At 71.8% G+C, this 57671-nt stretch carries 41 protein-coding genes and 1 pseudogene (1 of these 42 only partly in view); 26 read left to right on the forward strand and 16 right to left on the reverse strand.

The features are described 5' to 3' along the window. Positions 1-197: 197 nt before the first annotated feature. Both ACFOVU_RS00325 and amaB read right to left on the reverse strand, forming a co-directional pair. On the reverse strand, positions 198-656 hold the full coding sequence (locus tag ACFOVU_RS00325; RefSeq protein WP_378529217.1) for a hypothetical protein: 459 nt from the start codon (positions 654-656) through the stop codon (positions 198-200). Between the two features lie 140 nt (positions 657-796). Then, complete coding sequence (gene amaB / locus ACFOVU_RS00330) at positions 797-2332, reverse strand: L-piperidine-6-carboxylate dehydrogenase (RefSeq protein ID WP_378529218.1); 1536 nt, start codon at positions 2330-2332, stop codon at positions 797-799. Between the two features lie 455 nt (positions 2333-2787). Between amaB and ACFOVU_RS00335 the strand changes: the two genes are divergently transcribed. Both ACFOVU_RS00335 and ACFOVU_RS00340 read left to right on the forward strand, forming a co-directional pair. Beyond that, positions 2788-3951, forward strand: a complete 1164-nt coding sequence (locus ACFOVU_RS00335; RefSeq protein WP_378529219.1) for a pyroglutamyl peptidase — start codon at positions 2788-2790, stop codon at positions 3949-3951. A gap of 135 nt (positions 3952-4086) precedes the next feature. Then, the gene (locus ACFOVU_RS00340) at positions 4087-4356 is read left to right on the forward strand and encodes a hypothetical protein (RefSeq protein ID WP_378529220.1); all 270 of its coding nucleotides are present in this window, start codon (positions 4087-4089) and stop codon (positions 4354-4356) included. A gap of 100 nt (positions 4357-4456) precedes the next feature. Here the strand turns inward: ACFOVU_RS00340 and ACFOVU_RS00345 are convergent, their stop codons facing one another. Continuing rightward, positions 4457-4849, reverse strand: coding sequence for a hypothetical protein (locus ACFOVU_RS00345; RefSeq protein ID WP_378529221.1), 393 nt, complete (start codon positions 4847-4849; stop codon positions 4457-4459). Between the two features lie 284 nt (positions 4850-5133). Next, positions 5134-6045, reverse strand: a complete 912-nt coding sequence (ligD, locus tag ACFOVU_RS00350; protein ID WP_378529222.1) for a non-homologous end-joining DNA ligase — start codon at positions 6043-6045, stop codon at positions 5134-5136. Between the two features lie 86 nt (positions 6046-6131). Here ligD and ku point away from each other — a divergent pair, with 86 nt between their 5' ends. Next, a complete protein-coding gene (gene ku / locus ACFOVU_RS00355) occupies positions 6132-7109 on the forward strand; it encodes a non-homologous end joining protein Ku (protein ID WP_378529223.1) in 978 nt (325 codons plus the stop codon). A 41-nt stretch (positions 7110-7150) separates the two neighbouring features. Here ku and ACFOVU_RS00360 read toward each other — a convergent pair whose 3' ends face one another. Continuing rightward, positions 7151-8104 carry an ATP-dependent DNA ligase gene (locus ACFOVU_RS00360; protein ID WP_378529224.1) on the reverse strand — a complete coding sequence of 318 codons (954 nt, stop codon included), beginning with the start codon at positions 8102-8104 and terminating at the stop codon, positions 7151-7153. A 69-nt stretch (positions 8105-8173) separates the two neighbouring features. Next, positions 8174-8812, reverse strand: coding sequence for a TetR/AcrR family transcriptional regulator (locus ACFOVU_RS00365; RefSeq protein WP_378529225.1), 639 nt, complete (start codon positions 8810-8812; stop codon positions 8174-8176). A 125-nt stretch (positions 8813-8937) separates the two neighbouring features. Here ACFOVU_RS00365 and ACFOVU_RS00370 point away from each other — a divergent pair, with 125 nt between their 5' ends. Further along, entirely contained in the window at positions 8938-10785 is a 1848-nt protein-coding gene (locus tag ACFOVU_RS00370; RefSeq protein WP_378529226.1) for an ABC transporter ATP-binding protein, read from the forward strand. A gap of 96 nt (positions 10786-10881) precedes the next feature. Here ACFOVU_RS00370 and ACFOVU_RS00375 read toward each other — a convergent pair whose 3' ends face one another. Together ACFOVU_RS00375 and ACFOVU_RS00380 are read right to left on the reverse strand one after the other, a co-directional pair. After that, the gene (locus ACFOVU_RS00375) at positions 10882-11385 is read right to left on the reverse strand and encodes a hypothetical protein (protein WP_378529227.1); all 504 of its coding nucleotides are present in this window, start codon (positions 11383-11385) and stop codon (positions 10882-10884) included. Between the two features lie 126 nt (positions 11386-11511). Next, positions 11512-13185, reverse strand: a complete 1674-nt coding sequence (locus ACFOVU_RS00380) for an ABC-F family ATP-binding cassette domain-containing protein (protein WP_378529228.1) — start codon at positions 13183-13185, stop codon at positions 11512-11514. 621 nt (positions 13186-13806) lie between these two features. On the opposite strand from ACFOVU_RS00380, the gene ACFOVU_RS00385 reads away from it, so the two are divergent. The 3 genes from ACFOVU_RS00385 to ACFOVU_RS00395 all read left to right on the forward strand — a co-directional run bounded on the left by ACFOVU_RS00385 (position 13807) and on the right by ACFOVU_RS00395 (position 18752). Further along, complete coding sequence (locus tag ACFOVU_RS00385; RefSeq protein ID WP_378529229.1) at positions 13807-15288, forward strand: polysaccharide deacetylase family protein; 1482 nt, start codon at positions 13807-13809, stop codon at positions 15286-15288. A gap of 91 nt (positions 15289-15379) precedes the next feature. Then, positions 15380-16708 carry an ATP-grasp domain-containing protein gene (locus ACFOVU_RS00390; RefSeq protein WP_378529259.1) on the forward strand — a complete coding sequence of 443 codons (1329 nt, stop codon included), beginning with the start codon at positions 15380-15382 and terminating at the stop codon, positions 16706-16708. 16 nt (positions 16709-16724) lie between these two features. Continuing rightward, complete coding sequence (locus ACFOVU_RS00395) at positions 16725-18752, forward strand: CocE/NonD family hydrolase (protein WP_378529230.1); 2028 nt, start codon at positions 16725-16727, stop codon at positions 18750-18752. A gap of 46 nt (positions 18753-18798) precedes the next feature. On the opposite strand, the gene ACFOVU_RS00400 is transcribed toward ACFOVU_RS00395, so the two are convergent. Next, positions 18799-19134, reverse strand: coding sequence for a winged helix-turn-helix transcriptional regulator (locus ACFOVU_RS00400; protein WP_378529231.1), 336 nt, complete (start codon positions 19132-19134; stop codon positions 18799-18801). Positions 19135-19230: 96 nt separating this feature from the next. Between ACFOVU_RS00400 and ACFOVU_RS00405 the strand changes: the two genes are divergently transcribed. After that, on the forward strand, positions 19231-19557 hold the full coding sequence (locus tag ACFOVU_RS00405; RefSeq protein ID WP_378529232.1) for an alpha/beta fold hydrolase: 327 nt from the start codon (positions 19231-19233) through the stop codon (positions 19555-19557). Between the two features lie 152 nt (positions 19558-19709). Further along, a complete protein-coding gene (locus tag ACFOVU_RS00410) occupies positions 19710-20315 on the forward strand; it encodes an SMI1/KNR4 family protein (protein WP_378529233.1) in 606 nt (201 codons plus the stop codon). Between the two features lie 42 nt (positions 20316-20357). On the opposite strand, the gene ACFOVU_RS00415 is transcribed toward ACFOVU_RS00410, so the two are convergent. Next, positions 20358-20582, reverse strand: a complete 225-nt coding sequence (locus ACFOVU_RS00415) for a hypothetical protein (protein WP_378529234.1) — start codon at positions 20580-20582, stop codon at positions 20358-20360. A 241-nt stretch (positions 20583-20823) separates the two neighbouring features. Here ACFOVU_RS00415 and ACFOVU_RS00420 point away from each other — a divergent pair, with 241 nt between their 5' ends. Next, positions 20824-21723, forward strand: coding sequence for an NAD(P)-dependent oxidoreductase (locus ACFOVU_RS00420; RefSeq protein ID WP_378529235.1), 900 nt, complete (start codon positions 20824-20826; stop codon positions 21721-21723). Positions 21724-21750: 27 nt separating this feature from the next. Here the strand turns inward: ACFOVU_RS00420 and ACFOVU_RS00425 are convergent, their stop codons facing one another. Further along, complete coding sequence (locus ACFOVU_RS00425; RefSeq protein WP_378529236.1) at positions 21751-22446, reverse strand: GntR family transcriptional regulator; 696 nt, start codon at positions 22444-22446, stop codon at positions 21751-21753. Positions 22447-22781: 335 nt separating this feature from the next. Between ACFOVU_RS00425 and ACFOVU_RS00430 the strand changes: the two genes are divergently transcribed. The 5 genes from ACFOVU_RS00430 to fdhD all read left to right on the forward strand — a co-directional run bounded on the left by ACFOVU_RS00430 (position 22782) and on the right by fdhD (position 30290). Then, entirely contained in the window at positions 22782-23828 is a 1047-nt protein-coding gene (locus tag ACFOVU_RS00430; RefSeq protein WP_378529237.1) for a 2-dehydropantoate 2-reductase, read from the forward strand. Positions 23829-24069: 241 nt separating this feature from the next. Next, positions 24070-26022 carry a molybdopterin oxidoreductase family protein gene (locus ACFOVU_RS00435; RefSeq protein ID WP_378529238.1) on the forward strand — a complete coding sequence of 651 codons (1953 nt, stop codon included), beginning with the start codon at positions 24070-24072 and terminating at the stop codon, positions 26020-26022. 391 nt (positions 26023-26413) lie between these two features. Further along, positions 26414-28387 carry an NAD(P)H-dependent oxidoreductase subunit E gene (locus ACFOVU_RS00440; RefSeq protein WP_378529260.1) on the forward strand — a complete coding sequence of 658 codons (1974 nt, stop codon included), beginning with the start codon at positions 26414-26416 and terminating at the stop codon, positions 28385-28387. Then, complete coding sequence (locus ACFOVU_RS00445; RefSeq protein ID WP_378529239.1) at positions 28384-29325, forward strand: 2Fe-2S iron-sulfur cluster-binding protein; 942 nt, start codon at positions 28384-28386, stop codon at positions 29323-29325. Before ACFOVU_RS00440 ends, ACFOVU_RS00445 begins: the two co-directional genes overlap by 4 nt. 104 nt (positions 29326-29429) lie before the next feature. Next, positions 29430-30290 carry a formate dehydrogenase accessory sulfurtransferase FdhD gene (gene fdhD / locus ACFOVU_RS00450; protein WP_378529240.1) on the forward strand — a complete coding sequence of 287 codons (861 nt, stop codon included), beginning with the start codon at positions 29430-29432 and terminating at the stop codon, positions 30288-30290. 84 nt (positions 30291-30374) lie between these two features. On the opposite strand, the gene ACFOVU_RS00455 is transcribed toward fdhD, so the two are convergent. Further along, positions 30375-31124 carry an SDR family NAD(P)-dependent oxidoreductase gene (locus tag ACFOVU_RS00455; protein WP_378529241.1) on the reverse strand — a complete coding sequence of 250 codons (750 nt, stop codon included), beginning with the start codon at positions 31122-31124 and terminating at the stop codon, positions 30375-30377. 88 nt (positions 31125-31212) lie between these two features. Between ACFOVU_RS00455 and ACFOVU_RS00460 the strand changes: the two genes are divergently transcribed. Beyond that, complete coding sequence (locus tag ACFOVU_RS00460; RefSeq protein ID WP_378529242.1) at positions 31213-31821, forward strand: TetR/AcrR family transcriptional regulator; 609 nt, start codon at positions 31213-31215, stop codon at positions 31819-31821. A gap of 40 nt (positions 31822-31861) precedes the next feature. Here the strand turns inward: ACFOVU_RS00460 and ACFOVU_RS00465 are convergent, their stop codons facing one another. The 3 genes from ACFOVU_RS00465 to ACFOVU_RS00475 all read right to left on the reverse strand — a co-directional run bounded on the left by ACFOVU_RS00465 (position 31862) and on the right by ACFOVU_RS00475 (position 34570). Beyond that, positions 31862-32437 carry an HhH-GPD-type base excision DNA repair protein gene (locus tag ACFOVU_RS00465; RefSeq protein ID WP_378529243.1) on the reverse strand — a complete coding sequence of 192 codons (576 nt, stop codon included), beginning with the start codon at positions 32435-32437 and terminating at the stop codon, positions 31862-31864. A 51-nt stretch (positions 32438-32488) separates the two neighbouring features. Then, positions 32489-33571 carry a tartrate dehydrogenase gene (locus tag ACFOVU_RS00470; RefSeq protein WP_378529244.1) on the reverse strand — a complete coding sequence of 361 codons (1083 nt, stop codon included), beginning with the start codon at positions 33569-33571 and terminating at the stop codon, positions 32489-32491. Between the two features lie 93 nt (positions 33572-33664). Beyond that, positions 33665-34570, reverse strand: a complete 906-nt coding sequence (locus ACFOVU_RS00475) for a LysR family transcriptional regulator (RefSeq protein WP_378529245.1) — start codon at positions 34568-34570, stop codon at positions 33665-33667. A gap of 107 nt (positions 34571-34677) precedes the next feature. Between ACFOVU_RS00475 and ACFOVU_RS00480 the strand changes: the two genes are divergently transcribed. Next, entirely contained in the window at positions 34678-36318 is a 1641-nt protein-coding gene (locus tag ACFOVU_RS00480) for an SLC13 family permease (protein WP_378529246.1), read from the forward strand. Positions 36319-36392: 74 nt separating this feature from the next. On the opposite strand, the gene ACFOVU_RS00485 is transcribed toward ACFOVU_RS00480, so the two are convergent. Then, positions 36393-36971: a sugar O-acetyltransferase gene (locus ACFOVU_RS00485; protein WP_378529247.1), complete on the reverse strand. Its 579-nt coding sequence runs from the start codon at positions 36969-36971 to the stop codon at positions 36393-36395. 487 nt (positions 36972-37458) lie between these two features. Between ACFOVU_RS00485 and drmD the strand changes: the two genes are divergently transcribed. The 9 genes and pseudogenes from drmD to ACFOVU_RS00530 form a co-directional block, all read left to right on the forward strand. Beyond that, positions 37459-40605 carry a DISARM system SNF2-like helicase DrmD gene (gene drmD, locus ACFOVU_RS00490; protein ID WP_378529248.1) on the forward strand — a complete coding sequence of 1049 codons (3147 nt, stop codon included), beginning with the start codon at positions 37459-37461 and terminating at the stop codon, positions 40603-40605. Continuing rightward, entirely contained in the window at positions 40602-44744 is a 4143-nt protein-coding gene (locus tag ACFOVU_RS00495) for an Eco57I restriction-modification methylase domain-containing protein (protein ID WP_378529249.1), read from the forward strand. Before drmD ends, ACFOVU_RS00495 begins: the two co-directional genes overlap by 4 nt. Continuing rightward, entirely contained in the window at positions 44744-48673 is a 3930-nt protein-coding gene (gene drmA, locus ACFOVU_RS00500) for a DISARM system helicase DrmA (protein ID WP_378529250.1), read from the forward strand. The genes ACFOVU_RS00495 and drmA overlap by 1 nt, the downstream gene beginning before the upstream one ends. Then, positions 48670-50562, forward strand: coding sequence for a DrmB family protein (gene drmB, locus ACFOVU_RS00505; RefSeq protein ID WP_378529251.1), 1893 nt, complete (start codon positions 48670-48672; stop codon positions 50560-50562). Before drmA ends, drmB begins: the two co-directional genes overlap by 4 nt. Then, on the forward strand, positions 50559-51329 hold the full coding sequence (gene drmC, locus ACFOVU_RS00510; protein WP_378529252.1) for a DISARM system phospholipase D-like protein DrmC: 771 nt from the start codon (positions 50559-50561) through the stop codon (positions 51327-51329). Before drmB ends, drmC begins: the two co-directional genes overlap by 4 nt. After that, positions 51326-53281 (forward strand): N-6 DNA methylase, encoded by a 1956-nt coding sequence (locus ACFOVU_RS00515; protein WP_378529253.1) that lies wholly within the window; start codon positions 51326-51328, stop codon positions 53279-53281. The genes drmC and ACFOVU_RS00515 overlap by 4 nt, the downstream gene beginning before the upstream one ends. Beyond that, on the forward strand, positions 53278-54879 hold the full coding sequence (locus ACFOVU_RS00520; protein ID WP_378529254.1) for a serine/threonine-protein kinase: 1602 nt from the start codon (positions 53278-53280) through the stop codon (positions 54877-54879). The genes ACFOVU_RS00515 and ACFOVU_RS00520 overlap by 4 nt, the downstream gene beginning before the upstream one ends. 80 nt (positions 54880-54959) lie before the next feature. Next, a pseudogene (locus tag ACFOVU_RS00525) lies at positions 54960-57061 on the forward strand (UvrD-helicase domain-containing protein). Positions 57062-57125: 64 nt separating this feature from the next. Next, positions 57126-57671, forward strand: the start of a protein-coding gene (locus tag ACFOVU_RS00530) for a GmrSD restriction endonuclease domain-containing protein (RefSeq protein WP_378529255.1). Its footprint extends 1716 nt past the window's final position; the window shows 546 of its 2262 coding nt (coding positions 1-546); it begins with the start codon at positions 57126-57128; the stop codon falls past the right edge of the window.

A 57671-nucleotide genomic window follows, 5' to 3' on the forward strand; every position in this document is an offset into this window, starting at 1 on the left:
GCGTGGTGCGCGTGTCCACGCGCACCGGGCGGTCCTCGCCGTCCACCCGCAGCGTGATGTCGACCTCCATCGCCTCGCACCCCCCGGCACCCGCAGTCATGGTCGGGGCGGTCCACTGACCCCGCGCCGCGCGGCTAAACCCCGCGGCGCGGGCGCTGCGGCCGCCTGCCGGCGGGCGCGGGCGGCCCGGGCGGCGGTCACCCGGTGGCGACCACCGCGGCTCCGGCGACCTCCCGGATCCGGGAGCGCAGCCAGGCGACCTGCCCGGAGGTCTCGGCGTGGCACCGGGCCACCACCTCGGCCAGTTCGGCGTCGCCCGCCGACTGGGCGGCGCGGTCGGCGATGGTCCAGGAGATCTCGCAGTCGGCGGCGAGCAGGTAGAGGGCGTGCAGGTCGCGCAGCAGCCCGATCCGGCCGCCCTGGGGGCCGGCGAAGGGCGCCACCCCGGCGTGCTCCACGTCCTCGGCGGCGGAGCGCAGGTGCCGGCGGGCGAAGGCGTCGAGGCTGCGGACGTGGTCGTCGCACTCGCGCGCCATGCGCGCGCAGGTGTGGGCGAGCCCGGAATCGTCGACGTGGTGGCGGCCCACCGCCACCAGCGCCTTGCCCAGCCCCGTCTCCGTCCGCGACAGCACCGTCAGATAGTGGTCGAGGTACACCGCTCACCCTCCCCCGGGCACGGCCTGCGCGGCCCCCGGCACGTCCATGCCGCACCTCTGCCCGGTGCGCGGGGGTCCATGCGCGCCCGGCCGCCCCCGCACAGCGGGGGCGGCCGGCGCTCAGGCGGGCGTCGCGGGTGCTAGAGGAAGTTGACGCCCTGGGCCAAGGGCAGCTCGCCGGAGTGGTTGACCGTGTTGGTGGCGCGGCGCATGTAGGCGCGCCAGGCGTCCGAGCCCGACTCCCGGCCGCCCCCGGTCTCCTTCTCCCCGCCGAAGGCGCCGCCGATCTCCGCGCCCGAGGTGCCGATGTTGACGTTGACGATGCCGCAGTCGGCGCCCTCGGCCGCCAGGAACCGCTCGGCCTCGCGCTGGTCCTGGGTGAACACCGAGCCCGACAGCCCCTGCGGCACCGCGTTGTGCAGCGCCACCGCCTCCTCGAAGTCCCGGTAGGTCAGCACGTAGAGGATCGGCGCGAAGGTCTCGGTGCGCACGATCTCGGTCTGGGCGGGCATGCGCACCACCGCCGGCTCGACGTAGTAGGCGTCGGGGGCGTCCTTCTCCAGGCACCGGGCGCCGCCGGTGAGCACGGTGCCGCCGTCGGCGGTCGCCTGATCCAGGGCCGCGCGCATGGCCTCGTGGGCGCCCGCGCCGATCAGCGGGCCCACCAGGGTCGCGTCGTCGAAAGGGTCCCCGATGCGCTCGGCCAGGCGCCCGTAGGCGTCCACGACCCGGCCCAGGAACGCCTCGGCGACGTCCTCGTGGACGATCAGCCGCCGCTGGGTGGTGCACCGCTGCCCGGCCGTGCCCGCCGCCCCGAAGACCACCCCGCGCGTGGCGAGGTCGAGGTCGGCCGAGGGCGCCACAACGGCGGCGTTGTTGCCGCCCAGTTCCAGCAGGCACTTGCCGAACCGGGCCGCCACCCGCGGGGCGACCTCCCGCCCCATGCGCACCGACCCGGTGGCGCTGACCAGCGCCACCCGCGGATCGTCGACCAGCGCCCCGCCGGTCTCGCGCCCGCCCGGCACCAGCCGGTGGACGTCGGCCGGGGCCCCGGTGTCGGCGGCGGCCCGCGCCAGCAGCGCGTGGCAGGCCAGGGCGGTCATCGGGGTCGCCTCCGACGGCTTCCACACCACCGTGTCGCCGCACACCAGCGCGACCGCGGTGTTCCACGCCCACACCGCCACCGGGAAGTTGAACGCGGTGACGACGCCGACCACGCCCAGGGGGTGCCAGGTCTCCATCAGCCGGTGCCCCGGGCGCTCCGAGGGCATGGTCCGCCCGTAGAGCTGGCGCGAGAGCCCCACCGCGAAGTCGCAGACGTCGATCATCTCCTGCACCTCGCCCAGCGCCTCGGAGCGGATCTTGCCCGCCTCGATGGTCACCAGGTCGGCAAGGTCGCTCTTGTGCTCGCGCAGGAGCTCGCCGAGCCGGCGCACCAGCTCCCCCCGCTGCGGCGCGGGCGTGCCCCGCCAGGAGTCGCGGAAGGCGGCGTGAGCCGCGCCGACGGCGGCGCCGACCCCCTCCGGATCGGTCGCGGGGACCCCGAACAGCACCCCGCCGGTCAAGGGGGTGCGGCCCGGCAGCCCGGACGCGTCGTCTACCGGCTCGGCGCCACAACGGGCGAGCGCGGCGCCGGCGCGCTCGCGCAACTGGTCGGTGGTGGGGAGGATTATCATGCGCGGTCTCTCCTCGTCGAGAGGTGCAGGGCGGGCAGGGATCTCGTTCCCAGCGCCACCACCGCCTAACCGCCGCCCCCGGCGGGGCGCGCCGCCCGGGGCCGTCACGCGCGAACGGTAAACTCCGGCTCGGTCCCGACCGGCCGCGCCCGCTCGGACCGCTCTCCCCCGGCCCTGACCGGGTCCCGCTCCCCCGGCCCGCCGCCGGCGCGAGCGGGCACCGCGCCCACGCGGCGCCCCGGTGCCGGCACGCCTCCGGCCCCCGAACGATCACGATGGAAGGACGGTGACGCCGCACCCGCGTTCCCACCCCCGACGCCCCCGCCCCCGCGGCGGCACGGAGCACGGTTCACGACCCCACGTGACCCCGGCACCAGCAGACGCAGAGACTGTCGGCCAAGGATGCGCATCCTCCCCCTCGGCTCGCCCCAGGGGGCCTGCACTCAAGGATCCCAATGAACGCCACCGCCACCACCGCCGAGGAAGACCGAGCCGATCTGGAGGCGCCCCAGGCGATCCTGCGCGGCTCCGGGTTCGCCGCGGCGGCACCCCTGTTCGCCGCCGACCTCGACGCGGCCACCGACCTCCACGACGCCGGCCAGGTCGTCGCCGCCCACGGGCGGCGCCTGTGGACCGAGGCCGTCCGGCACAACGGCGAGATCGCCGACGACCGCCCGCTGTACTGGGCCCGCCTGACCCTGGGCGCGCGGCTGCGCACCTGGGCTCCCCCGTTCACCGTCACCGCCGCCGACCGCGCCGCGCTCTCGAGCCGGCTCGAACTCGCCTCCCGCGGCCACGACGACCTCGTGTTCCCGCCCGACGAGCGCATCCTGCGCGTCGTCGTGACCGGCTTCGACCCCTTCCTGCTGGACGACGACGTGCGCCGCTCCAACCCCTCCGGGGTTGGAGCGCTCACCCTGCACGACGCCACCTTCCAGGTCGGCGACCGCACCGCGGTCGTGCGCACCGCCGTCTTCCCGGTGCGCTGGCGCGACTTCACCGGCGGCATGGTCGAACGCACCCTCCACCCGCACTATGCGCCCGCGGTGGGGGCGATGGCCGCCGACGCGGTCATCACCGTCAGCCAGGGCGGCGAGGGCCGTTTCGACCTGGAGGCCCACAATGGCGCATGGCGCGGCCCGCGCGCCGACAATGAGCGCCTGACCGCCCCGGGCCCCGTGCCCCCCGCGGACGGCTTCCCCGCCCCTGAGCCGCTGCCGCAGTGGACCGCCTCCACCCTCCCCCGCCAGGCGATCATCGAGCGCGCCGCGGGGCGCTTCCCCATCCACGACAACACCGAGGTCACCGAGGTCCCGGCGGGCGCGGAGGAGCCCGTCGTGCGCCCCGATGGCCCCACGCCCGGCTCGCGGGCACGGGCGGGTGGCGGCGGGGACTACCTCTCCAACGAGATCGCCTACCGCAACACCCTGCTGCGCGACGCCACCGAGCGCGCCATCCCCGCGGGCCACGTCCACACCCCCGTGCTGGACCTGGGCGCGGACGACCCCGCCGAGCTCACCGACCCCGCGTTCGAGCGCGACCGCGCCGACATCGTCGCCCAGCTCCGCGAGATCGTCGCGGCGAGCCTCTGCGGCACCGCCGAGGGCACCACCCCCTGATAGCGGCGGGGGCCACCGCCCGCTCCGCGGGCCCCCGCCCTTCTCCCCCAGGTCGCCCCCGGCGAAACACCTGGTCCAAGACGTCTTAACACTGGTGGCCTGGTGGGTTCGCGCCGCCACGGATAGTCTCGGTCCATGCCCGACAACCCTCACCCCGTTGACGCGTCCTCCCTCAGAGACGAGCAGCGCCGTGCCGACGCCGAACACGCCGCTCTGGTCTCGAAGATCATCCGAGCGCTGCGCCGCCGGGAGGCCGTGGAGATCCCCGCCCAGGTCGAGGCCGACAAGATCCGCAGGGCCGCCCGCGCCGCGGGGTCCCAGCTCGGCCGCCGGGTCTCGGCGCGGCGGACCAATGAAGGCGCGATCGTCATCATGAACGCCGACCATTCCGGTCCGGGGCGCTGATCCCCGGGGCGTGCCGCCCCATGCGCAACGCCCCGGCCCGAGGGCCGGGGCGCAGGTGCCGTGCTGCCGCGTGCCGGCCGGGCCGGCGGGGGTCGCGGCGCTAGTAGCTCGTGGCGAGGGAGCCGAAGAGCGCGAACCCGTAGATGGCGATGTAGATGACGCCCGCCACGGCGCCGACACCGAAGAGGATCCACGAGATCAGCGTGCAGGTGCGCGCGGCCGAGGGGTTGCTGCTGGCGATGCTGAGGCCGATGATCGCCAGGATCAGGCCCGGAAGGGTCGCGACCCAGCACAGGCACAGCCCGATGACGTTGGCGATCAGGGCGCCGATGGCGCTGCCCTGGCTGGCGGGCGGCTCCTGGGGCCCGAGCGGGGGCGGTGGGGGTGGTGGCGGCGGCGGTCCGTAGCCGCCACCGGGCGGCGGCGGGGGTGGGGTAGGCCCTCCCCAGCCTCCTGCCCCGTAGGGAGGCTGACCCCCGGTACCGTAGCTCATTCTGCTCCCTCTTTCGGGGTTGCGGTGGTGATGCCAATGATGGTCTCAAATGTGCGAGTCCGCGCGCGGCGGTAAGCCGGTCGAACGGGAGTTCTGTTACCGATTCGAGCGCAAGGGTTCGTTGCCGTCGGGTGACGCTGTGGCGTTTGCGGAGGTCAGGCATGGCCAGATAGGGAGATTCGACGCCAGTGCACGCCTTGATGACGTAGATCCCCTTTGCCCGATTGGCCGCCATCGGCCGTTTCCACCGGCCCCGCTCCGCCGCCATCGGCTACGCTCGGCGCTCACCCGCCCAGCCGGTCGACCGCCTTCAGGGGCGAGCGCGCGTGGCGTGCCAGGTCGCGCCAGGGGTCGGCGGCGGCGCGGTCGCCGATGGTGCGCACCGTCCACGCGCGCGCCGACTCGACGCCGTCCAGCTCGTCCCAGGCCAGCGGGGTCGCCACCGGCGCCCCCGGCAGGGCGCGCACCGAGTACGGGGCCACGGCGAGCTGCGCGTAGCCGTTGCGCAGGTAGTCGATGAACAGCCGCCCCCGGCGCCGCTGCTTGCGCACGTGGGTGGTGAGGTCGCCGGGCCGCCGGGCCGCGGCCGTCTCGGCGACGATGTGGGCGAGGTCGCGGGCGTGCCAGGCGTCGATCTCGGGCCGTATGGGCGCGACCACGTGCAGGCCGCGCGATCCGGTGGTCATGACGTAGGCGGCGAGCCCCAGCTCCTCCAGCACGGCGCGCACGTCGCGGGCGGCCCGGCGGGCCGCGGCGAAGTCGTCGCCCGCGGGGTCCAGGTCGAGGATGATCCGGTCGGGGCGGCGCAGGTCGCCGGCCCGGCTCAGCCAGGGGTGCAGCGTGATGGCGGCCTGGTCGGCGAGCCAGACGAGGGTGGCGGCGTCGTCGCAGACGATCATCTGCGAGGTGCCGCCGTGCTCGTGGGGCACCTCGGCCGACGCCACCCAGGAGGGGGCGAATCCGGGGCGGTTCTTGACGTAGAAGCCCTGCCCCTCGGCCTCGATGCCCTCGGGGAAGCGCTGGAGCGCCAGGGGCCGCCCGCGCAGGTGGCGCAGCATCGCCGGGGCCACCGCGCGGTAGTAGCGGGCGAGTTCGCCCTTGGTGACGCCGCCCGCGCCGAACAGCTCCTTGCCCGGCCGCTGCACGGTGACGGTGCGGCCGCCGGCTTTCAGCGTCTCGGCGGCGGGAGCGGGCACCGGATCCCCTTTCGGTCTTTACCCCTATGTTCGGACGATTTACCCGATATCGGGCATGGGGCACATGAGAGGACGGGAGGTGGGCCATGGCATCGCCGGTGTGGAAGGGGTCGCTGTCGTTCGGCCTGGTGAACGTGCCGGTACGGCTCTACGGGGCGACCGAGCGCCACGGGGTGCGCTTCCACCAGTTCGAGCGGGGCACCTCCGACCGGATCCGCTACCGCCGGGTGAACGAGCGCACCGGCGAGGAGGTGGCGCCGGCCGACATCATCAAGGGCGCCAACGTCGACGACAGCGACGAGTACGTGGTGCTCGAACCCCAGGAGCTGGAGTCCATCGCCCCCGGCCGCTCGCGGACGCTGGAGATCTCGGCGTTCGTCCCCGCCGGCGCGGTGGAACCCCTCTGGTACAACTCCACCTACTACCTGGCCCCCGACGCCAAGACCTCGGCCAAGCCCTACAACCTGCTGTGCGCCGTCCTGGAGCGCGCGGAGCGGGTGGGGGTCGCCCGGCTGGTGATGCGCGAGCGCCAGCACCTGTCCGTCATCGGCCCGCAGAACGGGGTGCTGACGCTGAGCACCCTGTGGTGGGCCGACGAGGTGCGCGACCCCGACGAGGTGCTGCCCGCGATCCCCGAGACCGATCTCGCCGGGCGGGAGATGGAGCTGGCCGGACAGCTCATCGAGTCCATGGCCGAGGAGTGGCGGCCCGAGGCCTACAGCGACGCCTACCAGGAGCGGCTGGGCGAGCTGATCGACGCCAAGCACGAGGGCCGCCGGCTGCGCTACCGCGACGAGGGCCCGCCCAAGCCGCGCACCAACGTCGTGGAGCTGACCGAGGCGCTGCGCGCCAGCCTCGGCAGCGGCACCGGGACCCGCAAGGGCAAGGGGCGCAAGGCGGGCCGCGCCGCGGCGCCGCGCCAGGCCCCGCCGGTGTCGGAGATGTCCAAGACCGACCTGTCCCGGCTGGCCGCCGAGCTGAAGGTGCCCGGACGCTCCAAGATGTCGCGCGCCGACCTGGAGAAGGCCGTCTCCCGCGCGCAGCGGGAGACCGCCGCCTCCTGACCGGCGCCCCGGACGAGCACGGGGCCACTGGGGACGCCGCCTCACGTCTCCAGGTCCAGCCCGGTGGGGACGTCGGCGGGTCCCACATCGGAGCGGGGCCGCAGGTAGGGGACGACGTGGCGCCAGCGCCCGGCCGAGACCGCCGGGTCCGGCTCGACCTCCACCACCACCTCCGGCTCCACCCGCACATAGACCACGGGCTCGCCGGTGCCCCAGGCGGGCGCGAGCCGGCGCGGCCAGGGATGGTCGTCGCCGGCCTCCCGCAGCAGCCCGGACAGCCCGTCCTGCTGGGCCCGGGTGAGTTCGGCGGTGCGCCCGGCGATGCGCAGCTGCCCGCTCGCGGGGTCGGGGCGGCCCAGGATGAGCGCGCTGGGCCGGTCGGTGCGGCCGATGACGCCGCCCACGATGGCCTCGGTGGTGATGCGGCGCTTGAACTTGAGCCAGTCGCGGCGGCCGGGCGCGTAGGCGCGCCGGGCGTCCTTGACCATGAGCCCCTCCAGCCCGACCCCGGACAGCCCGTCGAACCACTGGCGGGCCACGATGGCGCGGGAGGTCTGCCAGCCGAGCATCAGGCGCGGGTCGTGGACGCCGGCGAACAGCTTCTCCAGCCGGTCGCGGCGGTGGGCCAGCGCGCTCTGGGTGAGGTCGGCGCCGGTCAGGCGCAGCAGGTCGAAGGCGATGAAGTGGGCGGGCTCCTCGTCGGCGAGGCGTTCGGCGGTGGACAGGGAGGCACGGTTGCGGCGCTGGAGGGCGTCGAAGTCGAGCCCCTCCCCCGACCAGCGCACGATCTCGCCGTCGAGGGTGGTGGCGTCGGGCAGCGCTGCGAGCAGCGACCCTGCGACCTCGGGGAACCGGGCGTCGAGCCGGCGCCCGGACCGCGATGAGATGCGGATCCGGCCGCCATCGCGCTCGGCGATGGCGCGGAATCCGTCCCATTTGGGTTCATACCGCCAGTGGACACCTTCGGGCAGGGTCTCCACGGTTCGGGCGAGCATCGGTCGCACGGGGGTGGACCTGCCCGGCCGCGCGGGTCTCAGCGGGGCTTTGGGCCGATCCTGGAACGATCATTGCCCGGCGTTGGCCCGGGCCGCGGGCGGGCCGGCCGCGGCCCCCGCAGCAGCGGGTGCGGCGATGCCGTTCTCCAGGGTGCGCACCACCATCTGGGCGACCCCGTGGCGCGGGAGCACGCCCTTGTCGACCAGTTCGCAGCCGGTGTAGACGAGCGCCCACACGGTGTTCTGGATCCAGACGTCGCTGACACCGGGGTCGAAGACGCCGTCGGCCTGGCCGCGCCGGATGAGGTCGAGGAGGTAGTCGTCGTCGCCGGGGCCCTCGCAGGCGGTGTCGGCGGGGCCGTAGGCCTCCAGCAGGGCGGGGTCGGCGAACAGCAGCACGAGGCGGTCGCCCACCTCGACCATGGACGCGACCACCCTGCGCATGGCCTCCAGCGGCGGCCCCTCGTGGGGGCGGGCGTCGGCCGCCGCCCGGTCCAGCCCCCGGAGGGAGTCCTCGACCAGGGCGCGCAGCAGGTCGTCGCGGTCGTGGAAGTAGCGGTGCAGCGTGCTGCGCCCGACCTCGGCGGCCTTGGCGATGTCGGCGAGCGTGGCGGCGCGGTCGCGGGCGAGCACGGCCGCCGCGGCGTCGATGATGGCGCGCCGGGTGCGGCCGCGTGCGCCGGTCCGCTCACTGACTGGGCTCGTCATGCACGGCAAGGTACCACGCGGCTTCCCCGTACTGAACCACCGGGAAATAATAATGGGACATGAATGTCCCATAGTGGTAATCTCCGGTTTTGTTCCTGAACATCGATCCACGATCGGAGTATGCGGTGGAAACCGACACGGGCCCCCGGCCGGACGACCTCCCGGTCCGCTGGCCCAACCTCAGGCTGCTGTGGTCGTTCGTCCGGCCGCACCGGTGGGTGCTCGCAGTGGGCATCGTGCTGGGGCTCGTGGCCACCGGCACCCAGCTGGCGACACCGCTGGTCACCAAGGAGATCCTCGACGGCCTGGCCGGGGCCGCGCCCATCGCCCCCTGGGTCGGCGTGCTGGTGGCGCTGCTGGTCGTCGGCGGCGTCGTGGGCCTGGTGCAGTGGATCATGATGGGCCGCCTGGGCGAGCAGGTCGTCCTGTCCGTGCGCACCTCGATGGTGCGCCGGCTGTTCCGGGTGCGCATCGAGGAGCTGTCCGGCCGCTCCAGCGGGGAGTTCGTCACCCGCGTCACCTCCGACACCGTCCTCATGCGCGAGGCAGTGGCCTCCAGCGTCGTCTCCTTCGTCAACAGCATCGTCGGCCTGGCCGGCGCCCTGGCGCTCATGGCGACGCTCGACCTGGTCCTGCTGGGGGCCATGGTCGCCGTGATCGTCGTGGTCACGGTCCTGATCTCGGTGCTCATGCCGCGGCTGGCCGAGGCGCAGAAGCAGGCGCAGGCCGCGATCGGGCGCATGGGCGCCGCGCTGGAAGGGGCGATGCGCGCCATCCGCACCGTCAAGGCCAGCCGCGCTGAGGAGCGCGAGTCCGACCGGGTGGTCACCGAAGCCGAGGAGTCCGCCCGGCAGGGGATCCGCGCGGTGCGCATCGAGGCGGTGGCCTGGACCATCACCGGCACCGGCATCTCGGTGGCGATCATGCTGGTCCTGGCGATCGGCGCCTATCGGGTGAGCGCCGGCGCGCTCGCGGTCTCGGCGCTGGTCGCGTTCCTGCTCTACGCATTCCAGCTGATGATGCCGGCGATGGAGCTGTCGCAGGTGGTCACCTCGCTGCAATCGGGCGTGGCCGCGGCCGCGCGGATCTCTGAGGTGGACCGGCTCGGCGTCGAGCCGGCGGCGCCGCGTACCGCCGCCGGTCCCGTTGCGGACGGGGGCAGCGGCGGGCCCGGTGGAGGCGCCCGCGGGCCGGGCGCGGGGCGGCGCACGGCGCCGGGGCCGGTGCTGTCGTTCCACGGGGTGACCGCCCGCTACGCCCCCGGCAGCGCGCCCGCGCTCGACGGGGTGACGGTGGACATCGCGCGCACCGGCCACACCGCGATCGTGGGGCCCTCGGGGGCGGGCAAGACCACGATGTTCTCGCTGATGCTGCGGTTCCTCCAGCCCGAGCACGGCCACGTCGCGCTCGACGGCGTGCCGCTGGCGGACTGGCCGCTGGCCGAGCTGCGCCGGCGCATCGCCTATGTGGAGCAGGAGACCCCGCTGGTGCCGGGCACCCTGGCCGACAACCTGCGCTACACCCACCCCGGGGCCGGCGACGACGACCTGTGGGAGGCGCTGCGCGCGGTCCGGCTCGACGAGCGGGCGCGCACCCTGGAGCAGGGGCTGGACACCTCGCTGTCGACGGCGGTCATCTCCGGCGGCGAGCGGCAGCGCATCGCGCTGGCCCGCGCGCTGGTCTCCGACCCCGAGATCCTGCTGCTGGACGAGGCCACCGCGCAGCTGGACGGCCGCACCGAGGCCGCGATCCAGCACTCGATCCGCGGACTGGCGGCCCGCGGGGCGGTGGTGACCATCGCCCACCGGCTGTCGACGGTGATCGACGCCGACCGGATCATCGTCCTGGAGGCGGGCCGCCCCCGCGCGGTGGGCACCCACGCCGAGCTGCTGCGCACCGACGGGCTCTACCGCGAGCTCGTCACCGCCCTGCGCATCGCCACCCCCGCCGCAGAGCCCGACCCGGCGGTCTGACCGGGCCGGGCCGGGCCGGGCCGGGGCGGGCGCCCTGGCCCGGCCCGGTCAGGGAGTCGACCCGCAGCAGCGCAGCACCCCTTCCCCGACGGTCATTCAGCCGGCATCCGGCGCCTCCGGTTCGACCTGCGCCAACCGCACGACCACTTCGTCGCCGTTCACCCCGAGATACCACAAGCCCAATTCATTGATGCCGTGGGTGGGGTCCTGGTCCGGGTCGGAGGGTACGCTCGGGTCGACCTGCACGAAGGCCATGTCGGTGTCGGGCATGTCCGGGTACGACCCCGCCACGGCGATCTCCGTGGGGGTGACCGTGGTGAAGGTGAGACGCGCGACCCTCTGGTCGCCGTCCAGGTGGATGACGTCCCCCTCCGAGACGAAGACCTCGCAGTCGCCGTCGGCACAGGCATCCAGATCACGCCCGTCGGCCGCCTCCGGCGCGGGTGGAGATGCCTCGGGCGAGGACGGCTCCGCTTCGGGGGACGGAGGCGAGGACGACGGTGCGGCGTCCCCGGCCGCATCCGGCGTTTCGGACGACGAGCATCCGGCGGTGGCGACGGCCGCAAGCGCGCCCGCGATCAGACTTCGGGTGATGGTCATGTGGCTCATTGTCATGACACAGCGGGCAACTCGAGGTGGATGGCCGGAAACGGCCATCCGGTACGCACCCGGGGGGCGGGCGCCGCGGCGCCCGCCCCCCGGGTGCCCCCCCGTGGCGGCCGCGGGTCAGGGGCCGGGGATGCGCTCGGTGACCCTGCCCTGGTCGAGGCGGAGTTCGGCGCCGTCCCAGCCGCGGCGCAGCCAGCGGTCGTGGCTGGCGACCACCACCGCGCCGGGCGTGGTGCGCAGCGCCTCCTCCAGCTCCTCGGCCAGGGCCAGGGAGAGGTGGTTGGTGGGTTCGTCCAGCAGCAGCACCTGGGGCGAGGTGGCCACGAGCAGCGCGAGCGCGAGGCGGCGGCGCTGGCCCACGCTCAGCAGCCCCACGGGGCGCTCGATGTCGCGCGGCGCCACCAGGCCCAGCGCACCCAGCTGGGGCGCGTCGCTCCGGTCGCGGGTCATGGCCTCGTAGTAGCGGCGGGCGGTGGTGCCGGGTTCGGCGAAGCGGACGTCCTGTTCGAGCAGGGCGACGGTGGCCCCGCGCTGCCAGTGGACCGTGCCGCCGCCGGGATCGAGGCGGCGGGCCAGCACCTGGAGCAGGGTGGACTTTCCGGCGCCGTTGGGGCCGGTGACCAGGAGCCGTCCGCCCGCGGGCAGGTCGAGGTGGTCCAGGGTGAGCCGGCCGGGGACGTCGACGGCGCGGGCCATGAGCGCCGTGCCGTCGCCCGATCCGCCGGTGAGGGCGGCCCCGAAGGACAGCGGTGCGGGCGGCTTGCGCACCTGGTCGCGGTCCAGTTCGTCCAAGCGCCGCTGGGCGTTGCGCACGCGGCGCGAGACCTGGCTCTGGACGCGTCCGCCCTTGTAGTCGTAGCCCATCTTCTCGTTGTCGCGCGGGGCCCGGCCGTAGGCGACGTTGCGTGCGGTGGTGCGCACGGCCTCACGCAGGCGGCGCAGTTCGGCCTGCTCGTCGGCGTACTGGCGCTCCCAGTTCTCGCGCTCGCGCTTCTTCTCGCGCAGGTAGGCCGAGTAGGCGCCGCCGTAGGAGGTGGGGCCGCCGCGTGCGGGGTCGAGGTCGAGGATGCCGGTGCACACCCGGTCCAGGAAGAGGCGGTCGTGGCTGGCGAGCAGCACCGCACCCGGTAGCTCTTGCAGGTAGTCCTCCAGGAAGGCGACGCCGGCGTCGTCGAGGTGGTTGGTGGGCTCGTCGAGCAGGAGCGCCCGGGGGCGCAGTATGAGCAGTTCGGCCAGGCCCAGCCGGCTGCGCTGGCCGCCCGACATCGCGTCGGTGCGGCGCCCGCGCTCCACGCCGTCCAGGCCGAGGCCGGCCAGCACGATGTCGGCGCGCCGGTCGGCGTCCCAGACCTCGCGCGCCTCGGCGAGTTCGAGGGTGGCGGCGTAGTCGGCGAGCAGTGCGGCGTCCTCGGGGCGGTCGCGCAATTGGGCGGCCTGCCCGGCCAGGCGCGCCTCGATCTCGCGGGCGGGGCGCAGCGCCTGCTCCACGATGTCGTCCAGGGTGGCGTCGCCGGGGTAGGGCGGCTCCTGGTGCAGGAACCCGGTGTCCTCGGGCCGGGAGATCCGGCCGGAGTCGGGGTCTTCGATGCCGGCGACGAGCCTGAGCAGCGTGGACTTGCCGATCCCGTTCTCGCCGACCAGGCCCAGGCGCGCGCCGGGGGCGGCGTCGAGGGCGATGCCGTCCAGGACGGGCCGTCCCTCGTAGGACTTGGCGAGGTCGTGGACGGCGATCAGCGGCGCCGGGCCGGCCGCGGGCCGGGGCGTCGACGGGGTGTTCATGGCGTGGCGCATAGGCCACCTCCTGGTTCATGGGGAGGCGGGCCTCGTGGGGCGCCGTGCGCAGCGGTGGGCCATCGGGGGCCGGGACGTGTGCCGGAGCCGACATCGAGGCCACACCGAATGGGTTCGGGCACCCGCCGGGCCTGGGCCGCGCTCCCCTTGGGGACGGGCCGCCGCGGACGCGGGTGGTGGTCTCGATGTCACTTGCGCACGTCCGAAGGGTACGGGCCGCGCCGGTGTGCGGGCAAGCGGTTTTCGCCGTGTCGCCCAGGGGGCGTACCGGACAGGTCGCACACATGGGGTGAACAGGGCGTTCATCGCAATTGCGGTGTTTACCGGTTAATGACCAAATTAGCGACGAACGACGCTTCCGCCCCCTCTGCCCGGCCTGCATCGCCGACGCGCAGCGGGCTCCCGGGTAATCCGCGGGTAACCGCGGGCACCACACCCCGACCCTTCGGTCCCGAATGCACGATTTTGACCTGATTGCAGCGTGGCCATCTGCGCCGTACTTTCACGATAAGGAGTCGTTCGACCACGTTTTGTGTTGACGTCCTGATCAGACCCAAAGTGTCTGATCGGAACCAACTGTCCGATCTGAGGTATCTCGACCAGATGGGGGCCACCGTGGCAATGCGCATACCGAACCGCACGCGCGCCGTGCTGAGCACCTGCGCCGGACTGGCGCTCCTGGCGACACCCGCCTGCCACTCCGGAGGCTACGGCGCCGCAGGAGACGACCTCGTCACCGTCGCGCCCAAGTGGATCAAAGGCGCCCAGATGCTGGCCGAGCGCGCCGAGCACGGCGGCGTACGCGTCAGCATCGAGTCCCCGTCGGTCCCCGGAGCGCGGACGTTCACCAGCGAGCTGCGCACCATCATGGCCGAGACGCAGACCGAGTTCCTGACCCGCGGCAAGAGCGAGGGCGACGCCGAGCTGGACCAGAAGGCGACCTTCCTGGCGGCCACGCCCGACGTGCTGGGCGCGCGCGTGGTCAGCACCCGCACCACGGCCACCGGGACCGAGGAGTCGGGCACCACCCGCTGGTACGACACCGCCAAGAAGACCGTGCTGCCCTGGACGGCCCTCTTCAGCGACGAGGCCTCGGTCACCGTCGCCGGGGCCGAGACTGCGCGGCGGCTGCGCGAGCAGCACGGGGTGGACGAGGAGGGCCTGCCCGCGGGGCTGCCCACGGTCTCGCCCGAGGAGCCGCAGCTGCCGGCCGCGCCGAAGGCGGTGGCGCCCAAGGACGCCGAGGGCCTGGCCGCGAAACTGGCGGACTCGCCGCTGGACGACATCGGCTTCACCTCCTCGGGCGCCCTGGCGGTGAACTTCAGCCCGGGCGAGATCCCCGGCCGCGACGAGAAGGTCCAGGTCGTGTTCTCCAACGAGGGGACCGATCCCCTGCTCTCGGAGTTCGGGATGATGGTGCGCGACGCGGCCAAGACGACGCCCGAACAGAAGGTGGACCTCGGCGGGTCCGCCGCCGACGCGCACAAGGGGCCGGGGCTGGACTGCTCGCGCGTGCCGTGCGTGGCGCTCACCTTCGACGACGGGCCCGGCGAGTACACCGAGGGGGTGCTCGACGAGCTCTCCAAGTACTCGGCGCGGGCCACGTTCTTCGTGCTGGGGACCATGGTGCGGGAGATGCCCGATGTGGTCGCGCGCACCGCCGAGGCCGGCCACGAGATCGGCAACCACACCTGGGACCACGCCGACCTGTCGGGGGTGTCGGAGTCGGGCGTGCGCAAGGACCTGGCGCGCACCTCCGACGCGATCGAGAAGGCCGCGGGGGTGCGGCCGGCCGTCATGCGGCCCCCCTACGGCTCCTACGACGAGGCCACGCTCAAGGCCATCGGCATGCCGGCGATCCTGTGGGACGTCGACACGATGGACTGGCAGAGCCGCGACACCAAGAAGATCACCGACATCGCGCTCAAACAGGCGGCGGAGGGCAGCATCGTCCTGATGCACGACATCCACGAGCCCAGCGCCAAGGCGCTCCCGGGCATCCTCAGCGCCCTGCACCAGAAGGGCTACCACTTCGTCACGGTCTCCGAGCTCTTCGGCGACGGCGGGATGAAGTCGGCGATGGCCTACCTGCGCCGCGAATGACGCGCAACGGGCGCCTCCGCAGGTGGCCGGGGGCGCCCGTTGCCGTTTCGGAGTTCCGAGCGGCCATCTCCGGGTAGTCGGGCACCTCATGATGCGACAAACGGGGGAAAAAGGGGACAACGTGTTCGTCTTGGGACTGGACGAGCACAACCGCGCCATCCTCGACAGCCTCCCGCGCGCGTCCGACTACCGCTTCCATCCGCTCCTGGACATGGACCGGCTCCAGGGCGACACGATCGACCTGCCGGATCTGCTGGACGCCGCGCGCGCCCGGCTCGACGCCTTCGACGGCACCGTCGACGCCATCATCGGCTTCTGGGACTTCCCCGTCAGCACGCTGGTGCCCATCCTGTGCTCCGAACGGGGCCTGCCGGCGTCGTCGCTGCGGTCCGTGGTCACCTGCGAGCACAAGTACTGGAGCCGGCTGGAGCAGGCCGCGGTCATCGACGAGGTGCCCGCCTTCGCCGCCATCGACTTCTCGGCCCGGCGCCCACCGAACCACCTGAGGTACCCGCTGTGGCTCAAGCCGGTGAAGTCGTTCTCCTCCATCCTGGCCTTCCGCGTCACCGACGACGAGCAGTTCCGCGACGCGCTCGCCCAGATCCGCGAGGGCAGCGGGCGCCTGGGCGAGCCCTTCGAGTTCGTGCTCGACCGGGTGGACCTGCCCGAGGAGGTCGCCGCCGCCGGCGGGTCGGCGTGCCTGGCCGAGGAGGAGGCGTGCGGCCGGCAGCTGACCGTCGAGGGCTACGTGTGGCGGGGCGAGCCCGTGGTCTACGGGATCGTGGACTCGCTGACCTACCCCGGCACCTCGTGCTTCCTGCGCTACCAGTACCCCTCCTGCGTGCCGCAGGACGTGCAGGAGAAGCTGGGCGACCTCAGCCGGCGGGTGATCCGCCGCATCGGGCTGGACTCGGTCACGTTCAACATCGAGTACTTCTGGAACGACGAGACCGGAGACATCCGCCTGCTGGAGGTCAACCCGCGGCACTCGCAGTCCCACGCCCGGATGCTCGCCCACGTCGACGGCGCGCCCAACCACGAGCCGCTGATCCGGCTGGCCCTGGGCCGCGAACCGGAGCTGACGCACGGCGCGGGCGAGTACGCGGTCGCGGCCAAGTGGTTCCTGCGCCGGTTCACCGACGGGATCGTGCGGTCGGTGCCCACCCGGGAGGACATCGCACGCATGGAACGCGAAATACCGGGGACGACCGTGAAGATCGCGGTCAAGGACGGCGACCACCTGTCCGACCTGCATGGACAGGACAGCTACAGCTACGAGCTCGCGCAGGTGTTCGTCGCCGGCGACGACACCGAGGAGCTGCGGCGCACCTACGAGCGGTGCGTGGAGCGGCTCCCGTTCCGGATCGACGACATCCCCGGCGACGGGGAGGCCGAGTGCGCCCAGAGGACGACCCACTGAAAGGGGAGGGACACCCATGCGCATCGTGACGTCCCTGCCGCACAAGGTACGCGAGGACGAAGTCGTCTGGATCCCGATGTCGGACGGCACCCGGCTGGCCGCCCGCATCTGGCGGCCCGAGTCCTCCGACGAGGAGCCGGTCCCCGCCGTGCTGGAGCTCATCCCCTACCGGCGGCGCGACCTCACCGCCCAGCGCGACTCCATCCACCACCCCTACATGGCCGGCCACGGCTACGCCTGCGCGCGGGTCGACCTGCGCGGCAGCGGGGACTCCGAGGGGGTCCTCCAGGACGAGTACCTGGAGCAGGAGCTCATCGACGCCGAGGAGGTGCTGGCCTGGCTGGCCGGCCAGCCCTGGTGCAGCGGGCGGACGGCGATGATGGGGATCTCCTGGGGCGGGTTCAACGCCCTCCAGGTGGCCGCCCGGCGGCCCGAGAGCCTGGGCGCGATCATCACCGTCTGCTCCACCGACGACCGCTACGCCGACGACGTCCACTACATGGGCGGCTGCCTGCTCAGCGACAACCTCTCGTGGGCCTCCACCATGTTCGCCTACACCTCCTGCCCGCCCGACCCCGAGGTGGTGGGCGACAAGTGGCGGCGGATGTGGCACGAGCGCATCGACCACAGCGGGCTGTGGCTCGACACCTGGCTGCGCCACCAGCGGCGCGACGAGTTCTGGCGGCACGGCTCGGTGTGCGAGGACATCTCCGCGATCGAGGTGCCCGTGCTGGCCGTGAGCGGGTGGGCCGACGGCTACTCCAACGCCGTGTTCCGGCTGATGGAGTCGCTGAAGGTGCCCCGGCTCGGGCTCATCGGGCCGTGGTCGCACAAGTACCCGCACCTGGGCGTCCCGGGTCCGGCGATCGGCTTCGTGCAGCAGTGCGTGCGGTGGTGGGACCGCTGGCTCAAAGACATCGAGAACGACGTCATGGACGAGCCGATGCTGCGCAGCTGGATGCAGGAGAGCATGCCGCCCTCCACCGCCTATGAGGAGCGGCCCGGCCGGTGGGTCGGCGAGCCGTCGTGGCCCTCCCCGCACATCGTCGAGGAGCGCCGCCCGCTGATGGCCAACCACCTCGCCCGGCCCGGCGCGGACGTGCCGCCCGCGGAGGCCACGGTCCTGTCCCCGCTGACCGTCGGCCAGTTCGCCGGGAAGTGGTGCTCCTACAACGCCCCGCCCGACCTGCCCTATGACCAGCGGGAGGAGGACGGCGGCTCGCTGGTGTTCGACAGCGAGGTGCTGGCCGAGCGCACCGAGATCCTGGGCGCCCCGCTGCTGAACCTGGAGTTCACCTGCGACCGGCCGGTGGCCATGGTGGCGGTCCGGCTCTCCGACGTCGACCAGCAGGGCAAGGCCACCCGGGTCACCTACGGGCTGCTCAACCTCACCCACGCCAAGTGCCACTCCCTGCCCGAGCGCCTGGTGCCGGGGCGGCGCTACCGCGTGACGGTGGCCATGAACGGCGTGGCGCAGGCGTTCCCGCCGGGGCACAAGCTGCGGGTGTCGATCTCGACGTCGTACTGGCCGCTGGCCTGGCCCCCGCCGGAACCCGCCCAGCTGCGGGTCTTCCTGGAGGGCGCGACCGAGCTGATCCTGCCGATCCGCCCGTGCCAGAAGGGCGACCGCGTCTCAGAGCGCCCCTTCGACCCCCCGGAGGGCACTCAGCCGCTGACCACCACCCAGGTCGCCCCCGGCGAGCACCGCTGGTGGGTGGAGCGCGACCTCGTCGACTACGGCTCCTCCCTCAACGTGGTCAAGGACCTGGGAACGGTCCGCTTCGACGACATCGACCTCACCGTCACCCGCCGCTCCACGGAGACCTACCACGCCCAGGGCGACGACTTCACATCGGCCCGGGGCCGCACCGAATGGCGCATGCGCTTCCAACGCGGCGACTGGGACGCGGAAACGGTCACGACGACGGTCCTGTCGTCGACGACGACCGAGTTCCTCCTCCACGCGACCCTGGACGCCTACGAGAACGGGGTGCGGGTGTCGTCGCGGACGTGGAACAACACCATTCCGCGGGACGGGGTGTGACCCGGGAGGGGGCGGCAGGCCGGTCCCTCACTCGGACCCTCTCGCTTCATCGGTCGCCCGCACCCGGGCCCTCGGCCAGGCGGTTGTTCCGCTCGATTTCCGCGATGTAGGTCTCGGCCCAGTTGCGCAGCGCGGCGAGCGGGCCCTCAAGTGAGCGGCCGAGGTCGGTGAGCCGGTAGTGGACGCCGGGCGGCACGGTCGGTTCCACGCGGCGGGCCACCAGGCCATCGCGCACCAGGCTCTGGAGGGTGACCGACAGCATCTTCTGCGAGATACCGGGCATGCGGCGCCGCAACTCGGCGAACCGGACCTCGTCGGGGGCCGCCCCCGCCAGTACCTTGACCGCCATCGAGGTCCATTTGGTACCGATCCGGTCGAGCAACCGGCGGGTCGGGCACTTCGGGGAGAGCAGGTCTCCGCGCCGGGACGCGTTCCGCTCATCGACTGGTTCCTGCGCAGCGGCACGCTGGGCGAGGGCGTGCGGCCTGCGCTGCGCGACGCCTTCGTAGCGGCCTACACCGGACGCGAGGCGCTGCGGTGCGCGTTCTCCTACTACCGGGCATTGCCGGAGAGCTCAGCGCAGATCGCGACGGCCGTGGCGGCGGCCCGCCTGACCGTGCCGACCCTGGCGATCGGTGCACACCCCGTCGGCGCCGCATTGGAGCGGCAACTCCGGCCGATCTCCGACGATCTCACCGGTCACATCATCCAGGACTGCGGCCACATCATCCCGCTGCACCGGCCGCGCGAGCTGCTCGCGGTACTGACTCCCTTCCTGGCCGCTCCCATCCGGCGGACCGCGTAGCTCCCGTCTCCACCCGGAAGGGGTAGGTCCCGCCTACGGTGAACGCGTCGTGGATCGGCATGATGAGCGAGGTCCCCCCGCACGAGCCCCCGGGATGTCGGACCCTGCTGCGACGATGTCCGCGATCTGTCGACCACTGAAGGAGTCCACCCATGACCCTCGTCCCGCCTTCGACCGTCACGGAGTGGCACGCCTTCCTCAAGCGCTACAGCCTGGAGTTCCTGGGGTCGGAGTTCCTGCATGCGATAGAGGCGGACGGCAGACGCGATCCCTTTGTGAGCGAGGCACAGCGGAGCGCCGAATGGCTCGGCTTCGAACCGGCGGGTGAGGAAGAGATCCTCGCCGCCGAGCAGCGGCTCGGGGTGCGGCTGCCGCCGACCTACCGCAACTTCCTGCTGACCAGCAACGGCTGGAAGATGCTCTCCTATGCGGTCGATGCCTTCCCGGTGACCGACATCGGGTGGTTCCCCGATGTGGATCCGATGCTCTTCGAAGTCTGGTCGGATCCTGATGTGATCGACATCAACGACGAGGAGGACCGGGCGCGGGTGCGGCTGCTGGAGCGGTCCCTGCTGATCGCGAGCGACAACGGCGGAAGCGGACACTACCTGCTGCTCGCCGACAGCGTCGCCGAGAACGGGGAGTGGACCGCGTATCAGTGGTGGACCGGCGATGGTGGCGATATCGAGCCCTGCGGCGACTTCGCCGCTCTGGTGGTCGAGCTGTGGGAGGAGGAGCATGCCCGAAAGGATCGGTGACCTGCCCCCTCAGGGCGAAGACGACTCACCGCTCGGCGGGCATCAGGGCAGTTCGGATTCGAGGCGGCGCTGTAGCTCGCTGAGGGTCTCGCGTGCGAGGTCGAGCCTTTCCGGGTCCAGGCCTTCGGTGGTGCGGAGGGCCAGCCGGGTGTAGGCCGCCTGCATCCTGCGCAAGGCGGCGCGGCCGGTCGCGGTGACTTCGAGCAGTTTGGCCCGCTGGTGCGCGGGGTTGGGCCGATAGCAGGCGAGCTCGTCCTCGACGAGCAAGTCGGCGACGCGCTCGACCTGACGACTCCCCTGCCTGAAGGCGGGGATTCCGCCCGGCCTTGCGGCCGTGCGCCCCTCGCGGAGCTTCTTCGCGGCCTGGTAGCTCTGGGAGCCGGGCCGGCCCTTGGGCGGACGGCGCCGGGGCCCACACCTGGTTGACCTTGACCGTACTTGAGGTTGCATGCTCGCGGTGTCCGCGTCAGCGGATCGGCGATGTGCGAACGGTACGGAAGGGAACACCATGACGACGACCTCAACCGGAGGCCCCAGTGGCGCGGTCGGGCAGGTCTCCGTGCTCGGGCTGGGTGACATGGGGTCGGCGATCGCCAAGGCGTTCGTCGACCGCGGGTATCGCACAACGGTCTGGAACCGGACCGCGAGCAAGAGCGCGCCGTTGGTCGACGCCGGCGCCACTGCGGCCGCGACGGCGGCGGAGGCCGTGGCGGCGAGCCCGCTCGTCGTGGTCTGCCTGCTCGACGGCAAAGCGGTCGACGAGGTACTGGGGTACGTCGATGCCGCGGTCGCAGGCAAGGTGCTGGTCAACCTCACGAGCGGGTCCCCCGGCCAGGCGCGGGCCAACGAGCGCTGGGCGGGTGAACGGGGCGCCGAATACCTCGATGGCAAGATCATGGGCGATCCGCCCTATGTGGGCACGCCCCGCATCATGTTCCCGTTCAGCGGGTCCCGCCGAGCGTTCGACGCCCATGATTCGACGTTGCGGGAGTTGGGCAGCGTCACCTACCACGGCGAGGACGCCGGCTTGGCCGCCGTGGAGTTCATGGCCCAGGTCGCGGTCGGCTACGAGTTGCTCATCGGCTATCTCCACACGCTCAGGCTGGTCCAGGCGGAGGGGGTCGACGTGGTGGAGTTCACCGAGCGTATCGCCGGATCGGTGGCCGCCTACCCGCCGTTGTTGACCCAGATGGGGAAGGCGGTCAAGAACGGCTACTACCCGCCGGATCTGGGCCCGCTCAGCGTCCAGGCTGCGTTGATGGACGACATGATCGGCCACCGCGAGTCCATCGGTGTGGAAGCCGTGCGGATGCGGGAGGTCAAGGAACTGATGGATCGCCGGATCGCCGACGGCCACGGCGGACAGGGATTCTCCAGCCTGTTCGAGTTGCTGGCGAGAGGACGGTGACCCCTGCCGCCCCCGGAGGCGGCTCTCCTACTCCCCCTCGTCCTCCGGGTGGTCGATGCGGTCGTGGTAGGTGCGGCGGGTGCGTTCGGTGTGGTCGCGCATGAGGCGGGCGGCCTCGTCCTCTTTGCGGGCGGCTATCGCGTCGATGATGAGGGCGTGTTCGTGCCAGGACGCCATTCCGCGGGCGCGGGCGATGGGGGCGTAGTACCAGCGGACGCGGCGGTCGACCTGGGCGGCGAGTTCGGCCAGGACGGTGTTGCCCGATGCCCGGATGACGCCGCGGTGGAAGTCGGCGTTGGCGGTCACCACGGCGTCGACGTCGTCGGCGCCGACCGCGTCGGCTCCGGCGCGGCACAGTTCGCGCAGGAGGGCGATTTCGGGGTCGCCGGCGTTGCGGGCGGCCAGCCGGGCCGATTCGGTCTCCAGGAGGGCGCGGACGGCGAGGAGCTGGTCGGCCTCGCTCTCGGTGGGGGTGTGCACGAAGGCGCCGTAGCCGGGCCGCAGGTCGACCCATCCTTCGTTGTTGAGCCGTTGCAGGGCCTCCCGGACGGGCTGGCGGGAGACTCCGAGCCGTTCGGCGAGTTCGCTCTCGACCAGGTGGCGGCCGGGCGGGAGTTCTCGGGTGATGATCAGATCGAGGATCGCCTCGTAGACGGCTTCGCGCAGCGGCACGGGCCGCTGCACCCGCCCGGCCACCGCGGCCTTCAACGGCTGTGAGGTCATGAGCGTCACTCCGGGGTCCGTCCGTCATGGATGGTGTAGACAGTCTACGAAATCCCACGGCTTTCTCAGCCCCGGCACGCCGCGCAGTTCGGGCGCCGCGGCCGCGGGCTCCGCTGGCGGCGGAGTCCCGCGGCCCGCGCGGGCGGTGACCAGCGGCATCCCCGCGGAGCCCCCACCCCCGGCGGCCGGGGGCCGCGGATCCGGTGAGAAGAACCGGAGAACTTCCCGTTCCCACCAGGTCGCACGTTCCTTCTCCGTCGAAAGTGCCACTGACACGACCACTCGTGCTTAGCATACTGTATACAACTTCCGTCCCCCGAGAGAAGGGAGCGCTCATGCGCATAGCCGTTCTGGGCGCCGGCGCTATCGGCGCCTACGCGGGTGCGGCACTGCACCGCGGCGGGGCCGACGTCCACCTCATCGCCCGCGGAGCCCACCTGGAGGCGCTGCGCGCCGACGGTGTCCGGGTGCTCAGCCCGCGCGGCGACTTCACCGCACGTCCGCACGCCACCTCCGACCCGGCCGAGGTCGGGCCGGTCGACTACATCTTCCTCGGCCTCAAGGCCCAGCACTACGCCGACGCCGGCGCGATGCTGCGCCCGCTGATGGGCCCCGCGACCGCCGTCGTGGCCGCCCAGAACGGCATCCCCTGGTGGTACTTCCACGGCGTCGGCGGCCCGCTCGCCGACCGGCGCGTGGAGACGGTCGACCCGGGCGGGTCGGTCAGCCGGGCGATCCCCGTGGAGCGCGCCATCGGCTGTGTCGTCTACGCCGCGACGGAGATCGCCGGCCCCGGCGTGATCCGGCACATGGAGGGGACCCGGTTTTCCATCGGGGAGCCCACCGGGGAGGTCTCCGACCGCTGCCGCGCGTTCAGCGAGGCGATGATCGCGGGCGGCCTCAAGTGCCCCATCGAGCCCGATATCCGCGAGGACGTCTGGGTGAAGCTGATGGGCAACATCACCTTCAACCCGCTCAGCGCCCTGACCCGCTCGACCATGGCCCAGATCTGCGGCGACCGGTCCACCCGCGCGCTCGCGCGGGCCATGATGACGGAGACGCTGGAGGTGGCCGCCCGGCTGGGCATCCGCCCCGGGATCTCCATCGAGCGCCGGCTGGCCGGAGCGGAGCGCGCCGGCGACCACCGCACCTCGACGCTGCACGATGTCGAGCGCGGCCGGCCCATGGAGCTGGACGTGATCCTGACGGCCGTGGTGGAGCTGGCCGACCTGACCGGGGCCGAAGTGCCCACCCTGCGATCGGTGGACGCGGTGGCGCGGCTGCTCAACCAGCGGCTGATCGACGGGACGGCGGCTCCGGCCGCGGCTGCCGCGGCTTCACCGGCGGCCGCGCACGCCGGGGCCGGCACGCCGGCGGCCTGAGCGGCGCCCGGGGGCGGCGGGGGCCGGGACGGCCGGCGGAATCCGGCGCGGCGGCCCCTCTCGGGTACGGCGCCGTGCGACGCTGGAGGCCCCGCCGTCCCCGCCGCCGGGCCGGTCCGCTCCGCCCGCCGGTCCGCACGCCGCGCCGGGCGGCCTTGCCGCGACGTGAAATCGGCGCATACTGTAGACAATCTCTATCATCGATGACCACCGTGGCCACGACGACCCAAGCGAGGCCGAGATGCGATCGGACCGCCAGCCCACCTCCTACGAACGGCTCTCCCACCCCCTCGTCCGCGAGCACGGCGAGCTGCGCCCGGCCTCCTGGGAGGAGGCCCTGGACCGCGCCGCCGCCGCCTTCACCGACAGCGTCGGCAAGCACGGCCCCAACGCCTTCGGCATGCTCTCCTGCGCCCGGGCGACCAACGAGATGAACTTCGTCGCCCAGAAGTTCACCCGCGTCGTCATGGGCACCAACAACGTCGACTCCTGCAACCGCACCTGCCACGCCCCCAGCGTCGCCGGGCTGTCGGCGGCCTTCGGGTCGGGCGGCGGCACGTCCTCCTACGCCGACGTCGAGGACACCGACCTCATCGTCGTGTGGGGCGGCAACCCCCGCTTCGCCCACCCGATCTTCTTCCAGCACGTGCTCAAGGGCGTGCACCGGGGCGCCCGCCTCTACGTGGTGGACCCCCGGCGGACGTCGTCGGCGGAATGGGCCGACCGCTGGCTGGGGCTCAACGTGGGCACCGACATCCCGCTCGCCCACGCGATCGGCCGCGAGATCATCCACGCCGGGCTGGTCAACGAGACCTTCGTCCAGCGCGGCACCAGCGGTTTCGAGGAGTACCGCGAGCTGGTCGAGCCGTGGACCCTGGCCGCGGCCGAGGCCGAGACCGGGGTCCCGGCCGAGGCGATCCGCGAGCTGGCCCACGCCTACGCCCGCGCCGAGCGGGCGCAGCTGAGCTGGACGCTGGGCATCACCGAGCACCACAACGCCACCGACAACGTCCGGGCGCTGATCAACCTCGCGCTGCTCACCGGGCACGTGGGCCGGGCGGGCTCGGGCCTGCAACCCCTGCGCGGCCAGAACAACGTGCAGGGCGGCGGCGACATGGGCGCCATCCCCGACCGGCTGGCCGGGTTCCAGGACATCCTCGACCCCGCGGTGCGCGCCCGGTTCGAGAAGGTGTGGGACACCGACATCCAGCCGCGCAAGGGCAAGACGCTCACCCAGATGTTCGAGGCGATGGACGAGGGCGAGCTGAAGGCGCTCTACGTCATCGGCGAGAACCCGGTGCAGTCGGAGCCCGAGACGCTCAAGACCACGCGCCGCCTCCAGTCGCTCGACCACCTGGTGGTGCAGGACATCTTCCTGACCCGCACCGCCGAGCTGGCCGACGTCGTGCTCCCGGCGAGCGCGTCGTGGTGCGAGTCCGACGGCACCTTCACCAACAGCGAGCGGCGCGTGCAGCTCGTGCGCAAGGCGCTGGACCCGCCACCGGGGGCCCGCGACGACATCCACATCATCTGCGACCTGGCCCAGCGGATGGGCCACCCGTGGCGCTACCCCTCGGCCGAGGAGGTCTGGGACGAGCTGCGCTCGCTGTCGCCCATCCACCGCGGCATGACCTATGCCCGGCTGGAGGAGCACCACGGCATCCAGTGGCCCTGCTACTCCGAGGACACGCTCGAGCCGGGCTACCTGCACGCCCGCCTGTGGTCGGCCGACCCCGAGGAGCGGGGGACCCCCGCTCCGTTCGGCCTGGTGGGGCACTCCCCGCCGGTCGACCTGCTCGACGACGACTTCCCGTTCCGGCTCACCACGGGGCGCCGGCTCGACGACTACAACACCGGGGTGCAGACGAGCGGGTTCTCCTCGCCGCTGCGCCGGGGCGAGCTGCTCGACCTCTCGCCCGAGGACGCCGAGCGGCTGGGGGTGGCCGACGGTGAGACCGTGCGCGTCTCCTCGCGGCGCGGCTCGGTGCTGGTGCCGGTGTCGGTGACCCCGTCGATGCGGGCCGGGCTGGTGTTCATGACGTTCCACTTCCCCGACCAGGTCGACACCCAGCTGCTGACCCTGGACGCCACCGACCCCATCGCGGGGACGGCGGAGTACAAGGCGGCGGCGGTGCGGATCGAGAAGGTCGCCCAGCCCGCCGAGGGCGGTACACCCGTCCCGGCGGCGACCTAGCCGGCCCCCCTGCCTGTGCGGCCCGCCGTGCAACGCCCTCGGCACAGCGGGCCGACGAGCGAGCGGAGGCGGCGCCGCCACTGGCCGAAGGCCCACCCGCGGGGCCGTTGGAGCAGAGCGAGGAGGCGAGCGTGCCCCAGGGGGCGGCACGGCGGGCCGCAGCGGGGGTAGGCCGGTCCGCGGGGGAGCGGGCGCCTCGGCGTCCGCTCCCCCGCGCGGCCGCCGTGACCTGTGCCGACGGAGTCCGGCTCCGGCCGTGGTGCGCGTGACGCGCATCGCGGATGACCCGCCGGGTACAGGGTCTTGCCGAGAGATCGAACGCGGAGCATACTGTAGCCCGTATACAAAGTCCTGTGATCTGGCTTACACGGAATTCGAGGTGACCGGGCACGTGGATCTGCACTTCCTGGACGCTCCGCCGACCGACACCGAGCGGGCCGCCGTGGACGCCGTCCTCGGCGCCCCGGAATCGGGGTGGGACGGCGGCGAGCGCCAGGCATCCGACCTCCGCTTCGCCCAGGGCGGCCACGCCGCACGCGGGCGCCGCGACCTGCTGCTGCCCGCACTGCACGCCGTCAACGACCGCGTCGGCTGGATCAGCCGCGAAGCCCTGGACTACATCTGCCGCCGGCTGACCCTGCCGCCCGCCGAAGCCTACGGGGTCGCCTCCTTCTACGCGATGTTCGCCCTGGAGCGCCGCCCCAAGCGGGTGGTGCACGTGTGCACCGACATCGCCTGCGCCGGCGCCGGATCCGACCGCCTGTGCGCGGCGATGACCGAGCGGGCCGGCGCCCCCGGCTCCGCCGACGGCGATGCCGACCTGGTCTGGCACGAGAGCCCCTGCCTGGGGCTGTGCGAGCGCGCACCCGCCGCCCTGGCCATCGAGGCCGGCGACCCGCCCGCCTACGCCGTCGCGGCCCCCGCCGAGGCGTCCGACCTGGTCGGCGACGCCCCCACCGGCGCCGCGGCCCCCGGTGGCGACGGCGCCGCACCCGTCGCCACCCCTTCCTCCAACGGCCACCGCCGCCCGCGCACCACCACCTTCTCCCCCGCCCCGCTGCCCGGCCCCTCCCCCGAGCCCGAACCCGGCGCGGCCGTCCCCCAGTCGGGCGACCCCGGGCTGCTCCTGCTGCGCCGGGTGGGCGTGGTCGACCCCGAGAGCCTCGACGACTACCGCTCCCACGGCGGCTACGCCGCGCTGCGCGAGGCGCTGCGCCTGGGCCCCTCCGGGGTCATCCGCGAGGTCAGCGACTCCGGCCTGGTCGGGCGCGGCGGCGCCGCCTTCCCCACCGGCCGCAAATGGGACGCCACCGCCCGGCGCCCCGAGACCCCCCGCTACATCGTCTGCAACGCCGACGAGAGCGAGCCCGGAACCTTCAAGGACCGCGTGCTCATGGAGGGCGACCCGTTCTCCGTCATCGAGGCGATGACCATCGCGGGCTACGCCAACGGCGCCGCCACCGGCTACCTCTACATCCGCGGGGAGTACCCGCGGGCGCTGTCGCGCCTGGAGAACGCCATCGCCCGCGCCCGCGACCGCGGTCTGCTCGGCACCGACATCCTCGGCTCGGGGTTCGACTTCGACATCGAGATCCGGCGCGGCGCCGGCGCCTACATCTGCGGCGAGGAGACCGCGATCTTCAACTCGATCGAGGGCCGGCGCGGCGAGCCCCGCAGCAAGCCGCCCTTCCCCGTCGAGCGCGGGCTCTTCAACCGCCCCACCGCGATCAACAACGTGGAGACCCTGGTCAACGTGTTGCCGATCGTGCTCATGGGCGGGCCCGCCTACGCGCGCATCGGCACCGGGCGCTCCACCGGCCCCAAGCTGTTCTGCGTCTCGGGCTCGGTGCGCCGCCCCGGGGTCTATGAGGTGCCGTTCGGGGCCACCCTGCGCGAGCTGCTCACCCTGGCCGGCGGTGCCGGGCCCGCCCCGCTGCGCGCGGTCCTGCTGGGCGGGGCCGCCGGCGGGTTCGTCCGCGCCGACGAGCTCGACATCCCGCTCACCTTCGAGGGGGCCCGCGAGGCGGGGGCCACCCTGGGCTCGGGCGTGGTGCTGGTCCTGGACGACACGGTCGACCTGGCGGCCATCCTGGTGCGCATCGCCGCGTTCTTCCGCGACGAGTCGTGCGGGCAGTGCGTTCCCTGCCGGGTCGGCACGGTCCGCCAGGAGGAGGCGTTGCAGCGCCTGTCCCTGGGCACCGGGCCGCGCCGGACCGACCTCGCGCTGCTGCGCGAGGTGGGGGCGGCGATGCGCGACGCCTCGATCTGCGGCCTGGGCCAGACGGCGTGGAACGCCGTGGAGTCGGCCATCGACCGCCTGGGCGTCTTCGGCGCCGAGGAAACGACGTTGAAGGAGGTCAGGTGAGTACCCCCGTATCCCTGGACGCACCGCGGCGGCTGGTCGACGTCACCGTCGACGGCCGCGAGGTGCGGGTGCCCGAGGGCGCCACCATCCTCGACGCCTGCACCGCGGTGGGCACCGATGTGCCGACCCTGTGCTACGGCGACACCCTGACACCGAAGAACGCCTGCCGGGTGTGCGTGGTGGAGGTCGAGGGCGCCCGCACCCTCGCCCCGGCCTGCTCGCGCGCCGTGGAGCCGGGGATGTCGGTGGCCACCGACTCCGAGCGGGTCCGCCACAGCCGCAAGATGGTGCTCGAGCTCCTGGGCTCGTCGGTCGACCTGTCCACGACCCCCGATGTGCCGGAGTGGATGGAGCGCTACGAGGCCCGCCCCGAGCGCTTCGGCCCCCGGGCCGAGCCGGCCCCGCTGGGCGAGCGCGATGCCCGCCACGCCGGCGAGCACCACGCGGGCGACGGCAGCGTCGCGGCCACGGTGGAGCAGCCGGCGAAGGTCGACAACGACCTCTACGTGCGCGACTACGGCAAGTGCATCATGTGCTACAAGTGCGTGGACGCCTGTGGCGAGCAGTGGCAGAACACGTTCGCGATCGGCATCGCCGGGCGCGGGTTCGACGCCCGGGTCTCCACCGAGCACGACGTCGCCCTGCCCGACTCCGCGTGCGTCTACTGCGGCAACTGCATCGAGGTGTGCCCCACGGGGGCGCTGTCGTTCGCCACCGAGTTCGACATGCGCAACGAAGGCACCTGGGACGAAGGGCGCCAGACGCAGACCACCACCGTGTGCACCTACTGCGGGGTGGGCTGCAACGTCACCCTGCACGTCCAGGACAACGAGATCGTCAAGGTCTCCTCGCCCCACGACAACCCGGTGACCCACGGCAACCTGTGCATCAAGGGGCGCTTCGGCTTCCAGCACGTCCAGCAGCGCCGCCACGACTGATTCCGAGCTGAGTGGGAAATACGGAAAGGCACCGAACCAGAGGGCCGCTGAGGCGCCCGGCCGCACGGCCGGGCCCCTGCGTGGCCGGAAAGGCATAGGGGATCATGGGACGCGTCACGGTCCGCGAGAAGGTCCTCCGCATCCGCGGCGGCACCGTCGGCAGCCGCGTCGACACCCTCGTGGTGGAGGAGCCGCTGGAGATCCGGCTCAACGGCAAGGCGCTCACCGTCACCATGCGCACTCCCGGCCACGACTTCGACCTCGCTGCGGGGTTCCTGGTCAGCGAGGGCGTGATCTCCTCTGCCGCCGACATCGCCGCCATCCGCTACTGCGCCGGCGCCACCGCCGACGGCTCCAACACCTACAACGTGCTGGATGTGAGCCTGGCGCCCGGTGTCGCGGTCCCCGACATGACCCTGGAACGCAACTTCTACACGACCTCCTCCTGCGGGTTGTGCGGCAAGGCCAGCCTGGAGGCGGTCACCACGATCGCCCCCTGGACGGTGGCCGAGGACCCGGTGCGCTTCGACGTCGCGACGCTGGCGGCCATGCCCGACCGCCTGCGCGACGCCCAGCGGGTCTTCGACCGCACCGGCGGCCTGCACGCCGCCGGGCTGTTCACGCCCGAGGGGGAACTGCTCGCGGTGCGCGAGGACGTGGGACGCCACAACGCGGTCGACAAGCTCGTGGGGTGGGCGGTGCGCGAGGACCGGCTGCCGCTGCGCGAGCACGCCCTGATGGTGTCGGGGCGCGCCTCCTTCGAGCTGGCGCAGAAGGCGCTGATGGCGGGCCTGCCCATGCTCGCCGCGGTGTCGGCGCCGTCCTCGCTGGCGGTGGACCTGGCGGCCGATTCCGGCCTGACCCTGGTCGGTTTCCTCCGCGGCACTTCGATGAACGTCTACGCCGGCCGGCACCGGATCACCCTGGAGAAGGCGTCTCCGACGCCGATGGCGGCCCCAGGGTGAATCCGCCGGCCGGGACGGTAGGCGCGAGACCGGCCGGCGTGATCCAGCCCCCTGCGCCGGCCGGTCCCGACACTTCGCCCGCGGTCAGACCTGCTTCTCGCCGCCGTCGACGTACAGGTTGGCGCCGAGGATGAAGCGGCTCTGCCCGGAGGCGAGGAAGGCGACCGCGTCGGCGACCTCTTCGGCACGCCCGGCCCTGCCCAGCGGGACCTGCGCGGCGAAGCGCGCCTTGGCGGCGGGCAGGTCCTCCGCGCTCACCATGCCTTCGAGCGCGGGGGTGTCGATGGTGCCCGGCGAGATCGCGTTGACCCGGACGTTGCGGTCCTTGAGCTCATTGGCCCAGGTGCGGGTGTAGGACCGGATCGCCGCCTTGGAGGCCGCATAGGTGCCGAACGCCTCGGCACCGTCGTCGGCGCGGACCGAGGAGTTCAGGATCACCGATGCGCCGTCGTTGAGCAGGGGCAGCGCCTTCTGCACGGTGAACAGGGTGCCGCGCACGTTGGCGCCGAAGGTCTCGTCGACGTGCTGCTCGGTGGTCTGCTCCAGCGTCGCGAACGAGGCGCTCGCCGCGTTGGCGAAGAGCACGTCCAGCCCGCGGCCGCGGGCGCGGACCGCGTCGTAGAGGCGGTCCAGGTCGGCCAGGTCGGAGATGTCGCCCACCACGGCGGTGGCCGTGGCCGGGCCGATGGTCTCCACGGCCGCGTCCAGTGCGGCCTTGCGCCGGCCGGTGATGAACACGTGGGCCCCTTCGGCCGCCAGCCGGACGGCGGTTGCCAGGCCGATCCCGGAGCTGCCTCCGGTGATGACGGCGGTCTTGCCTTCGAGCTGTCCCATGTGCACGATCCATTTCTGTACTGATCGGTACTTAAATTGACCGTAGCACATCTACACCGATCGGTACGGAAGAGGTAGGATCGGTGGCATGGATACGGGGCAGAAGGCGGCGATCGGCCGGCCGAGGGGTTTCGACACCGACGAGGCCCTCGAACGCGCCATGCGGGTCTTCTGGGAACAGGGCTACGACGGCGCCAGCCTCACCGACCTGACCACGGCCATGGGCATCACCCGGACCAGCATGTACGCGGCCTTCGGCAACAAGGAGGAGCTGTTCCGCAAGGCCCTGGAGCGGTACACCGAAGGCCCCGCCTCGTATGCGTCCCGGGCCCTGAAAGAGCCGACCGCCCGGCAGGTGGCCGCCGCGTTCCTGCGCGGTTCCGTCCGCACCACCACACGCCCGGGCGATCCCGCCGGGTGCCTGGGCGTCCAAGGCTCCCTGGCCGCCGGCGACCCGGGACGCTGTGCCCGCGACGCCCTGATCGCCTGGCGCAACGAGGCCGTTTCGGTCCTCCGCGACCGGTTCCGGCAGGCCGTCGGCGAAGGGGACCTGCCCCCCGGCACCGATCCCGGAGCCCTCGCCCGCTACGTCATGGCCGTGGCGAACGGCATCGCGGTCCAGGCCGCCAGCGGCGCCACGCGTGACGAGCTCCAGCAGGTGGCCGACATGGCCATGCAGGGCTGGCCGCCGTCCTGACGGCCCGGCCCTGCGCACGCCGGCACGCCATGGGCGGGTATCAGCGCTTCTTCGCGGCCTTCATCGCCTTCTTCGTGGCGCGGACTTCGGCGAGGGTCGCGTCGTCGACGACGTCGGCGATGGAGCGCCGGGAGCCCTCCTCGCCGTAGTCGCCCGCAGCCGCGCGCCAGCCCTCGGCCTCCAGGCCGAGCTGCTTGCCGAGCAGGGCGAGGAAGATGCGGGCCTTCTGGTCGCCGTAGCCGGGCAGCGCCTTGAGCCGGCGCAGGATCTCGGGGCCGTCGGGGGCGCCGTCGGTCCACAGCCGCTCGGCGACCCCGTCGTAGTGCTCGTTGATGTAGGCGCACAGTGCCTGGATGCGCTTGGCCATCGACCCCGGGTAGCGGTGCACCGCGGGCGGCTCGGCGCAGATCGCGGCGAACGCGTCGGGGTCGATGGCGGCGATGTGGCGGGGGTCGAGCCCGTCGTCGAGCCGGTCGGCCACCTTCTTGGGCCCGGCGAAGGCGGCCTCCATCGCGATCTGCTGGTCCAGGAGCATCCCGATGAGCAGCGCCAGGGGCTCGGCCGCCAGCAGCTCATCGGCCCCGGCCTCCCCGGCCAGGTGCAGCGTGGTCGTCATCCCCCCATCCTCCCAAGCCCGCGCCCGCCCCGCCGGCGCCGACCCGCCGCCTCAGCCGGCCAAGTGGTCGATCACGGCCGCGGTGACGTCCTTGGTCAGGGCGGTGCCGCCCACGTCGCGGGTGAGGGTGCCCGCGGCGCAGGTGGCGGCGATGGCGGTGCGGACGCGGGTTGCCTCGGCGGACAGGCCGAAGTGGTCGAGCATGAGGGCGGCGCTGCCGATGGCGCCGATCGGGTTGCAGATCCCCTGGCCGGCGATGTCGGGGGCCGAGCCGTGCACGGGTTCGAACATGCTCGGGTAGCGGCGCTCGGGGTTGAGGTTGGCGCTGGCGGCCAGGCCGAGGCTGCCGGCCAGGGCGCTGCCGAGGTCGGAGAGGATGTCGGCGTTGAGGTTGGAGGCGACGACCACCGACAGGTCCTCGGGGCGCAGGACGAACTTGGCCGCCATGGCGTCCACGAGCACGCTCTCGGTCTCCACATCGGGGTAGTCGGCGGCCACCCGCGTGAACACCTCGTCCCACAGCACCATCCCGTACTGCTGGGCGTTGCTCTTGGTGACGCTGGAGACCTTGCGGCGCTCGCGCGTGCGGGCCAGGTCGAAGGCGAAGCGGATGATGCGCTCGCAGCCGACCTCGGTGAACACCGCCGACTGGACGGCGATCTCGCCGCCGGGGCCGCGCCCGGCGAAGTTGCGGCCGCCGAACCCGCCGTACTCGCCCTCGGAGTTCTCACGGACCACCACCCAGTCCAGGGGGGTGGTGTCGGCGGCGCGCAGCGGGCTGGTGATGCCGGGCAGGAACTGGACGGGGCGCACGTTGGCCCACTGGTCGAAGCCCTGGCACAGCCGCAGCCGCAGGCCCCACAGGCTGACGTGATCGGGGACGGTGGGCCAGCCCACGGCGCCGAAGTAGACGGCGTCGAAGCCGCGCAGCAGCTCGGGGCCGTCGTCGGCGATCATCTTGCCGGTGCGGGCGTGGTAGTCGCTGCCCCAGGGGAACTCCTCCCAGGTGAAGCTGAGCGTGCCGGACGAGGCCGAGGCCAGCGCGTCGAGCACGCTGCGGCCCGCGGCGACCACTTCGGCGCCGACGCCGTCACCGGGGATGGAGGCGATGCGGAAGTGCCGGGTCTGGGTCACGGGTTCCTCCGTGGGTCGGGGTCGCCAGTGAGTCAAGCGCGCAGGTGAGCCCCGCGTCCAAGACGCATCCCCGATCCGGCCCATAGGGGGCGCCTATGAGATCGTGCCGTGCTCCTCGGCGTAGCGTTCGGCGGTCTCCAGGAACGCCTGCGCGGCGGGGGTGGGCCGCGAGGCGCGGCTGACCACCACGACGCGCAGGCGCGGGGCCGGGTCCAGGAGCCGGACCTGGGCGCCCATGCGGGTGGCCAGCGGCTTCCACGAGGAGGGGGTGACGGCGTGGCCGAGACCGGCGAGCACCATGGGCAGGATCGAGGTGCGGTGGTCGACTTCGGCGGCCAGGTGCACGTCGGCCCCGCTGGCGAGAATGTCGTCGACGAGCCGGCGCATGAGGCTGCCCGGCTGGGACACGATCAGCCGCAGGCCGCCCAGGTCGGCGCCGCCCACGCGGCCGGGCGCCAGCCCCTCGGTCTCCGGGGGCGAGATCAGGACGAGGGGCTGGTCCTCGATGGGCAGCACCCGCAGGTCGGCGGTGCGCGGATGGCCCTCGGAGCCCATGAGGCCGATCTCGGCCGCGCCCGAGCGCACCCCGTGGACGACGTCCTCAGGCGTGAAGGCGCCGGCGACGTTCACCGTCATCAGCGGGTGGGCCCGGGCGAAGGACGCCATCATCGTGGTGAGCGGCTCGATCCCCGGCGAGGGCATCGAGATCAGGTCGACGCGGCCCCGGCGCAGCCCGCGGGCCGAGTGCGCGGTGTCGCGCACCGCCTCCAGGTCGCGCACCACCCGGCGCGCGGGCTCGATGAGCCGGGTCCCGGTGTCGGTGAGGACGACGCCCCGGCCCACGCGGTGGAACAGGTCGACGCCCAGTTCCCGTTCCAGGCCCGCGATCGCCTGCGACAGCGAGGGCTGGGCGATGTGGAGGTGCTCGGCCGCGCGGCCGAAGCCGCCGTGGTCGACGATCGCCAGAAAATAGGACAACTGCCGCGCGTCCACGTCCACACCCTCGATTCATAGGGGACGTCTATCGGTACCAGAGACAGTACATCTTGGACGTGACGGCGGTCACATGGCGAAAGTGGTCTCGGACCATGACCGAAGGAGTGGCCATGTCATCGGAGACCCCGTCCGCATCCGTCCCCTCCCCCTCCCCGCCCGATGCGGGCGAGCGGGTCGACGTCGAGAAGGCGCTCCTGAGCGGGGGCGCGCACGGCGGCGCCGTCGTGCAGCGCCTCTCCCCTGCCGAGGAGCGCTTCGAGCGCATCCGCACCACCGTGGGGTGGTTCCTGGCGCCCACGATCGCGATCGTCTTCGCGCTGCTGCCGCTGGAGATGGACCGTTCCCAGCAGCTGCTGGCCGCGGTCCTGCTCGGCGTGATCGTCCTGTGGATCTGCGAGCCCGTGCCGATCCCCGTTGGCGGCCTGATCGGGGTCGCGGCGATCGTCCTGGTGGGGGTGGCGCCCTCGGAGGACGTCCTGGCCCCGTTCGGGTCGCCGACGGTCTTCACCTTCATCGGCGCCTTCATCCTCGCCCAGGCGATGCTCCAGCACGGGGTCGCCCGCCGGCTGGCGTTCTTCGTGCTCGCCCTGCCCGGCGTGGGCAGCTCGACGCTGCGCATCATCGTGGCCTTCGGCGCCATCACCTGCGTGGTGTCCAGCTTCATCTCCAACACCGCCACCGTGGCCATGCTGATCCCCACCGCGCTGGGCATCCTCACGGTCATCGCCCGCCTGATGCAGGAGCGGGGCGTGGTGCGCCCCGGCTTCGACCCCACGCGGCTGCGCGTGGGCGCCGCCCTGATGCTGATGCTGGCCTACGGCGCCAGCGTCGGCGGGCTCCTCACCCCGATCGGCTCGCCGCCCAACCTCATCGGCCGCGCCCTGATCGAGGAGGCCACCGGGGAGCGGATCTCCTTCCTCCAGTGGATGGTGACGGCGCTGCCGCTGGTCCTGGCGATGTTCGTCGTGCTGGCCGCGGTGCTGCTGCTGATCAACCGCCCCGAGATCCGCCGCATCGAGGGCGTGGCCGACTACATCCGCGAGCAGCGCGCCGCCCAGGGCCCGATGAGCCGCGCCGAGAAGAACACCGTGCTCGCCTTCGCGGTCACCGTCTCGCTGTGGCTGGCCCCGGCCGTGGTCGGCATCGCCACCGGAACCGAGTCCGACCTCTACGCGCTCGTCGACGACCGCCTCAACGAGGGCATCGTCGCGGTGGTGGGCGCCGCGCTGCTGTTCGTCCTGCCCGTGGACTGGAAGCGGCGGAAGATGACGATGGAGTGGCGCGACGCCGCCCGGATCGACTGGGGCACCATCCTGCTGTTCGGGACCGGCATCATCTTCGGCGCCCTGCTGTCCTCCACCGGGCTGGCCGAGACGATCGGCGGAGGGGCCTCGGCGGGCCTGGGGCTCGCCGGCACGGTCGCCATCACCGCGTTCGGTACGATCCTGGCGATCGTCATCTCCGAGACCACGAGCAACACCTCGGCGGCCTCCGTCGTCGTGCCCATCATCATCCCGCTGGCGGTGGGGGCGGGGGTGGACCCCCTGATCCCGGCGCTGGCGGCGACGTTCGGCGCGTCCTTCGGGTTCATGCTGCCGGTCTCCACGCCGCAGAACGCCATCGTCTACGGGTCGGGCTGCGTGCCGATCACCAAGATGATCCGCTCGGGGATCTGGTTCGACGTCATCGGCGCCGTGCTCATCATCGTGCTGCTGCCCCTCACGGCCGCGCTGAGCGGGATCGCGGGCTGAGCCGGCGGTCCAGGGCCCGGCCGCCGGGGAGGGGGCGGCCGGGCCGTCGGCGTGCCCGCTGCCGGGGCGGACGATCACAGCTCGCGGACCACGCGGGCCGGGTTGCCGAGCGCGACCACGTTGGCGGGGACGTCCTTGGCGACGACCGCTCCCGCGCCGATCACGGAGTTCTCGCCGACGGTCACCCCGGGCAGGATGATCGCGCCGCCGCCGATCCAGACGTTGTCGCCGATCGTGATCGGCCGGGCCGCCTCCAGCTTGGCCCGGCGCGGTTCGGGCTCGACCGGGTGCGTGGGTGTCAGCAGCTGCACGTTGGGGCCGATCTGGCAGTCCTCACCGATCGTGATCGGCGCGACGTCGAGCGCCGTCAGGTTGAAGTTGACGAAGGAGCGGGCGCCGAGCCTGATGTGCTCGCCGTAGTCGACGTAGAGCGGCGGGCGGACGACCGCCTCCTCGCCCAGGTGGCCCAGCAGCTCGGCGAGGATCGGCCGGGCGGCGGCCTCGTCGGCGATGGCGGCGCGGTGGTAGGCGTCGGCCAGCCGCGCCGCGCGCCGGGAGCGCCGGAAGATCTCGGGGTCGTCGGCGATGTAGAGGTCGCCGGCGAGCATCCGCTCGCGATTGGTCCGAGTATCACCCGCGAAGTAGTCGGCCATGGCCCCACCCTAGGATGGCCGCGCCGCCGGCGCCCCGGCGTGCCCGCGTGCGCCCGGGGCGGGCGCGGGGGTCAGGAGGCGCGAGTCCCGGGTCCGCCCGTGCGGCGGGTCGATGCCTGCTCGCGCAGCATGCGCAGCCGGATGTCGCGGGCGGCGCTCATGTGCTCGCGGGCGAGGTCGGCCATGCTCCGCGCCTGGGCCGCCTGGCGGTCCCCGGTCCTGTGGCCCGGACCGCGGTAAACCGGACCGGGTCGGCGACCGTCACTTGAGGTGGGGGCCGCTTTCCCGCTTCCGGAACTTCCCGTTCCGGCCGGATCCGGCAACAGCGAGTGAGCATTTTGCTTGTTAAGTCGGTTCACAATCGCTACTGTGGGCGTCCCGACACTCTGCGCCGCTGTTCGCTCGTCACCAGCGCTCCTTTGCCGATAGGGGCCGTGGCTCCTCCCTTCGGCGCGCAGCCACCCCCGTGCGACCAGGAAGTTCGGCGATGACCAGCACAATCGAAGACCTCCCCCTACCCAACGCCCTGGTCGCGGTGCGCGGCCGGAAGTGGGTGGTGAGCAAGGTCGACCCCAGCGGCGGCGCGACGCTGGTAAGCCTTCAGAGCGTTGAGGACGGCCGCTACGGCGAGACCCTAGAGGTGCTGTGGGAGATCGAGCCCGGCCGACGGCTGCTGCCGAGCGGCTCCCTCCCGGAACTCCCGGCGAACGGCTTCGACGCCCCCGCGCAGCTCGCCGCGTTCCTCGACGCGGTCCGCTGGTCCGCGGTCACCTCGGCCGACGTCACCACCCTCCAGGCTCCCTTCCGCTCCGGTGTCGCCATCGAGGACTACCAGCTCGAACCGGTGGCGCGCGCGATCGGCGCACCCCGCGTGAACCTGCTGCTCGCCGATGACGTCGGCCTGGGCAAGACCATCGAGGCCGGGCTCGTCGCCCAGGAGCTGCTGCTGCGCCACCGCACCCAGCGCGTCATGGTCGTCTGCCCTGCCGGGCTCACGGTGAAGTGGAAGGACGAGATGGCCGAGAAGTTCGGCCTGGACTTCACCGTCATCGACTCCCAGCGCTGCGCCCGGGTCCGCCGCGATTACGGCAGCGCCGCGAACCCGTTCAACGTGTACCCGCTGACCATCGTCAGCCTGTCGTGGCTGCGGGGCGCCAAGGCACAACGGCTACTCGACGAGGTACTGCCGACGGACGGCCCCGGCTACCCGCGCGCCTTCGACCTGCTGATTCTGGACGAGGCCCACCACGTGGCCCCCGCCGCGCCCAAGCAGGTGTACGCGGTCGACTCCCAGCAGACCAAGCTGATGCGCCGACTTGCCCCGCACTTCACCCACCGGCTGTTCCTGTCCGCCACCCCGCACAACGGCTACCAGCAGTCCTTCACTGCGCTACTGGAGATCCTCGACGACCACCGCTTCGCCCGCGGAGTTTCGCCGGACGAGGCCGCGATCTCCGACACCGTGGTGCGCCGCCTCAAGCGCGACATCGTGGATGCCGACGGAAGTCCCCGCTTCGCCGAGCGGGACGCGCACGCCATCCCCGTCGTCTACCCGGACGAGGAGCGGCGGATCCACGCCCTGCTGGGCCGATTCGCGGAGCTGCGCCGTCCCAAGCTGACGACCAAGCGCGGCAGGCGCGCCACCGACCTCGTGACGTTGTTGCTGAAGAAGCGGCTCTTCTCCAGCCCGGCGGCCTTCGCGCACACCATCGGTGTCTATCTGGAGACCCTGCAATCGCGGTCACGCCCGCTCGACTCCTTCGATGACGACGACGTTCCGGACTGGGCCGAGGATTTTTTCGACGACACCGCTGCCTACGACGACGAAGAGCTGGCCCAGGCCGAGGACGACACCCTGTTCCGTATCCGCCCCATGCAGCCCGATCCCCACGCCGACGAAGTCGCGCTGCTGGAGCAGATGCGCGACTGGGCCCTGGCCCAGGAAGCCCAGCCTGATGCCAAAGCGCGCGAACTCCTCACCTATCTCAAGGCCGTGTGCAAGCCTGATGGCGAACGCTGGAGCAATGAGCGGGTGGTGGTGTTCACCGAGTACCGCGACACGCAGCTCTGGCTCAAGAACCTCCTGCGCCAAGAGGGCCTGGGCGGATCGGCCGTCGCGGAGCTGCACGGGCGGATGGCCGCGGACGAGCGCGAGCTCCTGCGCCTGGCCTTTCAGAAGCACCCCGCCGAGCACCCGGTGCGCATCCTGCTGGCCACCGACGCCGCCAGCGAGGGCATCGACCTCCAACGGCACTGCCACCGCCTGGTCAACTACGACATCCCGTTCAACCCCAACAAGCTGGAGCAGCGGATCGGCCGCATCGACCGCTACGGCCAGACCGAGCGGCCCCAAGTGCGGCACTTCGTCGGCACGGGCTGGGAGAAGGCGGTCGACTCCTACGAGGCCGACCTGGAGTTCCTGTCGCGTGTGGCCACCAAGGTCGCTCGAATGGAAGAGGACCTGGGATCGGTCAACGCCGTGCTGTCCGACGCGGTGCAGAAGCGCATGCTCGGCCAGATCGACGACTATGACATCGACTCCGCGGGACGGAGGAAGGACCGGCTCGCGGCCGAGTCCAACGTCCCGGAACAGGTGCGCAAGCTCCACGCCCGGCTCGGGGACACCGTCGAGGCGCTGGGCATCACCCCCGGGCGGGTCCGGCGGGTGGTCGACACCGCCCTGGGCCTGGCCCACCAGCAGCCGCTGCGCGAGCATCTGGACGAGCGATACTTCACGGACGGCATGTTCGAGGTGCCCGCACTCACCGGCTCGTGGGTGCGCGCCACCGAAGGGCTGACGGAGAAGCTACCGCCGGGCGGCGACGGAAAACGCACCGTGCCCCGGCAGCTTCCGGTGACCTTCGACACCGAGACCGCCAAGGACCGCGACGACGTGGTGCTGGCCCACCTCAATCACCCGCTCGTGGCGATGTCCACCCGCCTCCTTCGCGCGGCGGTGTCGAACGAGAAGGTGGGCTTGGCCCGCGTGACGGCCGTGGTCAGCGACGACCCGGCCCTGGAGGAAGTGCTCGTTGGGGCCTACTCCCGCTTCGTGCTCGTGGGCGCCGACGGACTGAGGTTGCACGAGGAGGTGCTGCACGCCGGCGGATGGCTGCCGGACAGCGGACGCTTCCGGCGGTTGGAGAACCTGACGGTGCTGGGCGGCATCCTGGACCGGGCGCTCACCGAGGGTCGCCCGCTGCCGGAGGCCGTGTGGGGCAGGATGCGTGACCGCTGGGAGCGGGCACGCGGCCGGGAGGGCCTGGCACGGGCGATCGACTGGCGGGCCGAAACTCGCCTGGAGCAGTTGCAGCGCCGGTTGAAGCAGCGGGAAGAGCACGAACGCGACCGGGTGGAGTCGGTGCTCGACCAGTTCTCCGACTCGCTCCGCGCTGCGCTGGCCGAGGACGACGACGAGGAAGCCCTGTTCAGTGCCCGGGACATCCGCCAGACCAAGGAAGAGCGCGACCAGTACCGGAAGGACCGGATGAACTGGGAGAAGAGGCTGGCCTCGCTGGCGGAGGAACGCGACAGGGAGCTGACCGCCATCACCGAACGCTACGCCCGCCAAGATCCGCACAGTTTCCCCGTCGCCGTTGTCGTTGTCGTTCCCCGCAAGGAGGCCGTTCGATGAGCGCCCAGCGTTTCCGTGGGCGGCGCCCCGCACCCGACACCGCCGAGCAGCACCGCAACTGGCTGAACCTGATCGAGGTGAGCGGCCCGTTCCTGACCCTGCCGGTGCTGCGCCGTATCTGGCCGGCCGGGCTCGACCCGCTGGACAAGGAAGCGCGCGAGCGGCTGCGTCGTGAGCATGCCCACTGGCAGGACGACACCAGGGCCGGGCAACAGGCCTGGATGGACTACGTCCTGGGCGAGATGCTCGGCTGGGGCCGTGACCTGCACATCGTCGGCCAGGAGACGGCCGGGGACACCGAGGACAGGGACGGATCGGAGCCTCCGGAGGCTTCGGCCGACCTGGCCGGGCTGGCGATGGCGGTCGCCGAACACGACACACAGGTGACCCCATCGTTCGCGCTGACCGGGCCGGGTGAGCAGGTCACACCGCAGAGTGTGCGGCTGCTGGGGCTGGTGTGCCCGGCGGGGCAGTCGCCGACCAGCCGAGTGCGGGGGGAGGCGTGGGCGGCCACTCCGGCGGATCGGCTCGCCTCCCTGTGCCGCCACCACGGCGTCGAGCTGGGCTTGGCCACCGACGGCAGGTGGTGGGCTCTGGTGTGGGCGCCCAGGGGCGGGGTGACCACTACGGCGGTGTTCGACGCGGTGCTCTGGCCGGAATCGGCGGAGCGGGACGTGGTCTACGCGTTCCACTCGCTGCTCAACCGGAACCGGTTCTTCGGGGTTCCCGACGAGGAGCGGTTGGTACCGCTGCTGCGCGGCAGCCTGGACTCCCAGGAAGAGGTCACCGAGGCGCTGGGCGTTCAGGTGCGCCAGGCGGTGGAGCTCTTGGTGGCGGCGATCGGCCGCGCGGACACCGAGCTGCGCAAGCGCGGCGAGAAGGACTTGGGAGACGTTCCGGCACACGAGGTGTACCGAGGCTCGGTATCGGTGATGATGCGCGTGGTCTTCCTGCTCTTCGCCGAGGAGCGCGGCCTGCTGCCCTCCGACAACGACCTGTACGCGAAGGCGTACTCGGCAGGCCGGCTGTGCGCCGAGCTGGAGTCGTCCGCCCGGGAGACGAGCGAAGCAGAGCTCGCCAACGGCTACTCGGCGTGGCACCGTCTGCTCGCGCTGTTCAACGCCGTATACCACGGAGTGGACCATCCGCGGCTGCGCATGCACGCGCATGACGGGTCGCTGTTCAACCCCGAGGCCTTTCCGTGGATGCCGCTGGACATCGACGACCAGACCGTACTGCACATGCTGCGATCGGTTCAGTACGTGGAGGTCGGCACGGGCAAAGCCAAGGAGCGACGGGCGCTGTCGTTCCGCGCCTTGGACGTCGAACAGATCGGGTACGTGTACGAGGGCCTGCTGTCCTTCGACGGTTTCCGCGCCGAAGAGCTCATGATCGGACTGATCGGAAAGGAGGGCAGGGAAGCCGAGATCCCGCTCCGCGAGATCGAGGAGCTGGCCGCCGGCCATGCCGCCGACCTGGACGAGCTGGCGGCGACGCTGGCCGCGCGCTACAAGGACTCCAAGATCGGCAGCAAGGCGCAGCTCGTCAAGCGGCTCACACCGCTGTCGAAGATGGAGCAGGAGGAGGCCCGCAAGAAGCTCTTGGCGGTCACCCGCGGCGACTACCCGTTGGCCGAGCGACTGCTGGCCTTCTACGGGATCATCCGCACCGATCTGCGCGGCCTGCCCGTTGTCGTGATGCCGGGCGAGCTGTTCGTCACCGAATCCGCGCTGCGCAAGAACACGGGGACGCACTACACGCCGAAGTTCCTCGCCGAGCAGGTGGTGGAGGGGGCGCTGGAACCACTGGTGTACGAGCCGGGGCCGTTGCAGACCGCCGACACGGGCGAGTGGAAGCTCAAGACCAGCGAAGAGATTTTGGCGTTGAAGGTCGCCGACATCGCGATGGGTTCGGCCGCGTTCCTCGTGGCGGCGGCCCGGTACCTGGGCGAGAAGCTGATCGAGGCATGGACCCGCGAGGGGGATGCGCGCGTAGCCGATTATGTGCCCTCGATGGACAGGGGCAGCGCCGAGGACGACCCTGTCGTCATCGAGGCGCGGCGGCAGATCATCGAGCACTGCCTGTACGGGGTGGACATCAACCCTATGGCGGTGGAAATGGCGAAGCTGTCGCTGTGGCTGGTGTCCATGGACCCTGGTCGGCCGTTCACCTTCCTGGACGACCGGTTGGCTTCGGGGGATTCGCTGCTGGGGATCACGTCGATCGAACAGCTTGAGTACATGCACATGGACCCGGAACAGGGGCGGAAGCTTCACTCCGAGGGAACTCTTCTCGACTTCACGTCGGGTGTACGGGAGTTGGTGGCCGAGGTCGCCGAGTCCCGCCGCAAGCTGGCGGAGATCGATGGCACCACATTGGAAGGGTTGAACCGCAAGCGGGAACTACTGACCAAGACCAAGAAGGAGACCGATCGCGCTCGATTGCTGGGCGACCTCACAGTCGGCGCGGCACTCGAAAATGCAGGACACGGCAAACGCAGAATAGATAGGGGTTCGCTCGCCGTTGCCGAGGTGGCCCGAAATTTGGAAATGGCCGAACCCGAGATGAAATTAAATGCAGAGGAGCGACTAGACAAAGATCGCCCCGAAGGCACATTCAAGCGATATCCGATACATTGGCCACTGACATTCCCCGAAGCCTTCGAAAATGGTGGTTTCGATGCAATTATCGGAAATCCACCATTCCTTGGGGGAAAGCGAATCAGCGGATCAATGGGATCCTCCTATCGGGAATTCCTCGTAGACACGATCGCCCAAGGAGCCAAGGGAAATGCAGATCTAATCGCCTATTTCATTCTGCGCGCACATCAAATACTAAATGATTCTGGACAAGTTGGAGTAATCGCCACCAACACCCTTGCCCAAGGGGACACTCGAGAAGTTTGCCTTGACCGTATTACCTCCAGCGGGGCCACAATCCGGCAATCCATCAAGAGCAAGCCTTGGCCTTCGAAGAGCGCAACTCTTGAGTACTGCGCGGTCTGGATTAGTGGAGCTCCCATAGGGAAAAATGCTGAAATCATCGCGGATGGCAGAAGCACAGATGGGATCAATTCGTCACTCGATCCACAATCTCGAGCATCGGGGATACCGTTTCGACTAATTAAAAATCAAGAAATTTCCTTCATTGGAAACTTCGTGAATGGAATTGGATTCGTCCTTTCTAATTCAGAAGCTGAAAACATCTTGAAATTCGACCCAAAAAGCAAGGATGTGCTCTTCAAATATTTAAATGGACAAGATTTGAATTCACAATCCGACTATTCTGCAAGTCGTTGGATTATCGACTTCTTCGACTGGCCGCTGGACAAGGCGAAATCATACGGCGCATGCATCGATCGGATACAACGACTGGTGAAGCCCGAAAGGGATCGCCTCCCGGATTCCAAGCGGGCAACCCAAGAAAAATGGTGGCAGTACGAAAAACTCGCCCCTGGCCTTCGGGCCGCCATCTCCCATCTGGATCGAGTTGTAGTTATCACCTTGGTCAGCAAGACTGTGATGCCAGTGGTGGTGCCAACTGGCCAGGTCTTCTCACATGCGCTCGGTGTCTTTGCGAGTGATGACACGGCCATGCTCGCCCTACTGTCCAGCGCCCCGCACTACTGGTGGGCCAAGTCGCGCGGCTCATCGATGAAGGCGGATCTCCGCTACACACCATCCGACATCTTCGAGACCTTCGCAATGCCGGAACTCACCGAAGAGATGCGCCAGCTCGGCGACCGCCTCGACACCACCCGTCGGGACGTCATGCTCTCCCGGAACTCCGGCCTCACCAAGACCTACAACCTGGTCTTCGACCCCGAGTGCACCGACCCCGATATCCAGGAGCTCCGCGACATCCACCGCGCCATCGACGAGGCCACCATCCGCGCCTACGGCTGGGAGGACCGGATCGGCGCCGTCGGTGGGCTGGACCACGGGTTCCATCCGGTCGGTCGGGAGATCCGGTACACCATCGGCCCCGCTGCGCAGCGCGAAGTCCTGGACAGCCTGTTCGAACTGAACCACGAGCGCTACGCCGAGGAGGTCGCCCAAGGCCTGCACGACAAGAAGAACAAGAAGAAGCGCACATCCGCCCCCTCCCCCTCGTCCTCCGGTGAAGGGACGCTCTTCTGATGTCCGACGCCCCCCTCTTCCCCCACCCCAAGGGCGAGCAGACCTCGCTCGACACCTCGGCCGCCGCGGAAACCAGCGCCACCCCGCCCGCCAAACGCCCCCGGACCAAGGCCGAGGCGAACGCCGCTCGGCAGGCAGAGCTGATCGCCACCCTCGACGTCCCGCAGAACTTCGAAGAGGGCTCGTCCTTCCATGCCCGTGACGGGCTCCAGGAGCTCGTGGAGCGCGACCTCCTCGGCCCCTGGGGCGGGGAGAACGAGGAGTTCCCGCCGCGAGCCATGGGTCCGCGCGAGCGCTACCTCGTCGGCATGCTCGGCCCCCGACACCAGCCGCCCGCTTCCTCGCGCGACGCCGCCGACATGGTCTCCGACACCGAGACGGGGGCGTCCGGGGATGCCCGCGGCGAAGCCGCCGGGGAACTGCCCGACGTGGTCACCTCCCAGAACCTCGGCCACCTCTGGGCGTCCACCATGGGCCTGTCCTTCACCGTGGCCGACTCCACCCACGCGGTCACAGTCCGCACCACCTGGGGCCAGTACTCCCCCACCGACTCCATCGGGGGCGACGGCCGCACCCGCACCGTCTGGTCGCGCGAACCCCGCGAATACGTCACGGAAGTTCCCCTCAACGGCCCGCCGGACCACCGCATCGGGCTGACCGCCGTGGACGTCGACTCCTCCTGCGTGTACCTCAACGTCGCCGTCCGCACCCGCGACGGACGCCGCACCGTCGAGCTGAACCTCGTGAACAACCGGCAGCAGCCGCCCTCCAACGGCGACGCCGCATGGCTGTACCAGGCCCGGCTCACCGTTACCGCGCCCGACGGGTCCTCCCCCGTCTTCCTCCCCGTCGACGACCCCCTCGACGGCACCCCGGCCACACTGGACGACCCCGAGGAGCTGCGCCTGCGGCTGCTCTACCGCAACGAACTCAAGTTCGCCCACGGACGCAACATCGCCGTGGACGCCGAACACGCCGACGGTCTCCGCCGCGCCCACCGGCTGACAACCACCTGGCTGCCCAGCCACGACGTTCCCGCCACCATCGCCCCCGTCGGCGAGCGCTCCCGGCTGGCCGGCACCGAGCTGTCCATGGACGCTCTCGTTACCGCCGATCCCAACGCGCTCGGCGCCGGGCTGGCCCCGCTGGCCGACGGCTATGCCGCCTGGCTCGACGAGCGGGACGCCGAGGTCGCCTCGCTACCGGAGGCGCTGCGCCCGACCGCGGAGGGGGCGGTGTTCCGTGCCCGGCGCGCGGCCGAGCGCATCCGCGCCGGGATCCAGCTGCTCAGCGACCCCTCTCACCCACGCCACGACGAAGCGCTGAAGGCGTTCCGGTTCGCCAACAGGGCCATGGCCGAGCAACGGCGCCACAGCGAGATCGCCCGGCTGCGCGAGGACCCGGACGTGTCCTACGCCGAGGCCGAGCGCGCCGTCCGTGGCCGCGGCGCCGCGGCCGCCTCCTGGCGGCCCTTCCAGCTGGCGTTCGTCCTGCTGAACGTCCCCTCCATCACCGACCCGGACCACCCGGAGCGCGCGTCCTCGCCCGAGGCGACGGTGGACCTGCTGTTCTTCCCCACCGGCGGCGGCAAGACCGAGGCCTACCTGGGGCTGACCGCGTTCACGTTCGCGATCCGCCGCCTCCAGGGCATCGTGGGCGCAGGCGAACAGGCCCGCAGCGGCGGGGCGGGGGTCGCGGTGCTGATGCGCTACACGCTGCGGCTGCTCACCGCGCAGCAGTTCCAGCGTGCGGCCGCCCTCGTGTGCGCGGCCGAGGTGCTGCGCGCCGAGGACCCCGGCACCTGGGGCGGGGAGCCGTTCCGGATCGGGCTGTGGGTAGGCGGCGGGGTCTCCCCCAACTGGTTCGATGAGGCCGACAAGCAGATCACCGAAGCCCGGGAAGCGGGCCGGGGCCGGCGTGCCAACGTGTTGCAGACCCTGTCCTGCCCGTGGTGCGGCACCAAGCTCCATGCCCATCGGGATCTGCACCCCGATCGCGAGGCCCGCCGGGTGCTGCTGCACTGCGCTAACGGCGAGGGGCCCGATGCCTGCCCGTTCTCGCGCACCCGGTCCCGCGAGGGGCTGCCGATCCTCACCGTGGACGAAGAGATCTACCGCTACACCCCGAGCCTGGTGATCGCGACCGTGGACAAGCTCGCACAGCTGCCCTGGCGCGGGTTCGCCGGGATGCTGTTCGGGCGAGTGCGCGAGCACTGCCCCCGGCACGGGTTCCGCCATCCCGACCTGGACGGCAAGATCGGCTGTGGGAGCCGCCACAACGCCAAGGGCGACCACCTTCCCAAGGCGACGAGCCGCCCCGTGCCGAGGCTGCGCCCGCCGGACCTGATCATCCAGGACGAGCTACACCTGATCTCGGGTGCTCTCGGCACCATCGTGGGCCTGTTCGAGTCGGCGGTGGACGAGCTGTGCACCTGGACCACCCCGGCCGGGAACGCGGCAGGCCCCAAGATCGTGGCCTCGACCGCGACCACCAAGCGCGCCGAGGAGCAGGTGCGCGGCATCTTCGGGCGCGGACTGGAGGTCTTCCCGCCACAGGTCACCGATGTGGCCGACACCTTCTTCTCCACCCAGGTCCGCGTGACCGAGAACACCCCCGGCCGCCGCTACATGGGGATCTGCGCGCACGGCGTGCGGCTGAAGTCCGCCGAGATCCGGCTCGCCGAGATCCTGATGCTGGCCGGCCAGGCCATGTTCGACCGCTTCGGGCGGCCTGCCGACCCGTACATGACCATGGTGGGCTACTTCAACGCCACGCGGGAACTCGCGGGCATGCGCCGGTACATGGACGACGACGTCACGGTGCGTGCGCGCCGACATGGGCGCAGCAAAGGCCTGCCGGACCGGTTGACATCGGCGGGGATGTTCACCGTGCAAGAGCTGACCTCGCGCATCTCCTCGGGCGACATCAGCGACGTGCTCAAACGGTTGGAGGTCGGCTTCGACCCGGATCTGGACACCAGTGGGCGGCGGCGCGCGGTCGGCGCGGAGCGCAGCGCGTTCCGCCAGGCCCAGAAGTCGCGTTCCGCAGCCGGGCAGCCCGTCCTCCACCCGGAGTCCGTCCGGTGGGAGGAGCGGCGTGAGGCCGGCCGTCTACCGGTGGACGCCGTGCTGGCGACCTCCATGCTGCAAGTCGGCGTGGACGTGTCCCGGTTCGGGCTGATGGTGGTGGTCGGCCAGCCCAAGAACACCGCCGAGTACATCCAGGCGTCCTCCCGGGTGGGCCGCGACCCGTCCCGTCCGGGCCTGGTGGTGACCCTCTACAACTGGACGCGTCCGCGGGACCTCGCCCACTACGAGGACTTCGGCCACTACCACAGCACCTTCTACCGCCGGGTGGAGTCGCTCAGCGTCACCCCGTTCACCCGGCGCGCGCTGGACCGGGGCACCACGGCGGCGTTCGTGGCGGCCGTGCGCAACACCGTGCACGAGCACTCGCGCAATGCCGATGCCCACGATGTGGATCTTGACGGGCCGGTGGTCGAGGGGATCATCGCGCGGATGCTGGCGCGTGCCGAGCACGTCTACGGCCCACGGGGGCGCGACTACCTGTCCGAGCGGATCAACACTTTGCGCGACCGGTGGAAGCAGGCCAGGAACGGATCGGCCCGGCTGGGCTACGAGCGGGCGACCGACGCAAAGCAGCAGGTGCGCGGGCTGCTGGCCAAGGCGGGAGAGGGCCCGTGGGACGACACCACGGTCGGTATGTCGATGCGGGAGGCGGAGAACGAGATCAATCTGCTCCTGTCCGGCGGCGGCGAGTTCTTCGACCCACCGGTGAACGCCCCGCCGTGGTCGTTCGCCCCACCGGCCGCAGACACGATGAACGCGACCGACGCAGCGCCGGAGGGCGATGAAATGGGCGACTCGGCGTTCGCCGCTCCTGCGACGCGGAAGGGACGCGGCCGATGAGCGGGGCACTGTACCGGCGCCGGGTCGGCTCGGTCCGGCCGAGCCACCTGATGTTCACCAGCGGGGTGGGGGCTCTCGTTGACCTGCCGAACTTCGCGGTCCTGGTGCGCGGTCTCGACGACTGGGACTACACCCACGCCTATGGGTGGGAGAAGATCGCCGAACCCCGCCTACTGGAGGCAGTCAAGAAGCTGCCCGGCAACCGGAAGGTGGCCGAGCTGAGACCGGCCCCGTGGGCCGAGGGCATGGACGCCGACCCGAACGGACCGGCGTCGCGGGTGGGGGTTCCCATCTCCCCGTTCCCGGGCTGGTTCCGGTGCACGGTCTGCAACGAGCTGGCCGCACTGGATTCGCAGGCGTTCACGTTCGAGAACGCCAACGCCCGCAAACCGCACGAGGCCAGGTTCGTGCACACCGGCTGCAATCGGGGCAAGCCGCTGGCGGTCGCGGCTCGGTTCGTCCTGGTGTGCACCTCAGGCCACCTGGACGAGTTCCCCTATGTGCACTTCGTGCACCAGGGCGGTGGCTGCCCCAATGCGACCCATCCCCGGCTGCGCATGGACGACCGGGGCGGCAACATCGGCGCCAATGTGGAACTGGCCTGCGTCAGCTGCGGAGAGCGCCGCAACCTGCGCGAGGCGATGGGCCAGCGCGGCGAGGAGATCCTGCCCCGGTGCCGGGGCCGCCATCCGCACCTGCGGACCTACGAGTCCGGAGGTTGCGGCGTGCGGCCCAAGGTCCTTGTGCTGGGCGCCTCCAACCAGTGGTTCTCCCAGACCCTGTCGGCGCTGGCGGTCCCCACCACGGGCGCCGGCAAGCTGGAGGGCATGGTGGACCAGCACTGGGATCTGATCCATCCGGTACCGGTGGGCATGTACGCCTACATGAAGGAGAGCCATCCCCAGTGGGGCCCCTTCACCACGTGGAGTGACGCCGAACTCGCGGCAGCGGTCGAGAAGGTCAGGGCCCGCAAAGACGGCCAGGACGCCGCGCCTGACGACGACGCCTATCCGGACCTGCGCACCCCCGAATGGGAGGTGTTCTCCGCACCCACTGCTCCGGAACCCGGTCCCGACTTCGCGCTGCGCCGCGACCCCGGCGGGGTGCCGGCCGAGCTCCAGGGCGTGTTCGACGACGTGGTACAGGTGGAGCGGCTGCGCGAGGTACGGGCGCTGACCGGCTTCACCCGGTTGGACGCCCCCGATCCCGACGACCCCGATCTGGTGGTCCGCGTCCCGCTGTCACGGTCCGACCCCGAATGGATCCCGGCCAGTGAGGTGCGCGGCGAGGGGATGTTCCTGCGGGTGCCCGAGGAGCTGCTGGCGGCCTGGGAGAAGCGGGTCGCCCGGTCGGAGGCCCTGGCCTTGCACACCGCGGCCTACCGCACGTTCCGCGAGAACCGGTATTCCAATCGGCTCTCGGGCGGGTTCGATCCGATGCGGCATTGGCCCGGCGCCCGCTACATCGCCCTGCACACCCTCTCCCACCTGCTGATCCGTACCATCGCTCTGGACTGCGGGTACAACGCGGCGAGCCTGTCGGAACGGGTGTACGCGGGAACCGAGGAGGACCCGCGCAGCGGCATCCTCATCTACACCGCCGTCCCCGATGCCGAAGGCACGCTGGGCGGTCTTGTGTCGCAGGCCGAACCCGAGCGGTTGGCGGGGCTGGTACGCCGGGCGCTGAACGAGGCGATGCGGTGCTCCTCGGACCCGCTGTGCGCGGAGCGCCAACCGCAGCCGCGCGCCGACTTCCTGCACGGCGCCGCCTGCCACGTGTGCCTCTTCGTGTCCGAGACGACCTGCGAGCGCGGCAACCGGTTCCTGGACCGCCGGTTCGTCGTGCCCATCGGCGACCCCGACCTGGCGCTCTACCCCGAACTGCCATGACGGAGCACACGCGCTTCGAGCACGCCGTCTCCACGGCCGCACCCGTGCTGGGCGCCGCCGGGCTGCGCGACGTGGCAGCCAAAGTGGCGGCGGGATGGCCGGGACAGGCGGTGCTGGGCTCAGTGCGCGACCGGGCGGCCGTGGCACCGTTGCTGTCCGCCCTCACCGCAGAGCAGGTTCCCGCGGCCGACGCCGCCGCATTCCTGCGCGGCGCCGCCGCCGGGTACGCCGGCGCGGCGGGTGCGGTCACCGTGGAAACGGTGTGGAGCGGCCCGGCCGGCCATGCGGTGCCGGTACGCGCCACCGCACAGGCGCTGCTGGACGTGGTGGCCGGCGCCGAGCATGAACTGGTGCTGATGACGTACTCGGCCCGGCCGCACAAGGGGATCAGAAGAGCACTCGCCGCCGCGGTGGAACGCGGGGTGCGGGTTGACGTGGTCGTGGAGACCCTCCAAGGTGCCGGAAGCGCCCTGTCCGGATCCGAGCCCGCAACGGCGTTCTCCGGTCTGGCCGGAGTGGAGCTGTGGCACTGGCCGGTGGCCGAACGGGGGCAGAAGCACGCCAAAATGCATGCGAAACTCGCCGCGGCCGACCGCAAGGTGCTCCTGGTGTCCAGCGCCAACCTGACCCAGTCGGGGGTGGCGAAGAACATCGAGGCCGGGCTGCTGGTACGCGGTGGAGACGCCCCCCTGCGTATTGCCGAGCACGTGGCAGAGCTGCGCGCCCGCAGAGTGCTCACCCCGCTGCACGGCGGGGGGACCCGGTGAGCGGCGCGCAGACCGGGGCGAAATCCGGTGACGGGTCCGGCGATCCGGCCGGCGGGCCCCTGGAAGCGCTGCTCGGCGCGGCCGACATCGCGCGGCTGACCGGGGTGCAGCGCCCGGCGGTGAGCAACTGGCGCCGCCGCCACTCCGACTTCCCCCGGCCTATGGCGGGCAGCTCCGCCAACCCGCTGTTCTCCCTTGCGGAGGTGGAGCAGTGGTGCCGCCGTAACGGCAAGCCGTTTCGGGCCGACACCGCAGAACGGCTCTGGCAGCGTATCCAGGCGGTGGTGCAGGGGATGCGCACCGCCGATTTCCTCGCGCACACAGGACTGCTGCTCACCGGCCACAACGGCGCGGGCCCTGTGGTCGAGCAGGCGGACGAGCGGTGGGACGGGCTGCTGCGCGAGATCGGGGAAGCTACCGCAACCCACCCGGGCGGCGCCGTCGACCTGTACATGCGGCTGAGCGACCGCTTCGCCGCCGCGCAGGGGCGGTCGGTGTCGGTGGACGCTCCGACCGCAACGGCGATGGCGGAGCTCGCGGGGGTCCGCCCCGGAATGCGGGTCCTCGACCCGGCGTGCGGCGGGGGGGTGCTGCTGCGCGCCGCCGCTACACGGGGGGCGGACGTGCTGTGGGGGCAGGATCTCGATCCCGCTCTTGCGGTCATCGCCCGCTCCCGACTGCTGCTGGCTGGAAAGAAGTGCGAGGTCACGGCGGGCGACTCGCTACGTCGGGACGGCTTCACCGACCGGCAGGCCGACGCCGTGCTGTGCGACCCTCCTTTCCGCGACCGCCACTGGGGACACGACGAGCTCGACGGTGACGCGCGGTGGACCTACGGGTACCCGCCCCGCGGGGAGGGGGAGCTGGCGTGGGTGCAGCACTGCCTGGCGAGGGTCCGCCCGGGCGGCGCTGTGGTGGTGCGCATGCCGACCGCGGCGGCCGACCGAGCTTCGGGGCGGCGGGTGCGCGCCGCCCTGCTCGCCACCGGGGCGCTTCGCATGGTGGCCGAGCTGCCCGGTGGCGACGGCCCGCCGGCGGCGCACCTGTGGGTGCTCCGCCGCCCGGAGGCGGGCAGCGGCGCGGCCGACCGCCTGATCGTCGTGCACGGAGCCAAGAGCCACGCCGAAATCGTGAGCGTCCGGCCGGAGCCCGTCGTCGGCACGTCTGCCGCCACAGCGGTGCCGGTCGCCGATCTGCTGGGATCCGCAGTGGATCTGCGGCCCTCAGCGCACGCGATCCGCGCCACTGCGGGCGGGACGGCCGAGTATCCGGCGCTGCGCGCCGAACTGATCGCCACGCTGGCCGCGCTGGCAGAGCTTCCCCCAGAGCTGGAGGCGACGCGGGCGGCTCCGGCCGCCGGAGCCGAGTCGGGCGACGATGCACCCACCGTCGGGGAGCTGGCCGCGTCCGGGCTGGTGGAGATCCACCATGCCCCTCTGGGCACACCCGTCGACCGCGGGAACCTCCCCCTCCTGACCCATAAGGACCTGCGGGAGCAGCGCCCTCCGAGCGGTCGCACCCGGGCAGTGCCGGGAGGGGTGGCGATCCGTCCGGGCGATGTCCTCGCCGCTTCCGGCGGACATCCGCCGCGCCCACGGATCGCGGGCGAGGACGACACCGGCGCCCTCCTCGGCCCCAGGCTTCTCCTACTCCGTGCCGACCCCGCACGGCTCGACCCCGGCTACCTCGCCGGGGTGGTGGAGGGCGCGGCCATGGCCGCCGAGCGCGCCGACTCCTCCGCCGCCCTGCGATTCGACCCCCGAAAGACCAGGGTTCCCATGATCTCCCTGGTCCGGCAGCACGCCTATGCCGAGATGCTGCGCCGCCTCGACATGACAGAGGAGCAGCTCACGGCACTCGCCGACCTCGGCCGACGGCTGGCGGACCTCGGCCGACTGGGGTTGTCGACCCGGACGCTGCTCCCCCCGACCTCTGAGGAGGCCCCCCGATGACCACCGACCGCACGCCCGGATCCGGGGCAGCGCTCCTGGCCGACCGCTACGACCTCAAGCGGGCGCCGCTCGGGCACGGCGGGATGGGCGATGTATGGGAGGGGCACGATACACGCCTGGACCGCGAGGTTGCAGTCAAGTTCGTCCGCTTCCCCGGTGGGCGGCACGACCAAGAGCTCGTTCGGCGCTTCGTCCGCGAATCCCGCATCACCGCGCGGCTCCAGCACCCGGGGGTCCCCGCGGTGTTCGACGCGGGGACCTCCGACGGCCGACCCTACCTGGTCATGCAGCGCATCCACGGGATCAGCGTGGCCGACCTGGTGGCCGAACAGGAGCGCCTTCCGGTGGGTTGGGCGGCGGCGATCGCCGCCCAGGTGTGCTCCGTGCTGGCCGCGGCGCACGGCGCCTCCCTGGTGCACCGCGATCTCAAGCCGACCAATCTGATGCTGGAGCCGGACGGCACCGTGAAGGTGCTCGATTTCGGGCTCGCCGTCGCTCTGGAGCAGTCGGACACCTCCCGGATCACCCGCACCGGCGAGACCCCCGGAACCCCCGCCTACATGGCCCCGGAGCAGCTCACCGCCGGCCTCAGCACGCCGCAGAGCGACCTGTACGCGTTGGGCTGCACGCTGCACGAGATGCTGACGGGTTCGCGAGTGTTCTCCGGCTCCACCCCGTTCGCCGTCATGACCAAGCAGGTCGGTGAGGAGCCGCTTGGAGTGGAGATGCTGCGCCCGGACGTCCCGGACGGTCTGTGCCGCATTGTCTCCCGGCTGCTCGCGAAGCGGCCTGAGGACCGCCCCGCCGACGCGCAGGAGGCCTACGACGCTCTGCTGCCGTTCGCCATCGGGCTGACGCCGATACCCGGCGTGCTGCACCCGCCGACGCTGCCCAGTCCCACCCGCATGCAGGCGGCAGTGCTCCACCAGGTGTTCCAGGGGACGCGGAGCGGCCGGGAGACCACCGCACCCGGCTTCCCCGCTCCCGGATCGCGCGGATACTCCGCTCAGGGCCCCGGAGTGGCGGACATGGGCCGGCCTGAAATCGAGAAGGCCCGCTCCGAAGCCGCGGCGCTCGCCACCTCCTCCCGTTACCGGCAGGCCGCCGACGTCCTCCAGGCCGCCGTGCACGCCGCCCGCACCGCATTCGGCGACACCGACACCGACGTGGTGCGGCTGCGCATGGACTGGGCCAACATCCTTTTCGAAGGAGGCGACTTCCTGGCGGCGGCCCCGGTGTACGAGGCCCTGGCGTCCGACCTCGCTGCCCAAGACGCCTCCGACATATCCCTCGTCTTCCGCTCCCGGCTCCAGCACGCCACGTGTCATGCCCTCACCGGCGACACCTCCCGCGCACTCGACATCCTGGCCCGGCTGCTGGCCGACGAAGAACTGGCGTACGGCCGCGACGACCCCCGGCCCCTGGAACTGCGCCGGCAGATCGGCCTGCTCGAACTCGGCGCCGGCGATCGCGAGCAGGCCGAGCACACCCTGCGGGCCCTGGCCGACGACGTGCGGCGCGTGCACGGTCCCGGTCATCCGACCCTTGCCCGGATCCGCGAACTGCTGTCCGGGCCGGCCGGCTCCGTTCGGACCTGAACCCGGTCGGCGACCCCCTGTCCGCTGGCGCGCTGGCGCTGCCTGCGGCACCGCCCCCCGAAGCAGAAAGCGAGTCCCCCGTGGCCAGTCTCGCCATCCACCGCGACCTCCTCCGGGAGTTCGGCGGCTTGGAGAAGAGTGTGCAGGAGCGGGTGAGCGAGGTGTTCGCCAAGTTCGAGCACGCCACCCATGCCGGTCTGCACCTGGAGAAGATCAGTGGAGCCAGGGACGACCGCATCCGCAGCATCCGGATCGACCAGTTCTGGCGCGGGGTGGTGATCGCCCCGGAATCGGGGGACACCTACACGCTGCTCAAGGTGCTCCCGCACGATGATGCCTACCGGTGGGCACGGCGCCGTAGCGCGTCGGTCAACTCCGCCACCGGGGCGATCGAGATCCGCGATGGCGAAGCCATCGCCACCTCGCTGCCCCAGTTCGCAAAAATGGCGCAGGCGGTGCCGCAGCGCCTTTTCTCCGACGTCGGCGACGCCGACATGGCACGCCTCGGGGTGGACGCGCAGACGTTGGAGTTCGCGCGGGTGCTCACGGATCCGATCCAGTTGGAGGCGGCCAAGTCGTTCCTGCCGCCTGTCCAGTGGCAGGCGCTCTACGGACTCGCCCTGGGAATGAGCCCCGAAGACGTCTGGGCGGACCTGGGCGCCGAGATCGCCGGGGAGCGATTCGACCCCGACGACCTGGATGCCGCCATCCGGCGCAGCCCCGACCGGGTGGTGCTCGTCGAGGGCCCAGAAGAGCTGATGGCGGTGTTCGCCCGCCCCTTCGACCTGTGGCGCGTCTACCTGCACCCGGTGCAGCGCTCCGCCGCGGAGGCGTGCCACCGGGGCCCCGCACGGGTCACCGGTGGCCCTGGCACGGGAAAGACCGTCGTCGCACTGCACCGCGCACGCGTCCTGGCCGAGCGGGGCGCCGGCCCAGTGCTCGTCACCACCTTCACCTCCACGCTGGCCGAGTCGCTCGACGCCGGGATCAAGCTGCTGGCCGACACCCCGCGGACCGCCGAGGCGCTGGCGGCGGTCACGGTCGAGCACGTCGACCGACTGGCCCACCGCGTCTTCCGCGACGTGCACGGCCGGCCACGGATGATCGGCGGGGATCAGGAGCGCCGGCTGTGGACCTCTATCGCTCAGCGCACCGAGTCCCCCTTCGGCGCGGCCTTCCTCGCCGAGGAATGGCGGCAGGTGGTGATCGCCCAAGACGTGCGGTCGGCCGACGCCTATCTCCAGGCCAAGCGCACCGGCCGGGGCCGGCGCCTCGGCACCACGCAGAAGGCCCGTGTGTGGCAGGCGATCTGCGCGTTCGAGCAGGAGCTCGCGGATGGCACCCTGTGGACCCACGAGACGGTGTGCGCGGAGGCCGCCCGCATCCTCGCTGATCGCGATGACAAGCCCTACCGGCACATCGTGGTCGACGAGGCCCAGGATCTGTCCGCCGGGCAGTGGCGACTGCTCCGCGCCGCCGTGCCGGAAGCCGAGGACGACTTGTTCATCGCGGGCGACACCCATCAGCGCATCTACCAGCACCGGATCAGCCTGCGCGACGTGGGCATCAACGTCACCGGGCGCTCGGCGCGGCTGCGCGTCAACTACCGCACCACCGCCGAGATCCTGGGGTGGAGCCTGGAGCTGCTGCACGGACAACGCCTCGACGACATGGACGGCGGGTTGGAAACGATCGCCGGATATCGCTCGGAGGTACACGGGCTCTCGCCTGAGCTGAAGGGGTTCGGCAACCGCCGCGCAGAGCTGCGCTACCTCACCGACACGGTGCGCGACTGGATGGGCGCCGACGTTCTTCCCGCCGAAATCGGCGTGGCCGCCCGCTCCAACCACCTCGCTCAGGAGGCCGTGGACACCCTCGTCTCGGCGGGTATCCCGGCCCGCGCGCTGTCCGGGGGCGAAGCGCAGCAGGACGCCGTCTCCGTCGGCACGATGCACCGCATGAAGGGCTTGGAGTTCCGCTGCCTGGCAGTCGTCGGTGCCGACGCCGACCAGGTCCCCGCCGCCCGTGCCATCACTCCGGAGACGGAGGACGCCGCCACGCACGCCCACGACCTCCAGCGGGAACGCTGCCTGCTGTTCGTGGCGTGCACTCGCGCACGTGAACTGCTCAGCGTGACCTGGCAGGGGCCCCAAGCCCGTTTCTGCCGTCGGCCGGCCGCTGACGCGCCGCCACGGCGGCCGCGACGACGACCGGGAATCCCCCAAGACGACCGAGGAAGGTGGGCGATGGCCAAGCTGTCGACGCTGCTCGACCAGATCGATGCCGGGACGGTGCTGCTGCCGGAGTTCCAGCGAGGATACGTATGGAACCGGGACCAGGTGCGCGGGCTCATGCGCTCGCTCTACCAGGACCATCCGGTCGGCGGGCTCCTGCTCTGGGAGACCGCTGCCGCCGGTGTATCGGTGCGCGGTGGAGTGGCCGGGAGCGGGACGCATCTGCTGCTGCTGGACGGCCAGCAGCGGGTGACATCGTTGTACGGCGTCGTCCGGGGGAAGCCGCCGGCGTTCTTCGAGGGGGACGAGCGGGCGTTCACCGGACTGTACTTCAACGTGGAATCGGAGGCCTTCGAGTTCTTCGCCCCCACGCGTATGAGCGGGGACCCGCGATGGGTCGACGTCACCGAACTGTTCGCCTCCGGCCCGGTGGCGTTCTTACCTGCGTTCGCCGACCGGCCTGAGCTCGCGACCGTCTACCTCGACCGGCTGAACCGCCTCTACCAGATCACCACGAAGGAATTCTGGCAGGAGACGATCACAGGGTCCGAACGGACC

The organism is Nocardiopsis sediminis (assembly GCF_042650565.1).
GTDB classification, from domain to species: Bacteria; Actinomycetota; Actinomycetes; order Streptosporangiales; family Streptosporangiaceae; genus Nocardiopsis_B; species Nocardiopsis_B sediminis.

What these genes read in the sequence shown, in the direction of transcription:
- amaB (WP_378529218.1), bottom strand. Translation starts at nt 2,332, where the DNA reads ATGATAATCCTCCCCACCACCGACCAGTTGCGCGAGCGCGCCGGCGCC.
- ACFOVU_RS00340 (WP_378529220.1), top strand. Translation starts at nt 4,087, where the DNA reads ATGCCCGACAACCCTCACCCCGTTGACGCGTCCTCCCTCAGAGACGAG.
- ACFOVU_RS00375 (WP_378529227.1), bottom strand. Translation starts at nt 11,385, where the DNA reads ATGACCATCACCCGAAGTCTGATCGCGGGCGCGCTTGCGGCCGTCGCC.
- ACFOVU_RS00520 (WP_378529254.1), top strand. Translation starts at nt 53,278, where the DNA reads ATGACCACCGACCGCACGCCCGGATCCGGGGCAGCGCTCCTGGCCGAC.
- ACFOVU_RS00425 (WP_378529236.1), bottom strand. Translation starts at nt 22,446, where the DNA reads ATGACCTCACAGCCGTTGAAGGCCGCGGTGGCCGGGCGGGTGCAGCGG.
- ACFOVU_RS00435 (WP_378529238.1), top strand. Translation starts at nt 24,070, where the DNA reads ATGCGATCGGACCGCCAGCCCACCTCCTACGAACGGCTCTCCCACCCC.
- ACFOVU_RS00460 (WP_378529242.1), top strand. Translation starts at nt 31,213, where the DNA reads ATGGATACGGGGCAGAAGGCGGCGATCGGCCGGCCGAGGGGTTTCGAC.
- ACFOVU_RS00395 (WP_378529230.1), top strand. Translation starts at nt 16,725, where the DNA reads ATGCGCATCGTGACGTCCCTGCCGCACAAGGTACGCGAGGACGAAGTC.
- ACFOVU_RS00410 (WP_378529233.1), top strand. Translation starts at nt 19,710, where the DNA reads ATGACCCTCGTCCCGCCTTCGACCGTCACGGAGTGGCACGCCTTCCTC.
- drmD (WP_378529248.1), top strand. Translation starts at nt 37,459, where the DNA reads ATGACCAGCACAATCGAAGACCTCCCCCTACCCAACGCCCTGGTCGCG.
- ACFOVU_RS00430 (WP_378529237.1), top strand. Translation starts at nt 22,782, where the DNA reads ATGCGCATAGCCGTTCTGGGCGCCGGCGCTATCGGCGCCTACGCGGGT.
- ACFOVU_RS00485 (WP_378529247.1), bottom strand. Translation starts at nt 36,971, where the DNA reads ATGGCCGACTACTTCGCGGGTGATACTCGGACCAATCGCGAGCGGATG.
- drmC (WP_378529252.1), top strand. Translation starts at nt 50,559, where the DNA reads ATGACGGAGCACACGCGCTTCGAGCACGCCGTCTCCACGGCCGCACCC.
- ACFOVU_RS00345 (WP_378529221.1), bottom strand. Translation starts at nt 4,849, where the DNA reads ATGAGCTACGGTACCGGGGGTCAGCCTCCCTACGGGGCAGGAGGCTGG.
- ACFOVU_RS00495 (WP_378529249.1), top strand. Translation starts at nt 40,602, where the DNA reads ATGAGCGCCCAGCGTTTCCGTGGGCGGCGCCCCGCACCCGACACCGCC.
- fdhD (WP_378529240.1), top strand. Translation starts at nt 29,430, where the DNA reads ATGGGACGCGTCACGGTCCGCGAGAAGGTCCTCCGCATCCGCGGCGGC.
- ACFOVU_RS00365 (WP_378529225.1), bottom strand. Translation starts at nt 8,812, where the DNA reads ATGACGAGCCCAGTCAGTGAGCGGACCGGCGCACGCGGCCGCACCCGG.
- ACFOVU_RS00335 (WP_378529219.1), top strand. Translation starts at nt 2,788, where the DNA reads ATGAACGCCACCGCCACCACCGCCGAGGAAGACCGAGCCGATCTGGAG.
- drmB (WP_378529251.1), top strand. Translation starts at nt 48,670, where the DNA reads ATGAGCGGGGCACTGTACCGGCGCCGGGTCGGCTCGGTCCGGCCGAGC.
- ACFOVU_RS00455 (WP_378529241.1), bottom strand. Translation starts at nt 31,124, where the DNA reads ATGGGACAGCTCGAAGGCAAGACCGCCGTCATCACCGGAGGCAGCTCC.
- ku (WP_378529223.1), top strand. Translation starts at nt 6,132, where the DNA reads ATGGCATCGCCGGTGTGGAAGGGGTCGCTGTCGTTCGGCCTGGTGAAC.
- ACFOVU_RS00390 (WP_378529259.1), top strand. Translation starts at nt 15,380, where the DNA reads ATGCGACAAACGGGGGAAAAAGGGGACAACGTGTTCGTCTTGGGACTG.
- ACFOVU_RS00385 (WP_378529229.1), top strand. Translation starts at nt 13,807, where the DNA reads ATGCGCATACCGAACCGCACGCGCGCCGTGCTGAGCACCTGCGCCGGA.
- ACFOVU_RS00465 (WP_378529243.1), bottom strand. Translation starts at nt 32,437, where the DNA reads ATGACGACCACGCTGCACCTGGCCGGGGAGGCCGGGGCCGATGAGCTG.
- ACFOVU_RS00420 (WP_378529235.1), top strand. Translation starts at nt 20,824, where the DNA reads ATGACGACGACCTCAACCGGAGGCCCCAGTGGCGCGGTCGGGCAGGTC.
- drmA (WP_378529250.1), top strand. Translation starts at nt 44,744, where the DNA reads ATGTCCGACGCCCCCCTCTTCCCCCACCCCAAGGGCGAGCAGACCTCG.
- ACFOVU_RS00360 (WP_378529224.1), bottom strand. Translation starts at nt 8,104, where the DNA reads ATGCTCGCCCGAACCGTGGAGACCCTGCCCGAAGGTGTCCACTGGCGG.
- ACFOVU_RS00380 (WP_378529228.1), bottom strand. Translation starts at nt 13,185, where the DNA reads ATGCGCCACGCCATGAACACCCCGTCGACGCCCCGGCCCGCGGCCGGC.
- ACFOVU_RS00480 (WP_378529246.1), top strand. Translation starts at nt 34,678, where the DNA reads ATGTCATCGGAGACCCCGTCCGCATCCGTCCCCTCCCCCTCCCCGCCC.